General features: G+C 42.7%; 44 protein-coding genes (2 of these 44 only partly in view). 32 read left to right on the forward strand and 12 right to left on the reverse strand.

What is annotated here, in order from left to right:
• Positions 1 to 187, forward strand: the 3' end of a protein-coding gene (locus NYE72_RS15470) for a glycoside hydrolase family 2 TIM barrel-domain containing protein (RefSeq protein WP_339209937.1). Its footprint begins 2,618 nt before the window's first position; 187 of the gene's 2,805 nt are visible here — the last part of the coding sequence; its start codon lies off the left edge, out of view; the stop codon is at positions 185 to 187.
• A gap of 507 nt (positions 188 to 694) precedes the next feature.
• On the opposite strand, the gene NYE72_RS15475 is transcribed toward NYE72_RS15470, so the two are convergent.
• Positions 695 to 3,436 carry a hypothetical protein gene (locus tag NYE72_RS15475; protein WP_038571160.1) on the reverse strand — a complete coding sequence of 914 codons (2,742 nt, stop codon included), beginning with the start codon at positions 3,434 to 3,436 and terminating at the stop codon, positions 695 to 697.
• Positions 3,437 to 3,525: 89 nt separating this feature from the next.
• Positions 3,526 to 4,410, reverse strand: coding sequence for a 2-dehydropantoate 2-reductase N-terminal domain-containing protein (locus tag NYE72_RS15480; RefSeq protein WP_339212089.1), 885 nt, complete (start codon positions 4,408 to 4,410; stop codon positions 3,526 to 3,528).
• Positions 4,411 to 4,562: 152 nt separating this feature from the next.
• Between NYE72_RS15480 and NYE72_RS15485 the strand changes: the two genes are divergently transcribed.
• From NYE72_RS15485 to NYE72_RS15540, 12 genes are all read left to right on the forward strand, one after another.
• A complete protein-coding gene (locus NYE72_RS15485; protein WP_038571167.1) occupies positions 4,563 to 5,141 on the forward strand; it encodes a TetR/AcrR family transcriptional regulator in 579 nt (192 codons plus the stop codon).
• 469 nt (positions 5,142 to 5,610) lie between these two features.
• The gene (locus NYE72_RS15490) at positions 5,611 to 6,180 is read left to right on the forward strand and encodes a TetR/AcrR family transcriptional regulator (RefSeq protein ID WP_038571169.1); all 570 of its coding nucleotides are present in this window, start codon (positions 5,611 to 5,613) and stop codon (positions 6,178 to 6,180) included.
• 73 nt (positions 6,181 to 6,253) lie between these two features.
• Positions 6,254 to 7,441 carry an MFS transporter gene (locus NYE72_RS15495; protein WP_244886338.1) on the forward strand — a complete coding sequence of 396 codons (1,188 nt, stop codon included), beginning with the start codon at positions 6,254 to 6,256 and terminating at the stop codon, positions 7,439 to 7,441.
• 5 nt (positions 7,442 to 7,446) lie between these two features.
• The gene (locus tag NYE72_RS15500) at positions 7,447 to 7,911 is read left to right on the forward strand and encodes an FAD-dependent monooxygenase (RefSeq protein ID WP_038571172.1); all 465 of its coding nucleotides are present in this window, start codon (positions 7,447 to 7,449) and stop codon (positions 7,909 to 7,911) included.
• Between the two features lie 41 nt (positions 7,912 to 7,952).
• Positions 7,953 to 8,483, forward strand: coding sequence for an FAD-dependent monooxygenase (locus NYE72_RS15505; RefSeq protein WP_339209940.1), 531 nt, complete (start codon positions 7,953 to 7,955; stop codon positions 8,481 to 8,483).
• Positions 8,484 to 8,625: 142 nt separating this feature from the next.
• Positions 8,626 to 10,368: a histidine kinase gene (locus tag NYE72_RS15510; protein WP_339209941.1), complete on the forward strand. Its 1,743-nt coding sequence runs from the start codon at positions 8,626 to 8,628 to the stop codon at positions 10,366 to 10,368.
• Positions 10,365 to 11,948 (forward strand): response regulator, encoded by a 1,584-nt coding sequence (locus tag NYE72_RS15515; RefSeq protein WP_076105742.1) that lies wholly within the window; start codon positions 10,365 to 10,367, stop codon positions 11,946 to 11,948. The genes NYE72_RS15510 and NYE72_RS15515 overlap by 4 nt, the downstream gene beginning before the upstream one ends.
• Before the next feature lie 8 nt (positions 11,949 to 11,956).
• Complete coding sequence (locus NYE72_RS15520; protein ID WP_076105743.1) at positions 11,957 to 13,699, forward strand: extracellular solute-binding protein; 1,743 nt, start codon at positions 11,957 to 11,959, stop codon at positions 13,697 to 13,699.
• Positions 13,700 to 13,926: 227 nt separating this feature from the next.
• Positions 13,927 to 17,277: a glycoside hydrolase family 9 protein gene (locus NYE72_RS15525; protein ID WP_339209944.1), complete on the forward strand. Its 3,351-nt coding sequence runs from the start codon at positions 13,927 to 13,929 to the stop codon at positions 17,275 to 17,277.
• A 121-nt stretch (positions 17,278 to 17,398) separates the two neighbouring features.
• The gene (locus NYE72_RS15530) at positions 17,399 to 18,358 is read left to right on the forward strand and encodes an ABC transporter permease subunit (RefSeq protein ID WP_038574490.1); all 960 of its coding nucleotides are present in this window, start codon (positions 17,399 to 17,401) and stop codon (positions 18,356 to 18,358) included.
• 13 nt (positions 18,359 to 18,371) lie between these two features.
• The gene (locus tag NYE72_RS15535) at positions 18,372 to 19,307 is read left to right on the forward strand and encodes a carbohydrate ABC transporter permease (RefSeq protein WP_038571187.1); all 936 of its coding nucleotides are present in this window, start codon (positions 18,372 to 18,374) and stop codon (positions 19,305 to 19,307) included.
• A 90-nt stretch (positions 19,308 to 19,397) separates the two neighbouring features.
• Positions 19,398 to 20,960 (forward strand): ABC transporter substrate-binding protein, encoded by a 1,563-nt coding sequence (locus tag NYE72_RS15540; protein ID WP_339209946.1) that lies wholly within the window; start codon positions 19,398 to 19,400, stop codon positions 20,958 to 20,960.
• Between the two features lie 94 nt (positions 20,961 to 21,054).
• On the opposite strand, the gene NYE72_RS15545 is transcribed toward NYE72_RS15540, so the two are convergent.
• From NYE72_RS15545 to NYE72_RS15560, 4 genes are all read right to left on the reverse strand, one after another.
• On the reverse strand, positions 21,055 to 22,815 hold the full coding sequence (locus NYE72_RS15545; protein WP_076316420.1) for an ABC transporter ATP-binding protein: 1,761 nt from the start codon (positions 22,813 to 22,815) through the stop codon (positions 21,055 to 21,057).
• A complete protein-coding gene (locus NYE72_RS15550) occupies positions 22,812 to 24,566 on the reverse strand; it encodes an ABC transporter ATP-binding protein (RefSeq protein WP_339209949.1) in 1,755 nt (584 codons plus the stop codon). The genes NYE72_RS15545 and NYE72_RS15550 overlap by 4 nt, the downstream gene beginning before the upstream one ends.
• A 119-nt stretch (positions 24,567 to 24,685) precedes the next feature.
• Positions 24,686 to 25,741, reverse strand: coding sequence for a HAMP domain-containing sensor histidine kinase (locus NYE72_RS15555; protein ID WP_081382441.1), 1,056 nt, complete (start codon positions 25,739 to 25,741; stop codon positions 24,686 to 24,688).
• Positions 25,738 to 26,412, reverse strand: coding sequence for a response regulator transcription factor (locus tag NYE72_RS15560; RefSeq protein WP_036677195.1), 675 nt, complete (start codon positions 26,410 to 26,412; stop codon positions 25,738 to 25,740). Before NYE72_RS15560 ends, NYE72_RS15555 begins: the two co-directional genes overlap by 4 nt.
• A gap of 324 nt (positions 26,413 to 26,736) precedes the next feature.
• Between NYE72_RS15560 and NYE72_RS15565 the strand changes: the two genes are divergently transcribed.
• On the forward strand, positions 26,737 to 27,702 hold the full coding sequence (locus NYE72_RS15565) for an aldo/keto reductase (RefSeq protein WP_339209952.1): 966 nt from the start codon (positions 26,737 to 26,739) through the stop codon (positions 27,700 to 27,702).
• Positions 27,703 to 27,738: 36 nt separating this feature from the next.
• On the forward strand, positions 27,739 to 28,590 hold the full coding sequence (locus tag NYE72_RS15570; protein ID WP_036677189.1) for an aldo/keto reductase: 852 nt from the start codon (positions 27,739 to 27,741) through the stop codon (positions 28,588 to 28,590).
• Between the two features lie 119 nt (positions 28,591 to 28,709).
• Here NYE72_RS15570 and NYE72_RS15575 read toward each other — a convergent pair whose 3' ends face one another.
• Positions 28,710 to 30,206, reverse strand: a complete 1,497-nt coding sequence (locus NYE72_RS15575) for a glycoside hydrolase family 43 protein (protein ID WP_326047152.1) — start codon at positions 30,204 to 30,206, stop codon at positions 28,710 to 28,712.
• 174 nt (positions 30,207 to 30,380) lie between these two features.
• Between NYE72_RS15575 and NYE72_RS15580 the strand changes: the two genes are divergently transcribed.
• The 8 genes from NYE72_RS15580 to NYE72_RS15615 all read left to right on the forward strand — a co-directional run bounded on the left by NYE72_RS15580 (position 30,381) and on the right by NYE72_RS15615 (position 43,410).
• Positions 30,381 to 31,295 carry an ArsR family transcriptional regulator gene (locus tag NYE72_RS15580; RefSeq protein ID WP_076099187.1) on the forward strand — a complete coding sequence of 305 codons (915 nt, stop codon included), beginning with the start codon at positions 30,381 to 30,383 and terminating at the stop codon, positions 31,293 to 31,295.
• A gap of 154 nt (positions 31,296 to 31,449) precedes the next feature.
• Positions 31,450 to 32,469: a phosphotransferase gene (locus NYE72_RS15585; protein WP_178944207.1), complete on the forward strand. Its 1,020-nt coding sequence runs from the start codon at positions 31,450 to 31,452 to the stop codon at positions 32,467 to 32,469.
• A gap of 70 nt (positions 32,470 to 32,539) precedes the next feature.
• Complete coding sequence (locus NYE72_RS15590) at positions 32,540 to 33,463, forward strand: aminoglycoside phosphotransferase family protein (protein WP_326047153.1); 924 nt, start codon at positions 32,540 to 32,542, stop codon at positions 33,461 to 33,463.
• Positions 33,464 to 33,698: 235 nt separating this feature from the next.
• Positions 33,699 to 36,350 (forward strand): discoidin domain-containing protein, encoded by a 2,652-nt coding sequence (locus NYE72_RS15595; protein ID WP_339209956.1) that lies wholly within the window; start codon positions 33,699 to 33,701, stop codon positions 36,348 to 36,350.
• A gap of 286 nt (positions 36,351 to 36,636) precedes the next feature.
• A complete protein-coding gene (gene ppsA / locus NYE72_RS15600) occupies positions 36,637 to 39,252 on the forward strand; it encodes a phosphoenolpyruvate synthase (protein ID WP_339209958.1) in 2,616 nt (871 codons plus the stop codon).
• Between the two features lie 92 nt (positions 39,253 to 39,344).
• Positions 39,345 to 39,953 (forward strand): TetR/AcrR family transcriptional regulator, encoded by a 609-nt coding sequence (locus NYE72_RS15605; RefSeq protein ID WP_038571215.1) that lies wholly within the window; start codon positions 39,345 to 39,347, stop codon positions 39,951 to 39,953.
• A gap of 172 nt (positions 39,954 to 40,125) precedes the next feature.
• Positions 40,126 to 41,451 carry an amidohydrolase family protein gene (locus tag NYE72_RS15610; protein ID WP_076105761.1) on the forward strand — a complete coding sequence of 442 codons (1,326 nt, stop codon included), beginning with the start codon at positions 40,126 to 40,128 and terminating at the stop codon, positions 41,449 to 41,451.
• Positions 41,452 to 41,589: 138 nt separating this feature from the next.
• Positions 41,590 to 43,410: a M20/M25/M40 family metallo-hydrolase gene (locus NYE72_RS15615; protein ID WP_076274526.1), complete on the forward strand. Its 1,821-nt coding sequence runs from the start codon at positions 41,590 to 41,592 to the stop codon at positions 43,408 to 43,410.
• A gap of 17 nt (positions 43,411 to 43,427) precedes the next feature.
• Here NYE72_RS15615 and NYE72_RS15620 read toward each other — a convergent pair whose 3' ends face one another.
• Positions 43,428 to 44,237: a MerR family transcriptional regulator gene (locus NYE72_RS15620; RefSeq protein WP_076099179.1), complete on the reverse strand. Its 810-nt coding sequence runs from the start codon at positions 44,235 to 44,237 to the stop codon at positions 43,428 to 43,430.
• A gap of 357 nt (positions 44,238 to 44,594) precedes the next feature.
• Between NYE72_RS15620 and NYE72_RS15625 the strand changes: the two genes are divergently transcribed.
• Positions 44,595 to 46,031, forward strand: coding sequence for an amino acid permease (locus tag NYE72_RS15625; protein WP_076223656.1), 1,437 nt, complete (start codon positions 44,595 to 44,597; stop codon positions 46,029 to 46,031).
• Here NYE72_RS15625 and NYE72_RS15630 read toward each other — a convergent pair.
• Together NYE72_RS15630 and NYE72_RS15635 are read right to left on the reverse strand one after the other, a co-directional pair.
• A complete protein-coding gene (locus tag NYE72_RS15630) occupies positions 46,028 to 46,660 on the reverse strand; it encodes a LysE family transporter (protein ID WP_038571226.1) in 633 nt (210 codons plus the stop codon). The two genes, NYE72_RS15625 and NYE72_RS15630, sit on opposite strands and share 4 nt — an antisense overlap.
• 119 nt (positions 46,661 to 46,779) lie before the next feature.
• The gene (locus NYE72_RS15635) at positions 46,780 to 47,301 is read right to left on the reverse strand and encodes a DUF3231 family protein (protein WP_036677170.1); all 522 of its coding nucleotides are present in this window, start codon (positions 47,299 to 47,301) and stop codon (positions 46,780 to 46,782) included.
• A 702-nt stretch (positions 47,302 to 48,003) separates the two neighbouring features.
• Between NYE72_RS15635 and NYE72_RS15640 the strand changes: the two genes are divergently transcribed.
• Positions 48,004 to 48,312, forward strand: a complete 309-nt coding sequence (locus NYE72_RS15640) for a WGxxGxxG family protein (protein WP_038571232.1) — start codon at positions 48,004 to 48,006, stop codon at positions 48,310 to 48,312.
• Positions 48,313 to 48,770: 458 nt separating this feature from the next.
• Here NYE72_RS15640 and NYE72_RS15645 read toward each other — a convergent pair whose 3' ends face one another.
• Positions 48,771 to 49,319: a TetR/AcrR family transcriptional regulator gene (locus NYE72_RS15645; protein ID WP_038571236.1), complete on the reverse strand. Its 549-nt coding sequence runs from the start codon at positions 49,317 to 49,319 to the stop codon at positions 48,771 to 48,773.
• 183 nt (positions 49,320 to 49,502) lie between these two features.
• Here NYE72_RS15645 and NYE72_RS15650 point away from each other — a divergent pair, with 183 nt between their 5' ends.
• The 3 genes from NYE72_RS15650 (at position 49,503) to NYE72_RS15660 (ending at position 52,348) form a co-directional block, all read left to right on the forward strand.
• On the forward strand, positions 49,503 to 50,504 hold the full coding sequence (locus NYE72_RS15650; protein ID WP_326047159.1) for an NADP-dependent oxidoreductase: 1,002 nt from the start codon (positions 49,503 to 49,505) through the stop codon (positions 50,502 to 50,504).
• Positions 50,505 to 50,738: 234 nt separating this feature from the next.
• Entirely contained in the window at positions 50,739 to 51,491 is a 753-nt protein-coding gene (locus NYE72_RS15655) for an SDR family NAD(P)-dependent oxidoreductase (protein WP_036677164.1), read from the forward strand.
• Between the two features lie 284 nt (positions 51,492 to 51,775).
• Positions 51,776 to 52,348 carry a TetR/AcrR family transcriptional regulator gene (locus tag NYE72_RS15660; RefSeq protein WP_076130488.1) on the forward strand — a complete coding sequence of 191 codons (573 nt, stop codon included), beginning with the start codon at positions 51,776 to 51,778 and terminating at the stop codon, positions 52,346 to 52,348.
• 221 nt (positions 52,349 to 52,569) lie between these two features.
• On the opposite strand, the gene NYE72_RS15665 is transcribed toward NYE72_RS15660, so the two are convergent.
• Positions 52,570 to 54,279, reverse strand: a complete 1,710-nt coding sequence (locus tag NYE72_RS15665) for a glycoside hydrolase family 2 TIM barrel-domain containing protein (protein ID WP_339209962.1) — start codon at positions 54,277 to 54,279, stop codon at positions 52,570 to 52,572.
• 150 nt (positions 54,280 to 54,429) lie between these two features.
• On the opposite strand from NYE72_RS15665, the gene NYE72_RS15670 reads away from it, so the two are divergent.
• The 4 genes from NYE72_RS15670 to NYE72_RS15685 form a co-directional block, all read left to right on the forward strand.
• On the forward strand, positions 54,430 to 55,272 hold the full coding sequence (locus tag NYE72_RS15670; protein ID WP_339209964.1) for an AraC family transcriptional regulator: 843 nt from the start codon (positions 54,430 to 54,432) through the stop codon (positions 55,270 to 55,272).
• Between the two features lie 113 nt (positions 55,273 to 55,385).
• Positions 55,386 to 56,168: an ABC transporter ATP-binding protein gene (locus NYE72_RS15675; RefSeq protein ID WP_339209966.1), complete on the forward strand. Its 783-nt coding sequence runs from the start codon at positions 55,386 to 55,388 to the stop codon at positions 56,166 to 56,168.
• Positions 56,169 to 56,464: 296 nt separating this feature from the next.
• Entirely contained in the window at positions 56,465 to 57,148 is a 684-nt protein-coding gene (locus NYE72_RS15680; RefSeq protein ID WP_051490959.1) for a MarR family transcriptional regulator, read from the forward strand.
• A gap of 234 nt (positions 57,149 to 57,382) precedes the next feature.
• A protein-coding gene (locus NYE72_RS15685) for an MATE family efflux transporter (RefSeq protein ID WP_038571252.1) crosses the window boundary here: on the forward strand, positions 57,383 to 57,671 show its 5' portion. Its footprint extends 1,064 nt past the window's final position; the window shows 289 of its 1,353 coding nt (coding positions 1–289); its start codon is at positions 57,383 to 57,385; its stop codon lies beyond the right edge, outside the window.

Consider the following 57,671-nt stretch of genomic DNA (forward strand, 5'->3'; position numbering starts at 1 on the left):
GAGTTTCCTAGTGGAATGCAGTGTAGGAGCAGGCAACCTGCTGATATGCGCATTGGATGCTGATAAGGTTAGCGATACGCCGGAAGGCAGACAGTTCTTATTCAGTCTTGCGGGTTATATGAAATCAGATGATTTCAAGCCACAGTACAAGGCGAATGTTGCAGAACTTCTTGAGCTGATCCAATAGGCAGAGGCAGGCGATTGCTAAGGTTACCTGTCAAATTTCATATGGATGAATAGTCCAATGGGGCTACAGTGAAAACTACGTTCTCCACTTGAGTAAAACAGACTGTCGCATCGTAAAAAACTGAAGAGCAGCGATTCTCTTAATGAAGAGAGATTCGCTGCTCTTAGTTTTTTGCTGCTTTTAGTTTATTGGTAGCCGCCAGCTTCAACAGTGTCATCGTTATCTGAGCCTCTGAGGGTTTCGGACTCAGATGACACTATTTTCTGATTTTCAGCCTTGTGAACAACATTTCAGACTCCAGTGACGCTATTGCTTATAAAGAGGTTCATATGTGGTATATTTCATGCAAATAGTGGCTATGAAGACCGTTAGCCTACCAAAAGTGCAATAATACTGCATTTAGCGTCATCTATGTCCGATAGATGGTGCTAGTTTGAAAGATACAACAATGCGAAGAAGGTTTCAAATAGGCAGCATTTCGAAGTTGAAAAATTAAAAGATATTCCTTTAATTACTATACTTTTTCAAAGCTTCTGCCATATCCAATTTATATTGATCTACTTTTTTGAAATTATCGATAGTTGTTACAACCATTTGGAAAAGATACTCCGATGTTCCTCCTAATTTTAGATTGTTACGTATTAAATTCATTACAATGTCTAAAACGATTGATGACGGAATGAGGACATCTGTAAGTCTAAACGTATGAGATAAGGATTGTGACCCTAAAGGCCATGGTAAGTCAATCGAAAAAGAAACCGGCACTTTAATATCCAATTTGAAATTTTTCATATTTAAACCTTTTTCAAGTTGATTCTGGATCTCCCCAAAAATATAATCGTTAAAAATCTCAGAAAATTTAGTAAAAGTAAAGTTGGAAGCGTCACGGCAAAGATCCACGAGCTTACGAGGATTGAACTTGATTTCTTTCACTGTCATAACAACAGGAGGGATGATTGCTTCTTGAATTATAGCTTCGACTGCTCCTCTTAACCCTTTGAAAAATTCATCTTTTACTTTACCGGCACCGATTAGAGAAAAAATGTTAAACGTTAATACGTCAGCGGCTTTTTCAGCAATTTCCATTACCGGATCAATCAGTTCTTTCATTAGTTTTTCTTGCATCAGCTTAATTATGAAATCGGTAATAGTATTTAATATCTTGGCTATTTCATTTAGCCAGTGTTCGATTATGGCGAGTAGTTCATCGATCAAGGCTTGAAACAACGCTGGAATCAGTTTTAGAGCGAATTGAATCATATGATCAGTTAAATGATTTATCAAAATTTTGGCTATTGCTTCTATTTCAGCCATTTGAGGCATCCACATCGGATCGCTTTGCAAATGGTTGGCGAAGTCCACGGCGTTACCTTTTATTGGAGTAAATATGTTTAGAGCATTCTCAAAAAGTTGTTCTTGTGCTTCAGGTGTCAAAGGCGCTACCATTTCCGCAATAATTTTAACAGCTGCCTCCAACGGTTTCTTTAAAATATCTTGAGCTCCAAGTGGTCCAAGAACATTTGCAGCCTGACCAGCAGCTTCGCGAAGAAGACCCTCGATTTGTTTATTAACTGAAGTCTGAATTCCGTCCATGACATGAATAACGCTTCTTCCAAGCATTGTGAGTAATACGCTGGATAATGCTTCTTGCATAGTTTTTATGTCAAAATTTTGAAATCCATTAACGATCTCTGGAATTAGAACATCAGAAGTCAGTTGTATGCAGGGAATCAGGGCTTGCTCAAATAGAATCTTAATCTCTTCCTCGCCAGCCAAAGTGTTCGAGATTGCAGTTTTTCTGGCACTTATTTCCGTATCCACGTAATGATCGAAAGCTTGATTTATGGCTCCAAGTGTTGATCTAAAAGAGTTTTCCCCTGTAGTCGAAGGAAATGAGGGACTGAATAAGAACTTCATTGCATCTTGGGCAGTTCCTGAAACGGCAGGTTTGAGAATTGCTGCTATCTCCCGAACGCTATCTACATGTTGTATGGTAAGCGTCAAAGGTTTATCAAGTAGAAATGAAAGAAGATCCTCATGGTTCAAATTTGTGTCAGACGGATGGTTCAAATCTGTATTAATTGCACTTTTGACAGCGGGAGGAGGTTGGTAAGACAATTGTGCCGTAAAAGTAGGCATGGTTGCTTTATCTGCCGCTTGCACTGCAAAGGGGAGCAACAAAGCTGATACCCACAAAGCAGAAATACTTCGGTCAAACTCCTTCTTAAGCTGCTCGTTTTGAATTAATGCTGATAATGAGTCTAAACGAACAAAAATTGCATGGTTATCCGGTACTAACTGAAAAGAATTAAAGCCTTTCAGGGTTTGAATGACTTCTGTGGTTTGTTCAGCTGGTAAAGAAGCAAGGCCAATTAAACGAAGGATCTCTTCCTTAAAGAACACATTCATAGTCAAGAAGAACAACGATTGGAACTGTCCGCCAATAAATGTAAGAACGGTTTGCGCTAGTTTTTCGTTATTGCTCCCGGTACCTTCATTTAATTGTCTACTGACCTCATAGGCTGATTTCACTCCTATCCTTAGCATAGTACCGAGCATTAATGCTTGTTCCTGCTGTGTGTCAATAGCTTTATTAACAATGCCCTCAATTAAGCGGTCCCCATAACGATTGACCAGTTTTGCAGGATCGGGGAATTTAAAATTGATGCCACCTCTATAGCCACCCCCCGCAATAAATCCCATTCCCGCCTCATAGACAAATTGGAATCCAGATTCCCCTAGAGTAGCTGTCTTATGTAAATTACCAAGCATAACAAAATTGGCATACGCCATAAAACCAACCGCAAATTGGGCGTACAAATAACCTTCGAGCTCTGATTCTTCTAACAACAGCTCAATCAATTCACCGGATAAACCATTTCCTGACGGTTTATTCTTCAGGATTTTCAATAACTCTTTAACTGTCATATTCATGCTTAATCCAGCCGCTACCGCCGCTTTAAGAACGGCTTGAAGTCGACCAGCTAGCCCGGCTTCGTCGAATAGATCCAGGGGCGTTTGTATCTGTACTTGGAGAAGAAGCGAAACTTCGGCACTCCCCAATATTTTTAATTCAGCCCATTTATTTAATAAATTATTGATTTGTGCCATAGCCTGAGCGCCTAACTTATAGTTCATTCCTCTTCTCAAGCTACCCTGGCCTGCAACTAAGGTCTGTCCCTGGATATTTCCCCAGCTTTGAGTTGTTGTGCTTTGTTGAAAGATCTGCTGATCTTGATTCAGTGGCAATCTAACACCTCCATATTACATTGTTTTAGTATTAAGTAATATGGGGTGTGAACTCATTTGATAACTTTTATGGAAAAAATTTGCTTGGATCAAATCGAAAACTTCTCATGAAACATTTCATCCAATAATATTATTTCTGCTTTTCTGCTGACAGCTTGGTTTCCAAACTTAACATCAATGATAAACTCATCACTCAGCATCTGCCGATACCGGGATATAATCTCTTCTTCCATCAGTTCTCCCATTGACTTCGTTTCAGTCGGGATTACAGAGATTCCAGCTTGCTCTACCAAGTAAAGATTTTGTTTGATATCTGTAGCTACTTTGCTAAGAATGCTTTCGCTTATTGCTGTCTCAATATCTACCATTCCTTCACTCGTATAAAAATGCTTGTTGACTGCAGCGAGTGCAGCATGTGAAACATGAAATGCTTGAATATCTTTTTGTATTTCATACTGCATTTCAGCTGTTTCGAATATCAAAGCAAGCTGCTTAACTCTTTCGGTCGTTTGTCCATTTATTTCACCAAAATAAGTTTTGGAACCAAATTGAGCGTATAAAATATCCTCTTTAATGTCTCCACCTGCACCAGGGAATCCTGGAAGTAACCGATCACCCACGATTTCAAGCCAGGGATTATAACCAATAGTGTTGGTCAGTGTAATTATTGTTTTGCTCTGATTATTTTTGATCGCAGACAGGGCAGATTCTGCCTGATCATATCGTACAGGAACAAAGATAAAATCATAGATGTCATCATCTACAAGCTTTTCGACCGTCTTAATGGATAGTTGCTTTATCGTACCGTTGTCGTTGTATCTCAAACCCTTCCGCTTAAGTTCATCCAGCCTTTTTCCTCGAGCCAGTAAAGTGACGTCAAACCCCGATTGTGCAAATCTAAGAGCGTATAAACTGCCAATTACGCCAGCGCCAAATATTGGAAGTCTATTTTGTTTTATGTTCACTATTATCATTCCTTCCGAATAACTAGTCACTGATTGTTTAAGCAACATCTGTTTGATAAGATAATAGTATGACAAGATTATGCTTACAACCGTCATTGTAAGAAAAGAGTTGCATAGACAACACATTCCGATAATTGATGTTTTAGAAAGGGGAGACTCAGATGGTACATCAAGAAGATCCGAGAGTAATACGGACTCGCCTGTTAATAAGAGAAGCTTTCAGAAATCTTTTACAGACTAAAGGATTTGATTCAATGACAATAAAAGATATCTCACAGAAAGCTACGATAAACCGGGCTACTTTTTATGCCCATTATGAAGATAAATATGCTTTACTCGATGAATTTACAGAACATTCTTTTCATCAGATGATTCCTGAACAAGTAATGAATGCACGGGAGTTTTCAGATGAAATATGTAACCAGTTGATCTTGTTGACTCATCAGTACATCGTTGATTTTTATCAGAAATGCAGAATGGATTCCAAATCTATTGCTAAGCTGGTGGATGAGAAAGTAAAAAATATGCTGCAGCAAATCATTGAAAACATATTTTTGAAGGGGATTAATTATGATATCGCAGACCGCCAACATACAAAGATCATTTCAGCAATGACAGGTTCAGCGATCTATGGCGCTGCATTTACTTGGTTAATTGAGGGGGAGGCTGATCAGACCGATTTACTTGTGGACATTGTTCGTCCTTATGTAATGAGTGGCCTGGGACTCTTGATAAGATAGAATAGGAACGCTTACAAGCATAACACTCGGGACAAGTCCCACGAACAGGAAGGTTTAATCACTTCGCCAAGATTATCAGAAAGGTGGAACCTATGGTTGATTTTGACTGGTCATTTTGGGAGACGATATTACTTTATTTCATGCTCATTTTTTTCGAATCACCAGTAGGTATAATTATCGTAATTATTTTTGTTATTATTTTTATTATGTTTATAGTTGATAAACTAGTCATCAAATCCTAAATTGCAAATATCCACAAAAACTAACGCTTCGGACCATTCCGAAGCGTTAGTTTTTGTATGCACAAGTTATGTTTAGTCATCTAACGCATGCCTAAATCCAGAAAATAATAATTCTCAAATTAGCTATTTTAAATTTGATGAAAATGATATAAGATAATGTAACAAATGAAACGATACGTATCGTTCTATAATTACATACTTTTAATAAATAACATCTAGGAGGTGAAATGAAATTGAACGTGAAAAACAAAGAACCTCGAAGTAAAAAGGAGATTCTTACTGCAACTCTAGAAATGTTGGAATCTAACAGTTATTCATCATTAACGATTGAGGCTATTGCAGCACAAGCTAGAGTTGGCAAAACAACCATCTATAGATGGTGGGAAAATAAAGCACGGCTTGTATTGGACGCTTTTCTAATGACCGTAGAATCAGAGTTTGAATTTGATAGCAATAAATCCATTGAGGTTAACTTTAAACAACAGCTTGAAGCTTTAGCTCGTATCCTCAATAGCAAAATCGGGAAATCCACTTTAACTATAGTTACAGAGAGCGAAGAAATCGCGAAAGATTTTTACGTATTGTTTTTAATGACTAAAAGAAATGAAGCCAAACAATTACTCCAAGCAGCCATAGATAAGGGAGAATTGAAGTCAACAATTAACCTGGATATAACTTTAGATCTGCTTTATGGTCCCATTTACTTTCAAATTCTCATCTATAAAAAAATTCCGGATGCGGATTACATAAAGGATTTGTTGATCCATGTCTTGGAAGGCATCACTGTTGCAAATTAATAGTAAACCGGGGGATATTCACTTTATGAATCAGACGATAGACGTTCAGAATTACAATAAGAACTATTCATTAATGACGATTATTTTATTTTGGTGTGGTTTAGTTATTCTAACTAGCATGTATATTACAATTCCATTATCCGAAGTGTTTTCGCATGCCTTCCAGATTAGCCCGAGTGAGGCGGCTTGGATTGGGAGTTCATTTTCTCTTTGTTATGCTCTGGGCTGTCTTTTGTATGGACCTTTCTCAGACAGGTATGGACGTAAAGTATTTTTAGTAGCTAGCATTATTGGGTTAACCGTAGTTACGCTTGCGCTAGGATTTGTGGATAGTTTTTACGGGCTTATTATGCTCAGAGGAGTGCAAGGCCTAGTGGCTGCTGCATTTGCACCTATTGCGCTAGTGTATGCAGGGGAAATGTTCCCGCCTCTTAAAAGATTAACAGCCGTTGGATTTATAAGCTCAGGACTGTTAATGGCAGGCATAGTAGGCCAGGTTTTTAGTGGGATTGTTAACGAAGCTCTTGGCTGGCGTGCTATTTTCTTTATTTTGGGGATTGTGTATGGTATTACTTCAGTGATTGTAATGAGGTTCCTTCCTAAAGATGAAATGCTAAGACCGAAAGAAAATGTTCTGCGGAAGTTTAAACAAATGACATTTCTGCTAAAACAATCACAATTGCTTTTGGCTTTTGCGATAACCTTTATGCTTCTATTAACTTTAGTTGGCATGTACACTGTTTTGGGAAGTTATTTAAGCTCAGCTAAGTTTGGACTTTCCTCACAGGATATCCTTTATATTCGTGCATTTGGAATCGCGGGGATGCTTTTATCACCCTTTTCCGGAAGAATTGCTCAAAAACTGGGAATGGCCGCTGTTCTAAGGGGAGGCTTAGCTTTAGCTGCAATTGGGTTGCTTGCTCTAGGTTTTAGCACGAACCTGCCATTTCTTGTCCTAATGAGCGTTGTATTTGTGGCTGGTATCGCGCTGGTAACTCCCGTTATCATCTCAATCGTCAGTCAATTAGGGGGAAATGCAAGAGGGTCTGCTATTTCATTCAATGCATTTATTCTATTCCTAGGTGCTAGCACAGGCCCGATATTAGCTTTGAAATTATTAAAAACAGAAAATTATTCGTTATCCTTTACTATATTAGGTTCTATTCTTTTATTAGGTTTTTTAATCTCTCTTTTTCTTAGATTATCGGCTAGGGTTCCAGTAGTGAAAAATGAACGGGCTGCTTCTTTACCCACAGAGTGATAGGAATGATTAAAGAAACGGAGATTTGCATTGTTGGTGGTGGACCTTCAGGTCTCTTTCTAGGGCTGCTGTTAGCCAAAAACGGAATTAGAGTTACTGTACTGGAAAGTCAAACAAGCTTTAATCGCAAGTTTAGAGGAGAAGTTCTCCAGCCTCGATTTGTAAGGCTCATGAAAGAGCTGAACCTGGAACAGCGTCTTGAAAAGTATGAGCATATAAAATTATTTAATGCCGAAATATGGAATAATAAAAAATATATCACTCAAATTGATTATAAAAAGGAAATGCCAGAGGGACCTTACGCAATTAAAATAAAACAATCCGTCCTGTTAACTTTTCTTTATGATCTAGCAAAGGATTATACTAATTTTGTGCTCGTTTTTAACGCTAAGGTCACTTCAACTATTAAAAGTGCAAATCGAACAGTCGGGGTAAACGCCTTAGTAGATGGACAAATAGTAACTTCATAGGACTTCCTTATTCCTCTGATTGTGTGCAAATAGGTTTTACAATGAAGAAAGACCAATGGAATACCATAAAAAGAAAAGGCATCGAACCATTAAAGCTTGAATTCATAAAGGCCTTTCCTGAGCTTGAAGAAGACATTGAAAAAATCAGTGATTTCAAATCGTTCGTTTCTATCCAATCAGAGACTTTTATGGTGGACAATTGGCATGATAAGGGTTGTATTCTAATCGGTGATGCTGCACATTGTTCTTCTCCACTCGGAGCTATCGGATTGTCCTTGGCTTTTGAAACAGCGCTGGTCACAGCTGAACTTATTGTTGCATCAAAATTAGAGCCAAATCATGAATACAAGCGTTTAGATCGTTTGCAGCCCATTCGTAATCGGGAAATTCGTTTTGTGCATTTTGCTCAACAGTTGATAATCAGCATGATCGTTAAATCCCCTAAAGGGATTAAAAACTTCTCGCTAGCGTGCATGAAACTGATGGGAAATAGCAGGATCGCTAGATATTTAATGCGGAGATTCTTTTTGGGGAGTCCTAAAATAACGATTGATAATGCCTTTAAATTTTAACGAAGCCTCATTCCTAAGTAGAGTTCATTGGGAATGAGGTTATTTTAATTTGTTGAAACGCAAAGAATTTGTATAGAAAACGCTTTCTATCCATTGTAAAATACAGGTTGAGGTGTAATTACAAAACAAGGATGGAAATCCCATGCGGATCAAATTTAATATTTTTCAGAAAATGTTAGTGTTATTGCTGATTCTGCTAACTCCGGTTGTAGCGCTGTACTATTATTCTACCTCTAAGAGCATCAACGTCATACAGGAGGAGCTTATCAAAGCCAGCCTGAACCGGATGGAGCTTTTCGTGGCACAACTGGATGCCAGCATTGAGAAGTTCGACTTAGTCTCCGCACCTATGCTCGTTGACACGAACGTGCTGGAGTACCTTTACAACCTCAACATGAGCGATTATTCCCTAATGAAAACAAGGCTGCTGATCCAAGAGAAGCTGTCGCTGGCCAGCGCATCGGGCAACTGGCGCAATGACGTAACCGTCTATTTCCCGCAACGAGACGATAGTATTTCTTCTTCCCCCTCCTATGAATATGACCTTAAAGAGTTTGAAAGCCGATTTTCGCTAGGGTGGAGCTACAGCGAAGATTTGGAGATTGGCTCCGGTTTTACTCGAACTTATGTCACTACGGGTTACAAACCAGCCCGTCCGGACGATCTGGATGTTGCCGTTCGCATTAACCTCTACAAGTGGAGCTTCGAAAATTTGCTTGATACCTACAAATCTGGTCACTCTGACAACCCGTTTTTTTACAAAGAAGGACATGCCATCATCGCCAGCCGGTCCGCAGATGGGCCCAAGATGGACCAAATTATCACGGAATTAGGCGACAGGATCAATAGCCGGGATTCAAGTTTTTTAATTCATTCCTTCGACGGCAGGCCTTATCTGATTACCTATTATTATTCCAATATTCTTGAGTGGCATCTCGTCGATTCTGTTCCACTTAACCAGATTATCGGACCTATCAAGCAACAGCGGTTATTGTTTGGAGCTTCTTCGATTATTTTGCTCCTATCCTGTATTACCGCCGCGTCTGCCTTGTACTGGAACGTACATCGGCCTATCTTTCAACTTGTGCGTGCGGTGCAGCGGATTAAGGAAGGCGATTACGCCTACCGCCTGCCGAAGAAATCAAACAATGAATTCACGTTCCTGATGCAGAACTTTAACGAGATGGCGACGCAGATCCAAGATCTCATCGAGAATGTCCTACAATCGCGTATCCTTGCGCGCGATGCTACGCTAAAACAGCTACAAGCACAGATCCATCCTCATTTTCTGTACAATTGTTTAGGTTTCATCATTAATATGACCAAGATGGGAAAGAATCGGGCTGTCATAGACATGGCGTATCATCTGGCCGACTATTACCGGTATACGACGCGAATGGATAATCAAGGAGTCAGCCTGGGGGAAGAACTGGCGTTCGTGCGCATTCACCTCGAGATTCTTCGGCTTCGCAATGAGACGCTGTCCTACAGCATCGAACTGCCTGAAGAGTTGGCGGAGCTGCGAATTCCCCGGCTTCTTATCCAACCGATCGTGGAGAATGCGATCGTGCATGGACTTGAGAACGTCGAATATCCAGGCCAGGTTGAAATTAGAGTTTACGTCAATGAAGACCAATTGCACTTGGAAGTGGAGGATAACGGAAAAGGATTAAATAAAGAACGGATGGACCAACTGCAAATGGAGCTTCATATTCCGGCCAGCGAATATGCAGGCTGCGGTCTTTGGAACGTATATCAAAGACTGCAAGGCAACTTCGGTTCAGACGCTCAAATTGAGTTTTGCCCGTCCAGACTGGGGGGGCTAAACGTGAGGCTGATTTGGAGACTTGGGATGAAAGATGAAACGAAGGAGGAAGAGCAATGAATAGCCTGCTTGTAGTTGATGACGAGAAACATTATGCGGACAGTCTGGCAGATACAATTCCATGGGCGACACTTGGTATCTCCCGCGTTTGGAAGGCTTACAGCGCGAGCGAGGCACTTGCTCTGATAGACACCTTCCCCATTGACATCCTTATGACGGATATCCGTATGCCCCGCATGAACGGCCTGGAACTGATCGAACAGGCCAGGCTTCGTATTCCAGGGCTGAAGTGCCTGCTGCTCACAGGTTATGCGGACTTCGATTACGCCCGAAAAGCGATTGAGCTGCAAGCGCTCGATTACCTGATGAAGCCCGCGAAGGACGAGCAGCTACTTAAGGCAATGGGCCGGATCATTAAGCAGCTTGAGCAGGAGCGATCAATCGAACAGGGCTTCCGTATCTACCGAGACAATAGTGCAGAACTGAAAGCAGGGTTGTTGCTCAAAGTGCTCAGCGGAAATCTGAATAGCAAGGCGCTTGCAGAGAAGTTAAAGCTGTTTGACCTCCCTCTTCCGATACCAGGTCATGTCTCGATGTGCCTGGTCCGATTGGGTTCCCCCTTCGATGGACAAGACCTCTATTCGCAGTCACTGATCCGGTTCGCGGTAACAAACATGCTGGAAGAATTGCTGATGGACCGCTATGACTGCTGGTCGGCGGCGGATGATGAAGGAAACCTGCTCGCTCTGGTATACGACCTATCAGGAGCACCACCCGATCCGGAATGGGTGCTTGAGCGGATAGAGCGATTAAAGCAAGAAGTACAGAGTTTGCTTAAAGGTAAAATTTCTGTAGGGGAAACCGACTGTCTATTCCCGGAAGGACTGCAAGCTAGTTATATGACAGCTAAATCGCGATTAGATAGTGACGGTTTTTCGGGTGGGCAGGTGCCCGAGCGGAATGAAGAGGAAGCGCGTCTTATGCGCAAGCTGTATGAAACGCCTCTGCTGACACATCTTTTGGAAACGGAGCAATGGGAAGCGGCGGAAGCTAAGATCCGAGCGTTCGTGTCACCGCTATTGCATACGGGTTCACCTAACCTCATGCGCGACGTCTTTTTCTTTCTCTCCAATGCCTTCCAGTATATCGCGAATCGCAGTGGCAGGACGCTGGCCCAAATGCTCACTCCTGAGCAATCGGCTTTCGTTAAAGGAAAAGCGATGCTGCACGCGTCGCAGCTGGAAAGCTGGGCGCTCGACTTACTACGCACACTTCGCGATAAGCTAGGGGAGGAGACCGAGGACCACAGCCAGGTGATCGTCCGGAAGACGCAACTCTACATCCAGAAAGAGCTGGACAAGGACTTGTCACTTACTTTGCTGGCCAAACGCGTCTTCGTACATCCTAACCATCTGTCAAAAATCTTTAAGCAGTGTACAGGCACTACCGTATCCCAATATATTTACGAGCAGCGTATGCTCAAAGCCTGCGAGGTGCTCAAGCATACAAATAATAAAATCTACCATATTGGTGAAAGTATTGGCTATCCCAATACCAACTGGTTTATTCGGAAATTCCGTGACTATTATCAGGTGACACCGCAGGAATTCAGGGATAGATACCGATCGGGAATGGAGTGATTGGGCCGGTGAAGAAGCAAAAAAGAAAGGCCAGATTTCTATGGGCAGTTCTGAGCGGAGTACTGCTAGTTTCCGGCTGTTTAAGTAACACAGGGAAAACGGCACAGAACAGTACATCCAATGGGGAAACGAAGCCGGTATGGGACTTTAAATACGATCCGCCTATAACCATCACAACAGGAATCGTGGACGAGAATCGGCCTAACGCATTCAAGCCAGATGAGAGCCTTACAGACAACGTGCACACCCGCTGGATGGAAGATAATCTGGGAATCGTCACGAAGTTTGATTGGATTGTCAGCAAGTTCGAGGATGCAGATACCAAAATTCGGCTGGCGCTGGCTGTGAATGGCAAGCTGCCGGACACCCTTAGCGCTGAAGGAGACATCCTGAAGTATCTGCTGAAAGCCGACAAGCTGCTTCCGCTGGATGATGCCATCGAGAAGTATGCGCATCCTAAGCTAAAAGAAGCGCTCGAGAAGTACGCTTATACTATGGCAGAAGTGACCAAAGACGGCAAGATATATGGACTTCCCCGTTTTAGTGCAGGAGATGAGGGAACGGTCATGTGGATCCGTAAGGATTGGCTTGAGAAACTGTCGCTGAACCCGCCTACGACGATAAGTGAGTTGGAGAACGTGCTGAAGGCATTTTCTGAACAAGATCCTAATGGGAATGGCGAAGATGACGAAGTTGGTCTGGCGGTTCCGCTAAAGGAAGGTCCCTGGAGCTGGATGGGGCAGACAGATGCGATCGCCGGAGCTTTTTCAAGGCAGATGATTAGCACGTCTGACATCAAACTGTTCTGGAATGAGGACGAGAAGGGCAGCTTGATGTTTGGCGCCGTACATCCGGATGCTAAGAAATACCTGGAAACGATGGCGTCCTGGATGGCGAAGGGCTACATGGACAGAGATGCAGGCATGCAGGACCCGAGCCAAGCGTCCGAACTGGCGGTTAACGGAATGGCTGGTGTCATGTTCGGCCCGTTTTGGATGGGAGCCTGGCCGCTCGGCGATACAGTGAAGGTCGACCCGGAAGCGGATTGGGAGGCTTATTCCCTTCCTGCCGGACCGGATGGGTTAAAGGGCAAGGCACAAAAGCCGTTGTACGGTATCTATACGGTGTTCAGCAAGGATTTCACGAATATGGAAGCCTGGTTCGCTTATTATAACAAGTTGCTTGCCAAAAATTTCGGACCGGATGATCCGTACTTCGATCCCCGATTCGCACAAGGGTTTCACGAAGGTTACGATTATGTGATCATGAACGACAAGGTCATTACTGTCAATTTTGCGACTGAAGGCGTGCCGAATGATAAGTGGCCGCTTGCGGACGGGTCTTCAATGGATATGCGCTGGATGCTCTATCCGCTGACAGGTGGCGCTCCAGCCTTGCCTTATATGAATGCGGATGCAATCAGAAAATTATCTGAAAATTCGGAAGCAATAGTGACGACGCCGATCGAACAAGCCATTAAAGGTTTGAATTCGGCTCAACTTACGGCGGCTGGGGTAGCGATTGCCGAGCAGGGACTCGAAATCCCGAACCGGTACCACGGACCTTTAACGGACGGGATGGAGAAACACGGAGTGTTCCTGCAGAAACTCGCAACGGAGAGTTATCTGAGCATCATTTATAGCGAGAAGCCGCTCTCCTACTTTGATGAGTTCGTAGCCCAATTTTACAAGAATGGCGGCGACGTAATCACGAGAGAAGTAAATAATTGGTACATGGAAAACAAGCCATAATATTGTGGCTTGTTTTCTTCTATGTTCCTTTATTTCTTCTATATAACAGGATTAACTTATTGAATTAAAATGATTTTATTAGAAAGCGTTTTCAATAAAAAGAGGTGATGGTATACGAAGCTAATCATAGAGTAACTCTCACAACTAAGTGTAAACTTTCGAACTGAGTTTTGTTTGAAGCGGAGCGAAGCAGTTTATGCTCACAAAACTTTTTAGGAGGAGAGGTAATGAGGAAAAAAGTAAGCGTGTTTCTGGCATTAACTATGTTTGTGACTATCTTTTTTTCAAATCCGATCAAGACTAATGCGGCAACCCCCGAAGCGCCTGCAGGATGGAGAGACTTACTAGATTACCAAATATTCAGTAATATATCCGATGGCTGGGCAGGAGATAGCGGGTTTGGATTGGAGACGGAGAACAGCAAGCTGCCCATAGATTCTACAGCAATGTACAATGGATTGCCTTCATTATTGTTGAATGCGAAGACGCCTACCAGTCCTTCCTGGTACAACGCTTTAATTACGGTTGCCGGCTGGAAAGCGTATGACTTTACCTCTTATCATCCAAATGGATTCCTTGAGTTTAATATCAAAGGAAATGCGGGTGGAGAGTCCTTTTTACTGGGCTTCAAAGACCGGGTATTCGAAAGAGCTGCCGGCAATGAAATTACCACTACAGTAAACATTAACAACTACGTCAGCATTACTACAAGTTGGACCCATGTGAAGATCCCGTTAAAGGATCTAATTCAGGTCTCCCAAGGAATTGATGTATCTTCCATAGATGCATTATCCATCAAGAATAATGGTTTTCAACCTTTAAAAGTCTGGCTTAATGACATTAGGGTTACGTCTCCCGATAAGGAAAAAGAGTACGCACCCATCAAGGTCAATCAATTAGGTTATCCCGTAGATGGAGTAAAGCAAGCGCTCGTAACCGGTTTTGAGGATGTGCTCACGGTCGATGCAGGTACTCCGTTTAACGTTATTAACGCCACAAATAATTCCACAGCTTACTCCGGAACGCTTGTACTCACCAAGAATTATGATGCTATTGACAGCGGGGAGCGTATTTTTACCGCCGATTTCACAAATTTAACGATTCCGGGAAAATATTATGTTTCAGTTCAGGGTCTTCAGAATTCGCCCAAGTTCACTATCAGCGAAGCTAACGAAATCTATGAACCCTTTTTAAATGACGTAACGAGATACTTCTATTACCAGAGAACCGGGATTAATATTACCAGCCCATACACTCAAAATTATCAAAGAACAGATTTTACTCCTGACACCGCAGTGCCTTTAATGTCCAATCCTTCCATCAAAAAAGATGTTTCCAAGGGATGGTACGATGCGGGCGATAAAGGCAAGTACGTTAACGCAGGAGCCAAAGCCTTGTCGGATCTCTTCTGGGCCTATGAAATGATGCCGGAGAAATTTACGGACAATCAATTTAATATTCCTGAGAGCGGAAACGGCATTCCCGACATCCTGGATGAGGCAAGGTGGGAACTGGAATGGATGCTCAAAATGCAGGATGCTGCAACTGGCGGTTTCTATGCGCGAGTGACCTTTCAGGATGACGACAATATGGTAGACAGAGAAATTATCGATAAGGATACGGTAAGCTCGCGGACTGATATCAAAACGACCGCCGATACAGCTACCGCAGCAGGTGTATTGGCACATGCCTACTTAATGTATCAGAATATTGATCCGGCTTTTGCCCAAAGTTGCTTGGATGCGGCAATAGACGCATGGGGGTACCTGGAAGCACATCCGGAAAATATTCGGACGCCTAACACGGGCAGATGGCCTTACGATGTGACGGATGACGCTTCGAATCGTCTGTGGGCTGCAGGCTCCCTGTACCGATCAACCGGCGATGCCGAATACAACGATTATTTCCTGGCGAATTACACTGATATGGGAATATTTTTTGAGGATACCCTTGATTTCGCCAGTGGTTGGGCAAACACCTGGAATACAGGCTTCTTCAGCTATCTGAAAGCCGCTAATCCGGACTCTGGAGTCTTAAGCTGGTATTCGGATAAATTCCAGCAATGGTTCAATGATAAAGTGAGCAGATACAACGACAGCCCTTGGAAAAGCATCATAAAAGATGGTAACTACTATTGGGGAATTACCATGCAGGTTGCGGACACACCGATGGAAATGATCATCGGTACGAAATTGCTGGGAACTTTTGAGAGCAACCGCGCTATCATTAATGAGATTAACAATAGCCAGTTAGACTGGATTCTGGGGCAGAACCCGGTAGGCGTATCTTTTGTATCAGGTTACGGCGATAACAGCGTGAAATATCCGTTCAGCATCATGTATAGAACGGATGGTTTACCTGGTGTACCTAAGGGATATCTGGTCGGAGGACCGAATAAATACTCCAATGACATAACTGTAGGAAACCAGATATCAAGATTTGCAGCCAAAAACTATACCGATAACTTCCAAGAATGGACTACAAATGAACATACCGTTTATTGGAATTCAGGGTTGGTATTCATTGCCGCATTCGCAACCGGAAATAGCACCAATTCGACCATTAATCCAACGACTGCTGCCTTTGATAAGAAAACCGCAAATCAAGCTGATATTCCGGTGACCCTAACGTTGAACGGCAACACGCTCACCGACATTAAGAACGGTACGACATCTCTGGTTGTGGACACGGACTATACCGTTTCGGGTAACACGGTCACTCTACACAAGAGCTATCTCGCGCAGCAGCCAATCGGCACGGTCAACCTCACTTTCCAGTTTAACGCCGGTTCATCTGCTACGCTATCCGTTGCTGTGAACGATTCGTCGGTTATTAACTCGACGATCAGTCCGACGACCGCTACCTTTGACAAGCAAACCGCGAATCAGACCGACATTCCGGTGACCTTGACGCTGAACGATAACACACTCATCGGCATTAATAATGGCACGACTGCCCTAGTTGCTGGTACGGACTACACCGTATCAGGCACGACAGTGACGATCCAGAAGGCTTATCTGGCTGCCCAACCGGTGGGAACAACGACACTGACTTTCAACTTTAGCACAGGAGCAAGTGCGAATCTTGCGGTCTCCGTGGTCGATACCTCCTCTACCGGAAGTGGTTCTATCACAGTGCAGCAGTACAATTCTCCTGTTACGGCAACGAGCAATTCGTTAAACCCACGGATAAAGCTGAAGAACACCGGTACCACTGCCATCAATCTGTCCGACGTGAAGCTTCATTATTATTACACGATCGATGGGGAGAAGGATCAGAATTTCTGGTGCGATTGGTCCACTGTCGGCAGTAGCAACGTAACTGGCGTCTTCGTCAAGTTGCCGGCTCCTTTGACAGGAGCTGATCATTATCTGGAAATCGGCTTTACGAGCGGAGCTGGAAGTTTGGCTGCTGGAGACAGCATTGAGCTTCAGATCCGCATGAACAAGACCGATTGGACGAACTACACGCAGACGGGCGATTACTCCTTCGATTCGACCGATTCGACTTACACCGATTGGAGTCATACAACTGGCTATGTCGCAGGCGCTCTTCAGTGGGGAACAGAACCTCAATAAGTAACGTCACAATTGCCATTACGGCTCAATAGCGAAAACCTGAACTCCCCATTACCGCCTAAACAACGGTGTGGGGAGTGTGTAAGACAGTGAAAGGAGTGCAACAACTCTATTGAAAGCTATGCCACTTCCTACAAATAGGAAACCGATACGTACTGTACGTAATTTTTCCATCGTGAAGAATCTTCGTACTTACTGGATGTTCTACGCAATGATGCTGCCGGGAATCGTTCTGCTTGTAATAAATAACTACATCCCTTTGTTCGGGATCGTTATTGCCTTTAAGACAATCAATTACCAGGACGGAATCCTGGGAAGCCCCTGGACAGGGATGAAAAATTTCGAATACCTGTTTGCCTCGAAGGATTCGTACATCATCATTCGCAACACATTACTTTATAATTCGCTGTTTATTGTATTGAACATGGCGCTTCCACTAGGGTTCGCCTTGATGCTTAACGAGATGAAGAACCGCTTCCTCTCGAAGCTACACCAAACGATCATGTTCCTGCCATACTTCCTGTCGATGATCGTCATCTCGTACTTGGTGTATGGGTTCATGAGCGACGAACGAGGATACTTCAACGGCACATTGCTGCCGGCGCTTGGTCTTGATTCCGTACGCTGGTACTTCACGAAAGAAGTGTGGCCGATCGTCTTGCCGATCATTAACACGTGGAAAAACATGGGGTACTACACGGTTGTGTACATGGCAGCAATCATTGGTATCGACGAGGAGTACTACGAAGCCGCGACGATAGACGGGGCGAACAAGTGGCAACAGATCAAGAAAATCACGATTCCCTTGATCATGCCTGTCCTCACGATTATGACTTTGCTGCAGGTTGGCCGGATCTTCAATGCTGACTTTGGCCTATTCTTCCAAGTGCCGCGTGAATCGGGGGCATTGTTCCCTGTGACAAACGTTATCGATACCTATGTCTACCGCACCTTCCTGACCGTTGGGGATATCGGACTTTCCTCAGCAGCAGGCCTGTTCCAATCAGTAGTTGGTTTCATCTTGGTTTTTGTATCTAATTGGGTCGTTCGCCGCTTTAATCGCGAGAACGCGCTGTTCTAAGAGAGGAGCCCTTATGACCAATACAAAGAGTAAATCCTTATCTGGGTCCAATCCAAAGAATCAGCTGTCGGGATGGGCGTCAACCCTCATCAACATCTTCTTCGTCATCTATTCGGCGCTCTGTATCCTACCGCTTTTGCTGATTCTTTCGGTATCGTTCTCCGATGAGCAGTCCGTTATGACACACGGATATCGATTTATGCCCGAAAATTTCAATCTGGCAGCCTATCGATTCCTAATGAAAGATATCAGTCAAATCGTTCATTCCTATGGAATCTCACTAACTGTCACGGTGATCGGCACGATACTAAGCGTCATCATAATAGCACTGTATGCGTACCCCATTTCCCGGAATAATTTTCCACAGGCTAAGTATTTTACATTTTTTGTTTTTCTAACGATGCTGATATCCGGCGGTTTAGTCCCTTGGTACTTGGTTTACGTACAGATGCTGGAATTAAAAGATACACTTTGGGCACTGATCATGCCGCTGATCATGTCCGCATTCTGGGTACTGATCATGCGCACTTTCTTTAAGGAGACCGTACCTGAAGCTGTGCTGGAGTCAGCCAAAATAGATGGGGCAGGGGAGCTACGGATATTTATCCGAATTGTATTGCCCTTATCTCTGCCGGTTCTGGCAACCGTAGCACTGTTCCAAACACTGACATACTGGAACGACTGGTTCCTAAGCTTAATGTTTATTACAGACAACCACAATATATCCGTGCAGTACTTTCTTTACAAGATGATGGTCAACATCCAGTACTTATCCAGTAACCCGAACGCGATGGCTGAAATTACCCGAGCTGGCGGAATGATTAACTTCCCAAGTGAAACCGTGCGTATGGCGATGGTGGTTGTAGGTGTTGGACCTATTGTATTTGCTTACCCGTTCTTCCAGAAATACTTTATTAGAGGACTGACAGTAGGCTCCGTTAAAGGCTAAGATTGCCGATCACTTACGTGGGCACGGAAACGGCTAAAACCAGTATATGGTTTAGCATATCATTCTATTTTACGGGGGGATTACTTGAAAATGAAGGATACGAAAAGCAAGGCTTCACTGCTTCTCACACTGATGCTTATCTCAGCAGTAGGCACTACGGCTTGCGGCAATTCAAACAACTCGAACAACGCTACACCGGATAATGCCGGAAAAGAAAGCGCCACACCGAGCTCATCAGCGAATTCAACCACCGATAACACATCCAATGAGCCCTCGAAGCTGGAACCCTACAAACTAAAGCTGGTCTACGAAGGAGCTCCACAGGCGGACGAGGCTATCGTCGAGGAAGCGCTGAACAAGATCTTGACCGAAAAAATCAACGCGACGGTAGATATCGCACCAATCGATTGGGGAGCATGGGATGATAAGACTAACCTCATCATCGCTTCTCGAGAGCCCGTAGACATTCTATTTACAGCCTCATGGAACGGGTATGCAAAGAACGTTGCCAAAGGTGCTTACTTAGATCTCGGTCCCTTGCTCGATCAGTATGGCCAGGGCATTAAGGATAGCTTGGATCCAGCTTTTCTCGATGGCTCCAAAATCGGCGGCAAAAATTATGCAGTTCCTACTAATAAAGAATTGGCATCGTCAGGGGGCATTGTGTACCGGAAGGACATTGCCGATGAACTCGGCATCGACATGAGTAAAGTGCAAAAAATCGAAGATTTAGATGCCGTTTATAAGATCGTTAAAGAGAAGAAGCCAACCATGTATCCGCTGTATACAACGGGTGGCACGTTCGCCTCTCACTCTTTTGTGGAATTGGATTTTTTAGGTGATACGACGATACCTGGCGCTATCGATAAGAATGGCACGGAGGCGACAGTCAAACCGGCCGAAGAGTATCCCCAATACTTAAATGCATTAAAAGTAACCCGTGATTTCTTCCAGAAGGGGTATCTAAACAAAGATGCGGCCACTTCCCAAACGTCATCCCTTGATGCTTATAAGACGGGCAACGTATTTTCCACTGTAGAGCCTCTCAAGCCAGGCAAAGCAGAGGAAATCGCATCCGCGACAGGACTTGATGGCAAGCTTTCACAAATTACTTTGACAGGTAAAACGGTCGCCACATCGGAGACTACCGGTGCCATGTTAGCCATCTCATCAACGTCCAAGAACCCGGAACGCGCCATGATGCTGATTAACCTGCTTCATACAGATCAAGAGATTATTAATCTGCTTAACTTCGGTATTGAAGGTACACATTTCACACTTAATGGTAATGTTATGACGCAGACGGAGAAGTCAGGACAGTACGCACCGGGCGTCGCTTGGGAGCTGGGAAATCAGTTCCTCAACTATGTCTGGAGCTCGGAAGCTCCGGACAAGTGGGAGCAGTTCAAAAAGTTCAACGAAGGGGCCAAATCGTCACCAGCGCTGGGCTTCACCTTTGACAGTGAGCCAGTCAAATCAGAAGTTGGAGCACTAGCAAACGTCCTAAGAGAATATCAGAAGATGCTTGAGACCGGCTCGGTTGATCTGGACAAAGAATTACCGAAATTTATCGCCGCCCAAAAATCGGCCGGCCTAGATAAAGTCATTGCTGAAAAGCAAAAACAGCTTGATGAATTCCTTGCCAGTAGGTAATATGCGTTCATAGCGAACAAAGGACCTGCTTATTGTTCTTATACTGAACAATAAGCAGGTCCTTTCGCTATATAATTCACAGTTCAACTAGGATTTAAGAGGCTTGATCAAATTGGCTATTATAAAGCTCCGCATAGAAACCATTTTTGGCAAGTAGTTCTTCGTGGCTGCCGCTTTCCAGAATATCGCCTTCCTTCAGAACCAGAATCACATCGGCGTTCTTAATGGTTGAGAGTCTATGCGCAATAACAAAGGAGGTTCTTCCTTCCATAAGCTTATCCATTGCCTGCTGAATCAAGAGCTCTGTTCTTGTATCGACTGAGCTTGTAGCTTCATCGAGGATGAGCATTGGAGCATTCTTGAGCATCGCGCGGGCGATGGTAAGCTGTTGCTTTTGGCCGGTGGATAAATTAACCTTGTCATTTAGTATGGTATTGTAACCGGCACTTAAGGTCTGAATGAAATGATGCAAGCCTACCGACTTACAAGCATCTTCAACTTCTTTATCGGTTACACCTGTTTTGTTGTACACCAGATTTTCCCTGATAGTGCCCTCAAAAAGCCAGGTGTCCTGCAAGACCATACAGAATAGATCATGGATGTTTTCTCTTGTTAAGCTGCTGATGGGGGTATCATCAATATAAATCTCTCCGCCCTTTAATTCATTAAACCGTATTAGAAGATTTATCAGTGTAGTTTTACCTGCGCCGGTAGGGCCGACTATAGCAATTTTTTGCCCAGGCTTAATCTCTGCAGAAAAATCTTTAATCACAAGTTTATCTGAATTTTCATAAGCAAATTGCACATGTTCAAAATCCACTTTGCCCGTTGCAGTTTTAAGATGTCTTTCTTTATGACTTTCATTGTCCATTTCATCAGCATCGAGGAACTCGAAGACACGTTTGCTTGCCGCAGAAGCCGATTGCAGACTTTGTGCGGCTTGAGCAATCTGAGAGAGCGGTTGTGTAAAGTAACGGACATACAGTATAAAGGCTACAATGACCCCAAAGGATATCGTTCCGTTCATAGCAAGTACAGCACCAACGACACAAACGGCCACAAAACCTAGATTGCCTATAAACATCATAATCGGCATCATAAGACCGGAGAGGAACTGCGCTTTAAATGCACTATCTTTAAGATTCATATTCAGGGATTCAAATGTATTGCGCATTTGTGATTCACCATTGTAAGCTTTCACTACAGTATGTCCTGTATATACTTCCTCCACATGACCATTGATTTTCCCTAAGTATTCTTGCTGACTTTGAAAATACTTTTGGGATTTTTTCATAATTGCCGCTATGAGGCCAAAGCCAATGATAGTTGCAACAACCGCCGTAATAGTCATGATCACATTTGTTTTGAACATCATGATGATGGATCCCGTAAAGAGGGCAAGGGCAGTTACCAGTGTACCGACGCTTTGGTTTAAAGCTTGCCCGATCGTATCCACATCGTTGGTAACCCGGGACAGAATGTCACCGGTTGTAGAATTATTATAATAAGAAATCGGAAGTTTGTTCATTTTGCGTGAGAGATCGGCTCTTAAGTTTTTGGAGACCTTTTGCGTAACTGCGGACATAATTAATCCTTGTACCAAAGATAACACAGCGCTAAGGATATAGATAAATACAAGGAAAAGGCCGATAGAAGTTACTGCTTCCATATCAATTCCGGTGACGAGGCCCGCCGTGATCAAGTCTGTCATCTCCGAAAGCTTATCCGGTCCAAGCAAAGTCAGAACCGTACCGATTGCTGCACTAATAATAGCTATAAGGACTACAGGGATATATTTTCTGCAATAGTGGAGAAGTTTGCTCCACGTGTTGAGTTGCTCTTTGCTTTTGTTCATTGAGCTAGCTCCTCCTTTGAAAGTTGTGAGTAAGCAATCTCTTGGTAGACATCACAGGTCTGCATCAATTCATCATGTGTTCCCATGCCTGCCATTCGTCCGGCTTCCAGTACAATGATTTTATCTGCGTCTTTGATTGTACCGATCCGCTGCGCAACGATTAGTATCGTCGTACCGCTAGATTTCTTCTTCAATTCACTACGCAATTTGCGATCCGTCTTATAATCAAGTGCTGAGAAGGAATCGTCGAAGATCAATATTTCAGGACGACGGGCAATGGCTCGGGCAATGGAAAGACGTTGCTTTTGACCGCCAGACAAGTTCGTACCGCCTTGAGAGACATGAGCCTCGTAGCTTCCTTCCATCTTTTCAACAAAATCTGAAGCTTGAGAGGTGTAAATGGCATCTACAACATCAGAGGACAGATCACTGCCATTGTCGCCAAAAGCAACATTAGAGCTCACCGTGCCGCCAAACAAAATCGCTTTCTGAGATACATATCCCATTTTATTGCGCAGTGCAGTTTGCTCATATTGGTTAACATTAATACCGTCCACCAACACTTCACCTGCTGTAGCATCATAAAAGCGAGGGATCAGGTTCACTACAGTGCTTTTTCCGCATCCGGTTGAACCGATGAAGGCCACAGTTTCTCCTTTTTTCACCGTAAAGCTGATATCCTCAATAACGTATTCTTCTGCATCCGGATATTTAAAGCTGACTTTTTTGAATTCGACTTCACCCAACCGATTTGTCTTGGAGGTAGTAAGTGATCCGTTCTCTAAGCTTGGCTTAGTATCCAACACTTCATTGATTCTTTTAGCGGATACATGGGCACGAGGCATCAGGATAAAAATCATGATCAGCATCATGAATGCCATAACCACCTGCATCGCATAGGATGAGAAGACAATCATATCTGAAAATAAGCCCATCTTCGCCGTACCATTGGCATTTTGAATCAAAATAGCACCAATCCAATATATTGCGAGACTTAAACCGCTCATAATGAGAGAAATACTTGGCATCATCATGGACAGTACATTGTTGGCAAATAAATTCGTTCGGGTAAGCTCGCTGTTGGCTACGCTAAATTTATCTTCCTGGTAACTTTCCGCATTATAAGCACGAATGACACGAAGGCCTGTAAGATTCTCTCTTGCAACACGATTAAGATTATCAGTCAGTTGCTGCAATTTTTGGAATTTCGGAAGCACAAGCACGATCACTATGCCGACAATAAGAATCAATACCCCAATTGCGACACCGGTAGCAAGCGACCACTGCCAACTCTTGCCTGTAATTTTGAGCATTGCCCAAACGGCAAGGATGGGAGCCTTCACCAGCAGTTGCAGACCAATGACAATTAGCATTTGCACTTGTGTAATGTCATTCGTTGAACGGGTAATTAAACTAGCTGTAGAGAAGTTGTTGATTTCTTCCATAGAAAAAGACTGTACCTTATCAAACAATTTGGAGCGTAATCTTGAAGAGAAGTTAGCGGCAATTTTAGCGGCGATCCCTGCCACTATGATTGATGTAGCTAAGCTGCCGAGGGCACAGAGCAACATCCAGCCTCCGGCTGTAATGATTTCGCTCATTTCACTTCCTGGTATCTGTACAAGACGAGTAATCTCGCTCATATAACCGGGCAATTCCAGATCCAGCCATACCTGTGTGACAATGAACAGGATGCTGATACCGATTAGGGTCCATTCCTTCGGTTTTAAGTACTTAAGTATAGTTACCATACATCTGACTCCTTTATGTGGCGTTGCTTAAATGATAACGAAAGAAGATAAACTGAAAGTTAACTTTTCTGAAAAATGAAAAAACCCTGAAAGAACGATGAGGTTCTCCAGGGCTCGTACTATATTCCAATCGGAATCGTTACTGTAAATGTGGTTCCTTGTAATGGAATGCTTTCGCAAGAAATGGTTCCATTGTGTAGATGAATGATTTTTTTAACGATTGCTAATCCAAGTCCATTGCCTGCAGTCGAGTGGGAAGTATCCTGCTGATAAAATTTATCGAATATCTTGGGAAGAGCCTCCGGATGAATACCGCTTCCGCAGTCACGAACTAGAATCACCAGGTTATCTTCGTTTTTCTTCATGTTAACTTCAATTTCGCCATGTTCAGGAGTGAATTTAATCGCGTTATCTAATAAATTTAACCAAACCTGATTTAAAAGCTCTTTATTGCCGGAGAGTTCATGATCCTGAATATTAACGTTCAGCTTCAGGTGCTTCTTCTCAAATTTGGCAGCCAGCAAAAGCACAGATTGGCGAATTTGTTCCCCAACATTAAACCTCATTTTGTTTGTCAGAATCTTTTGCGTCTCAACCTGCGTCAGCTCCAGCACATTCGAGGCAAGGGAGGCAAGTCTGGTCGATTCCTCAATGACAATATCTAGATATTCATTCCGTTCTTCTTTGGTAAGATCATCGTTCTTTAAGACTTCGGCAAACCCTTTAATAGATACAATCGGTGTTTTGAATTCATGGGAAAAATTATTCACAAAATCGGTTCGCAGAATTTCAATACCCCCAAGCTCTTCAGCCATCCGGTTAAAGTTCTCTGATAGAATTTCAAACTCCGGCGGGCTTTTGAGCTGAAGCCGCATGGAGAAGTCACCGCTGGCAAGACGCTCTGTGGCCTCAATAAATAACCGGATGGATTTTACCATTTTCCGGCTTGTGATGGCTGATATCGTGGTACCGATAATTGTACAAGCGATTAATACCATTATGGGTAGTACGAATCCATCCTGGGCAAGCTCTTCGTTCAACAAACCAAAAACCTGTGCGAGAAAGAAGAGTAGTCCTGTAATCACAACGGTAATAAGAAAGATGAAAAATATGATAAGAGAAAAATAGATGGGAAGGCTGATTCTGTTGCTGAGCTTGTTACTTATTTTGCTCACTGGCTTCGCACCGCCTTGTATCCAAGACCTCTGACGGAAACCAGTTCAAACTCTGGATAAGCGTCAAACCGTTTCCGCAGGCGATTGATATGTACATTAACGGTTGTATCCGTACTTTCACTTTCCATGCCCCATATTTCGTCCATAAGCTGGATGCGCGTGAAAATCCGTTCAGGATAGGACAATAACTTATACAACAAATAGAATTCTTTTTGCGGAAGCGTTTGTTTCTCGTCCTCCCGGGTTACTGTCAATGCGTCATAATCAAGGATCACTTTACCCACTACTAATTTACGGGCACTTGCGATTTGCGAACGGCGAAGCAGCGCTTGGATTCTGAGCAGCATTTCTTCGGTATCAATGGGTTTGGTCATATAATCATCAGTTCCAATCCGGAACCCCTTTTTCTTATCTTCAGGCAGCTGTTTTGCTGTAGCCATAAGAATGGGGACCAAGCTATCGGCATCTCTTACTTCCTTGGCGAATTCATAACCATCCATATTAGGCATCATAATATCCAGAATGATCAGATCAATATGTTGTGAATCTAGGACCTCCAAAGCTTTAACTCCGTCTTCAGCAGTTACTACATCGTATCCTTCGCGTTTCAGAACAGCTTCAAGAAGTCTTCTTACATGCTTATCATCTTCAACAACGAGTATGTTAATCATTACTGTTCACTCCAATAGTAGGTTTGTATCCATTATTACCTGTGGGGATTTTGTTTTAAAGGGAGCAGAATCAATATTTATCTAATCTTAAGATTTGGTTTGAAATCCTTGTAGTCGCTATAAAGTGACTCATATATCTGTCTATTCGTTAAAATGAGAGGAATAGGCAATGATTTAATACTATTATGATATCTGTTTTGTGAAAAATTGTTGCATACTAAAATAGTACCCAAACTAATTTAGCTGGATTAACGTGCTGAAAATAATGCAGACTACGTCGAACGTTGAACTTTGACTGAACTTCATGCGAAAGGAAGATCACAGATGCAAATGCGTAAATTAGGAAATAGTGGCTTGGAAGTTTCGGCAATAGGGCTTGGCTGTATGGGAATGGATCATGCCTATGGAAAGCCAGCAGATCGTAATGAAATGGTTAAATTAATTCGCAGAGCAGTTGAACTAGGATGTAATTTCTTTGATACTGCTGCTTTTTATGGACAATCCAATGAGGAATTAGTAGGCGAAGCTCTTGCACCACAAAGAGATCAAGTTGTGATTGCAACTAAATTTGGAATTTTAGGACAAGAAGCTGTAGACGGTCAACCTCAACTTATTTTAAATAGCACACCAGATTCTATTCGTGAACAAATAGAAGATTCATTAAAAAGGTTGAAGGTTAATTGCATTGATTTATATTATCAGCACCGAGTGGATCCGAATGTCGAACCTGAAGCTGTCGCAGAAACAATGAAAGATTTAATAGCTGAAGGGAAGATTAAAACATGGGGAGTCTCAAATGCACCGATTGACTATATGAAACGAGCACATGCTGTATGTTCGATTACTGCAACCCAAAATCAGTACTCCATGATGTGGCGTGAACCAGAAAAAGAGTTGTTTGAACTATGTGAAGAGTTAGGAATTGCTTTTGTTGCTTACAGCCCATTAGGAAATGGTTTCTTAAGTGGTAAATATACTAAGGAAACCAAATATGATGAAGATGACTATCGAAGTTTCATGGGAAGATTCAAACCTGATGTGATTGATCATAACCAAGTGTTATTAGATTTAATTACTCAAGTTGCAAAAAGTAAAAATTCAACACCGGCTCAAGTCGTATTAGCGTGGGAATTAGCTCAAAAACCATATATCATTCCAATTCCAGGCACTACAAAATTAAACAGATTAGAAGAAAACCTATATGGAGCTGATCTGAAATTAACAAAGGAAGATGTAGATAGACTAAATGAAGCTTTGTCTAAAATGGAAATTGATAGTACACACTTCTAACTAGAGGTGTATCATCAACTAATAGGAGGATTTTTTATGCAAAAAGTTATTTTGAACAATGGTGTTGAAATGCCGATACTTGGTTTTGGAGTTTTTCAAATTCAAGATGAAGCTGAATGTGAACAAGCTGTTTACGATGCGATCATGTCAGGTTATCGACTGATAGATACCGCAGCCTCTTACCTAAACGAAGAAGCGGTGGGAAGAGCCATCAAACGGAGTGGAGTACCAAGAGAGGATCTATTTATTACTACGAAATTATGGGTTCAAGATACCGGATACGAACGTACAAAGGAAGCATTTGAAAAATCCCTTTCAAGATTGCAACTTGATTATTTGGATTTGTATTTAATTCATCAGCCCTTTGGCGACGTGCATGGTTCTTGGCGGGCGCTGGAGGAATTGTACCGTGAAGGAAAAATCAGAGCGATTGGCGTAAGTAACTTCCAGAACGATCGTCTGATTGATTTGATTATTCATAATGAAGTAACGCCTGCCGTTAATCAAGTTGAAACACATCCATTCTGCCAACAAATTGAAAGTGCTGCATTCATGAAAGAAAACAATGTTCAGATCGAATCATGGGGTCCATTTGCTGAAGGTAAAAACAACATGTTCCAGAACGAAGTTTTAGTATCAATAGCTCGAAAATATAATAAATCTGTTGCCCAAGTGGTTTTACGCTGGTTGACGCAAAGAGGAGTTGTTGTGATTCCAAAGTCTGTCCGGAAAGAAAGAATAATTGAAAACTTTAATATCTTTGATTTTGAATTAAATTCAGAGGATATAGAACAAATTGCGCTGTTAGACACAAAAGAGAGTTTGTTCTTTTCACATAGAGATCCTGTAATGGTAAAAGCGTTAAGTACTAGGAAGCTGGATATCTAATTTTTCTTAGGATCTTATTGGTTTTGATAAAAGAGGGGTTAACCATAATTAAGGGGTTAACCCCTCTTTTATTTATAAGAACACCCTTAGCCTTGAACAGTTCATTCTAATTTGGAGGTTTAAGAATAAAGGCAGCTAAAATTTGTGAATATCGCATTATAATCTTGATCTTCTCCAGTGGCGTACAAACCAATAAGCACACCTGTGAATCCTCCGGCTATTTCAGAGGATAGATATTTGGTATGCGCAGTTCCGAGTAAGATCTCAGTACCGTCTACCTGGATATAAAAGTGATAATGCGTTGGACTGCTTTTGATAATTAATGAAGCATGGTTGCATTGACCTATATTTTTTGTTTTTTCAATGGATTTGATATCTCCGATATTCAGCCGTTCGATAATCTCATAACCCTCTGGATGTTTACGCAAGGCCAAGTCATAATGGTGATTTTCGTCCATGTAAAGCGTAATTCCGGCTTCACCATTCGTAAGGCTGACTTCGCATGAAATAATCGCGTTAAAGTCTTTTTGACGAATACCAATAAATGTCGGGGTAGCCGGGATATCTAACGTTATTGGAGTTCCTTTAAGCTTTATTTTATCAGCTTCTAACCGATAATCTTCTGTAACCGGGTGACGCAGGTAACACCAGTCCAAATTCCAATCTGTGTTCTCGAACGTATAGACTTCTTTCTCCTGCTGAATAACTGTGTCCGCAATACGATCAGTCTCGAAACTTATAAGAGTGGTACCTTCATGGCCTGCTGTAAACCATCCATCCTCGCCAAAGGTAATCGGAGTTAGAAAAACCTCGCGCCCCAAATGGTGATAGGTAAGATACTGGCCAGTCTGCCGGAAACCAAGATGTAACAGCCACCAATCCCCCTCATGATCTTGTACCAAATCTCCGTGGCCAACACCCTGAAGCTCGTAACCGCCTAAATTTCGATTAGTCAATACGGGGTTATGCGGGTAGGCTTCGAATGGGCCAGCAGGAGAATTGCCCCTTGCATAAGTAACCATATGCCCATATTCGGTTCCACCCTCAGCTGCTAGCAGATAGTATTGTTCATTAATTTTGTATAAATGAGGACTCTCCAAATAACGCCCACCGGATCCTTGCCAGATTGAACGGCTTGGCGACAGCTTCTGCCCAGTTTCAATTTCAATTTCACATTGGACAATACCATTAACTCCGTAATCGTCTGTCCCATTACTCATGAAATACGTTTTGCCGTCTTCAAAATACAAGTCCGGATCAATACCGCCTTGATCTACATTAATCGGATCAGACCATTCGCCGTAAATATTGTCAGTCCAGACATAGAAGTTCTGGCGCAAAGTGTCATTAGTGGTCGTCATGTAGAATCGTCCATTATTGTACCGCAGGGTGGGGGCGAATACACCACCGGAACTGTCCACAGTATCCAGTTGAATCTGGTTTTTTCGGGTTAAGCAATGACCGATTTGGGTCCAATTAATTAAATCTTTGCTTTCAAAAATCGGAACACCGGGAAAATACTGAAAGGAACTGCAGACCAAATAATAAGTGTCTTCAACTTTACATGCGCTGGGATCAGGATAAAACCCTTTGATGACCGGATTATTGTATTTCATTTTTCCACCTCATTAATAAATTTATATAAATATGAATTCAATATATTTAACTACTAAGAAAATTAAACACTATTGCTTATAGGTTTTCAATGAATCGGGGTTGAAGATATACGTTATATTTATTAAATTAATATATATGTAATTTCAATAAGCACAGGTCAGGTGATTATGATGATGATCAAAGCAAACGGTGAAGCAAAATTCATGGCGTTGTATGAAGCGCTGGCAAGCGAAGTCAGATGGAGGATTATGAGCCTCATTGCAGATAATGAAATGAATGTGAAGGAGATCGCGGCTAAGTTAGAGCTTAGCCCTTCCATAGTTACTATGCATATCCGAAAGCTCGAACAAGCTGGACTTACAGGAAGCCACAGGGTACGCCTAAACGGAGGAACGCACAAAATGTGCTTCCTTAAACAAAAAAGAGTTGAGATCGAACTCCCCACTGCCACTCAAACCCCGAGGATCAGAGAGCAGACCATTTCAGTCGGTCATTATACTTCGTTTGATGTTCATCCTACATGTGGTCTTGGGACACAAGAGAAAGAAATTGGGGTTTGGGACGATCCCCGCTATTTTCTGGATCCCGAGCGGGTCAACGCCGGCATTTTGTGGTTTGGGAGAGGTTACGTAGAGTACAAAACGCCTAACTACTTACTTCCCGGTCAAATGCCCGACGCCATCGAGATTTCAATGGAAATTGCTTCTGAAGCCCCGGGCTTGAGAGATCATTGGCCTTCGGATATTGAGTTCTTTTTTAACGGTGTGAAGCTTGGAACCTGGACCAGTCCGGCAGACTTTGGAAGAGCGGCACGAGGCATATATACTCCGGATTGGTGGCATCGGAATGTAAATCAATACGGGTTATTGAAGACGATCCGCATTGATACTTCGGGCACATTTATTGATGAAGAAAGGATGTCGGACATTACTGTCGCAGATATTTTGCTACGGGAACAGTTCTGGACGCTTCGGTTCGCAGTTGACGAGAAGGCTGTTAATGTTGGTGGTTTGACACTTTATGGGGCTGGATTCGGTAACCATGACCAAGATATTTTAATTCGTGTGTACCTAGGAACGATGACCTAATGAAGCAGGATATTTCAGTTATAGTTGTTTTCTCCATCCAGTTTATCAGCTGGAACTGGTAAACTATCCATATATTGAAGAAGTGGAGAGGAGAGATATTCTGAATTATAACGAGGTTATTAAAATTGCTGATACACACATACTTCCATTAGTGATGGAATTGTACGGATTGGAAGGTTATGAAATCAGGCTTATCAATGCACATGAAGGAGGACGGAATGTTGCATATAACTGTGATAAAGCTGATTCTGAAGCAAAAATAATCAGAATTGCCTTCTTAAGTGACAGAAGCCGAGAAGATATTCTGGGTGAAGTGGAATATATCAGGTATTTGTACGAGCATGGCGGCAGTGTTTCGAATGTGGTCAACTCCCAGAAGGGGAATCTGCTGGAAACGATAACCCTTAATAATCATACCTTTTTTGTCTGCTTGTTTGAAAAGGCCAAGGGGGGTATGCTCGTGGAAAATAATTATCAGTATCGGGAAGGCGTTCCTATTACGGAATACTATTATAACTGTGGCAAAGTTCTTGGGAAAATGCATCAATTATCGAAGGGATATACGCCTGTCCATTCTCGGTATGATTTTTTTGATAAATACAATGCCGATTATATAGATAAGCTAATACCTGACTCGTTATCTCTGCTGAAGGAGAAGCTGGTAGATCTCCTTACAACGTTAGAAGGGATGGACAGGGATCACGAGTCTTTTGGGATGGTCCATTTTGATTACTGCGATGGGAATTATATGATCGATTTTAATACAGGGCAAATAACTGTGTTTGATTTCGATAACTCCTGCTTTTGTTGGTATATGTATGACCTGGCAAATCTCTGGACACTTGGAGTGGGCTGGATACAATTTGAACAAGATACTGATAAACGCAAAAAGTTTATGGATGATTATTTTAAAACAGTCCTTGATGGCTACAGATCCGAGACCAGGATCGAAGATTCGATGTTAGGTACATTGCCATTATTTATCCAAGTAACCCTCATGGAAAACATCGTTGATGCATTCGAGGTAATGCGGAACAATGGTGAAGAGCCGGAATGCGATGAAGAGCTGTCATATCGTATAAAATGTCTAGAAGACGATATCCCATATGTAGGATTTTTCCATGAAATTTACTCATGTGATGAACCCTTTGAGTATGAGGAACGAGATATTTAGGATAATGGTGTTTTTGATATGCTGCGGATAAATTCATAGTAGACTCAAATAAGCAGGAGTTGGAGTAAAAATGGCTTACGAAAAACCGGAATTGACCATGAGTGAAATTGAAAAAGTACTGTGGAATCATCTTGGACAGGGAGCGGCTGAGATTACACCGATGTCTGGCGGCAATATTAGCAACGTGTTTTCTTTTATTCTCGAAGGAAAAGACTATGTTGTGAAATTCAGCGATTTGGAACGAGCATATGAGACCGAACAATTTGTATCCAATTTGCTACTCGACCAAGGTATCCCTTTCCCGAAATGTTTGGGGTTAGGGAGGACTAATCAGTTAACCTATTTGATCATGGAGCGAATGGAAGGTCGCAATCTTTCCGATTGTACAGCAGAGGAACAAACCCGGCTGATGCCTGAAATTATCGGCATTTTAACAAGAATGGCCGAAACGGATATTGGGGGAACTAACGGGTATGGTTGGATCGGGCCTGAGGGCAATGGCTCCTATTCATCTTGGAAAGACTTCGTCATTGCCGTAAATGCGGAAGATCAGACGGGGACATTCTGGGAGAATTGGCATGAACTCTTCCGCACGTCTTGCTTGGAAAGAGACGTATACGAAGAAATCTATAGTCGTTTGATGACCTACGTACCCTATAATGAATCTAATAGAAGCTTTATACACGGAGATTTTCAACAGTGGAATATTTTGTCCAACGGAACAAGGATAACCAGCATTATTGATGGAAATTGCATGTATGGCGATTCTCTCATAGACCTTGCGATTCTCGACAAGCATATGCCTTGGTGTAATGTCATTAACGCGTATCAAAACTATCAAGAGAAAGCTAGAATAGTGACCCCGAATTTTGAGGAGCGGCTAATCGGTGCCTATTATTTTAAGGGACTCGATGGACTTCGATTCTATGCTAAGATGGGCTGGACAGATGCTTATCAGGACACACGGCATTTTCTTTTAAACCTAAAAGCGTAATAACTATACACTTTACCTTATCCTATACATTTACATTTACTAGCCGCATAATTGCGGCTTTTTGTATATAAATATCAAATTTATAGGAGCAAATTCCCCACTGAGATTATTGACCTTAGACTTACGACCTGTAATAATTGCACCTGAACTTGCCATTAATCCACTATCTATAGCTTTGTTCAACTTGATAAAATGTAAGCGCAATCATTTAATCTATCGATTGGAGGAGTATGGCATGAAAAAGATTGGGGCAGGTTTTATATTCTTACTTGTGATGTGCGCAGTCTTATCCACAACTGCGTTCGCGAAACAGCCTTATTCATCCTATTGGTTTCCGGAGCAATTGCTTCAGTGGAGTCCGGCATCCGACCCGGATGCGGCATTTAACCGGAGCACAGTCCCGCTGCAGGACCGTTTTGTAGCAGATGGAGTCAACGCTCATGCAACCAAAGCGCCAAAAGTCATGGCTTTATCAGCACTTAACCCGGGAACAAGCGGAGTTCCATCGCAGGGTTCAAGCAAATTCGAAGCTAACACATTTACCTATTGGCAATATGTTGACAAGCTGGTCTATTGGGGTGGTTCCGCGGGCGAAGGGATCATAGTACCTCCAAGCGCTGATACGATCGACGCGGCTCATAAAAATGGCGTGCCGATCATCGGAACGGTGTTCTTCCCACCAACCGTATATGGCGGGAAGTATGAATGGGTCAAGCAGATGCTTCAGCAGAATAGTGACGGCTCCTTTCCCGCTGCTGACAAGTTGATCCAGGTTGCGAGCCATTACGGATTTGACGGCTGGTTTATTAACCAGGAGACTGAGGGCGGAACACCGGCCGACGCACAGCAAATGAAAGCTTTCCTAAGTTATCTGGAATCACACAAGTCAAATTCTATGCACATCGTATGGTATGATTCCATGACCAATGAGGGCAGTATCAGTTGGCAAAATGCACTTAACGACAAGAATGCGATGTTCCTGCAAGACAATAAAAAGCAAATAACGGACAGTATGTTTCTGAACTTCTGGTGGAAGGATCTTAAAAGCTCGGCAGAGAAGGCTAGAAGCTTGGGCAGAAGTCCATATGACTTGTATGCAGGCATCGATGTCGAAGCCAAGGGTTACGATACAAAGGTGAACTGGAATCTGTTGTTTCCGGATAAAGATCCTGCCGTTACTTCCCTTGGTATTTACCGCCCGGATTGGGCTTTTAACAGCGCAGAGAGTATGGAAGATTTCTTTGTACGCGAGAACAAATTCTGGGTGGGTCCAAACGGGAATCCGAGTAACACCTCGAGCGATCAAGCCTGGAAAGGTATCGCAAACGATGTGATCGAATCATCATCAGTAAATGAGCTGCCTTTCACCACTAACTTCAACACGGGAAGCGGACAGAAATATTTTGTACGAGGGAAGCAGGTGCGGGATAAGGGCTGGAACAACCGGAGTCTGCAGGATATTCTTCCCTCCTGGCGCTGGATCGCAGACAGCAAAGGTACCCCACTTACACCAGTGCTCGATTGGTCCAATGCATATTACGGCGGCAGTTCGCTGAAGGTATCAGGCGTGCTGAACCCTAACAATGCGACACATCTGAAACTCTACAAGACCGACCTTAAGATCGAAGCAAGCACAAAGCTGTCTATTACGTACAAAACACAAAATAAGCCAAGCCTGAAGGTTGGTCTCGCTTTCGCAGACCATCCCAACCAATATGTCTTCCTTAACGTGAAGGATAAGACATCGCCAGACTGGACTACTGAAACATTGAATTTGACCCCATACAAAGGGAAACGGATCGTAGCGTTGTCACTGTATTTTGACTCTAAGGATGCGATTAATAATTACAACATTCAAATTGGCCAGCTCTCTATTCAAAATGCTAATGACTCGATCAAACCATTGCCCGCGGTTCGCGATCTTAAGGTCACTCAATCCGATTTCCGCAATGGTATTTATGGAGACGCCCGATTACAGTGGAAACAGCTTGACCAGCAGGTCAAACAATACGAAATCTATCGTGTACTGCCAGATGGTAGTGAAATGTTCATAGGTGCAACACCAAATCATGTGTTTTACGTTCCTGAGATACGAAGAATAGACAAAGAAACGGTCACAGTATTGAAGGTTGTTGCCATCAATGGAAGATACGAGCAAGGTCAACCCTCTAGCGTGAAGATCAGCTGGCCGGATTATCCAAAGCCGATTGCGGAGTTCAAGGCTGATCGAACCCTAGTGGCTCCAGGCGAGAGCGTAAACTTCACCGACCTGTCGACTGAAGTGACAGAAGGATGGTCATGGACCTTCGAAAGCGGAAGCCCGGCGGTCAGCACATCGAAGAACCCAGTTGTGACATTCGCTCAGGAGGGCGTTTATAGCGTGACGCTAACTGCAACCAACAGCTCGGGCCAAGACACAATTACGAAAAAAGGGCTCATCACAGTGAGCAAGGAAGCTGGCGCAGTGAAAAATCTGGCACTTGGTAAAACTGCAACAGCCGATCATGCCTGCGGGGAAAAGGAAGGGGCACCTAACGCCGTAGATGGTAAAGTGACGGATAACAGTAAATGGTGCGCAATTGGCAATCTGCCCCATTGGCTTCAGGTTGACCTCGGCGCCGAACATCAACTCAGCACTTTTGTCATCAAGCATGCTGAGAGCGGAGGAGAGTGGTCCGGTTTTAATACCAGTGATTATACGATTCAGGTCAGCAGCGACGGAACGAACTGGACGGATGTTGTCAACGTCCAAGGAAACTCGGCTGCCGAGTCGACTGATTCAATTGCGTTAGTAAAAGCCCGCTATGTAAAATTATTGATTCTCAAACCTACGCAGGGAGCCGATACAGCAGCGCGGATCTATGAGTTTGAAGTGAAGGGATTATAATATACCCTATTACGACATTCTAATATTAAAGCAAATAAATCGTAGGCCACTTGAGGGGCTGCGGTTTATTTGCTTTAACACTAATGATAGCTGAAATCAAAAAAAAGAACCTGATTTATCTCATCAGATTCTTATATATTGCATATGAAAAGACACGATGATATAATCAACTCACGACTGATATTCAAAGGTTAGGCATAATAATTGCATCTTATATATTTATATTATCATGCCGTTAAATTCTTGTCAATTTTTTTCTCAATTTAATAGTTAGGAGCGATAATAAATGCGTTCTTTAGTTCTCGGTTTTCAGGAAGTGGACAATACACAGCTTTTGCTCGTTGGCGGAAAAGGGTTAAATTTAGGGAGATTATCAAAAATAGAAGGAATACAAGTACCAGAAGGATTCTGTATTACAACAGTAGGATATCACCAAGCCCTCGAACAGAACCAAACGTATCATGCTTTGTTGGATCAACTAACTATGCTAAAAGTAGAAGATCGGGATCAAATCGGTGAAATCAGTAGGAAGATTCGGCAAATCATTATGGAAGCAGAAATTCCTTCCGATGTTGTGAAGGCAGTTTCTCACTATCTCACCCAGCTTGGTGATGAACATGCTTATGCAGTGCGTTCTAGTGCCACCGCTGAAGATTTACCACATGCCTCTTTTGCAGGTCAACAAGATACCTATTTAAATATCATCGGCATAGAAGCAATCCTTCAGCATATCAGCAAATGTTGGGCTTCTCTATTTACGGATCGTGCCGTAATCTACCGTATGCAAAATGGATTTGACCACAGTCAAGTTTATTTATCCGTTATCGTTCAAAGGATGGTTTTTCCACAGGCTTCAGGGATTTTATTTACCGCTGATCCGATTACTTCTAACCGGAAACTGCTATCCATCGATGCTAGTTTTGGACTTGGCGAAGCACTGGTCTCTGGCTTGGTATCTGCCGATTGTTATAAAGTACAGCAAGAGAAAATTGTCGATAAGAGAATAGCAACCAAAAAATTGGCTATCTACGGACTAAAAGAAGGCGGAACAGAGACCCGGCAGATCGACCTCGAACAGCAAAAGACTCAAACACTTACTGAACAACAAATTTTAAAAATAGCAAGGATAGGCAGACAGATTGAAGCCTATTTTGGTTGCCCACAAGATATCGAATGGTGTTTGGACGAGGATACATTTTATATCGTCCAGAGTCGGCCAATCACGACTTTATTCCCCATCCCTGAAGCGAATGATCAAGAAAACCACGTTTATGTATCTGTTGGTCATCAACAAATGATGACAGATCCCATGAAACCGCTGGGATTGGCTTTTTACCTGTTAACGACTCCTGCACCTATGCGTACAGCTGGCGGAAGATTGTTTGTTGATGTCACATCAAGTCTTGCTTCACCTGGCAGCAGAGAAATGATCATAGAAGCATTAGGTAAATCTGATCCCCTCATAAAAGACGCACTCATAACCCTCGTAGAGCGAGAAGATTTTATAAAATTTTCGGCAGATAATGAAAAAGCTTCTACTCCGAGTAAAAGCAATACAAGCCTGCCACCTAGTGATTCTCAAGTACAACTCGAAAATGATCCGACAATCGTTTCTGACCTCATTAAGAGCAACCAAGCATCGATAGAAGAGCTGCAACAAAACATTCAAACCAAATCAGGGGCGGAGTTGTTTGATTTTATTCTGGAAGATATGCAGCAATTAAAGAAGATTCTATTCAACCCACAAAGTATGTGTGTGATTATGGTGGCTATGGATGCTTCAGCATGGATTAATGAAAAAATAAATGAGTGGTTAGGTGAAAAAAACGTAGCAGATACGCTTTCTCAATCTGTACAGGGCAATATTACTTCGGAAATGGGTCTGGCGTTACTCAATCTCGCTGATGTGATTCGGCCTTATCCGGAAGTCATTGATTATTTACAGCAGGTTAAAGACGATAATTTCTTAGATGAACTGGTTAGTTTTGAGGGTGGGCAGGAAACCCAAGAGGCTTTCTATGACTATCTCAGCAAATACGGAATGCGATGTACCGGAGAAATCGATCTTACAAGAACTCGTTGGAGCGAAAAACCAACTACACTTGTCCCCATGATTCTTAGTAATATCAAAAACTTTGAACCTAATGCTGGCCATCGGAAATTTGAGCAAGGTCGACAGGAAGCTTTGAAAAAAGAACAAGAGCTATTAGATCGATTGAAGCAATTACCCGATGGTGAACAAAAAGCTAAAGAAACAAAACGAATGATTGATCTCATCCGGAATTTCAGCGGGTTTAGAGAATACCCCAAATACGGTATGGTTAATCGCTACTTCGTTTATAAGCAAGCTTTATTAAAAGAAGCCGAACAACTCGTACAAGCAGGAGTTATTCCTGAAAAAGAAGATATATACTATATAACGTTTGAAGAACTTCGCGAAGTCGTAAGTAGATGCAAACTGGATTACCAGATCATCAGCAAACGAAAAGAAGAGTACAAATTATATGAAAAACTAACTCCACCACGTGTTCTCACGTCTGATGGTGAAATTATTGCGGGTAAGTACAACCGAGAAAACCTCCCAACAGAAGCTATTGTAGGTCTAGCGGTTTCTTCTGGTGTTATAGAGGGACGAGCGCGTGTCATCTTAAACATGGAGGATGCTGATCTAGAAGATGGAGATATATTAGTTACCTTATTCACTGACCCTAGCTGGACTCCATTGTTTGTATCTGTAAAAGGCCTAGTTACTGAAGTTGGTGGACTAATGACCCATGGGGCAGTTATTGCGCGTGAATATGGCTTACCAGCAGTTGTCGGAGTGGAGAATGCTACCAAATTGATAAAAGATGGGCAACGAATTCGTGTGCATGGTACAGAAGGCTATATCGAAATATTGTAATGGTTGAATCACGAATGTAGTTTGACAAATCGAATCTTTTGAATTATTTTTAATAGTGAATCATTAATTCATTATTAAAGGTGAGGGGCAATATGCAGTCTAAAAAAGACGAAGTAAAACAGGAAATTGAATCCGCTGCTTTAAAGGTATTTTTCCGAAAAGGCTTCTCTGATGCCAAAATGAATGATATTGCCGATGAAATTCAAATTTCTGTTGGCAATATTTATACTTATTTTAAAAATAAAAAAGAGTTGTTCTATTCGGTTGTTCCCCCGTCTTTAGTGGACTATTTGAAGAATGTGCTAGTGGAAAATATTCGTATCGATAACCAGACTTTTTTTGATGATGTTAATAATGAGAAAAAATCAGCTATCGTTCAAGAGCAAATAAATATATTAACCCAGTACAGCAGGCAGATTGTCATTATTTTTGAAAAGAATAAAGGGACCGTATATAGCAATGCCAAAAACGAGCTGATCGATCTGATGATCGAAACTAAAAGACCCTATATAAAAGATCATTATAAAAGATACGAAATCGGAACCGAAGAAAATATGATTCTGCTGAAGATCATCGCGAACAATGTCATCAATATGATTCTGGATTTATTAAAGCACGAGATGAGCGCCGATAGCCGGAGAAGGATTTTTGAGGCATTAAGCTTATACTGGCTACATGGACTAAAAAGCTTAAACGAATAACATCAATGCACCGAATTTAGGTGTGGGGTAGAACTGGGGCGCAACGCAGCAATGAGGGACAACCAAGTGGATATGCACATTTAGCATCTACGAGGGTCCCTATTTTTTTAATCCAATAATGAATTATTTATTCATTATTGGGCGGTGTAATCAAGAAACGGGGGAAGTTACGATGAAGACAGGTTATGCGTTTATGGACTGTAATGTTATTTATGGAGATGCGAAAAAAGGGACTGATTCCCATATGACGATTTTGATTGATGAAAACGGCTTGATTCAGGAGATCGGGAAAGCAAGCGCTGTAACTGTCCCCACCCATTTCCAAACGATCGATTGTTCGGGGAAATATGTGATGCCCGGTCTCATCAACGCGCATGTCCATCTTTTTGCCGATGGTAAGCCGTTTACGCTGTCTGCCAGTGAAGGGCTGCTGAATTTTGCGTTTCATCATATTTTGGATACGAGACTGGGCAGAAACATGTTGAAGAGACGGATGAAAAAAAATGCCCTAACCGCACTGCATTCCGGAGTAACAACGATGCGTAGCGTAGGTGAATTTTTTTATACTGATGTTCAGTTGAGGGATGAGATTAAGGCAAATCAATCTATTGGACCTAATCTTTTGGTATCTGGGTATTTCCTGAGCGTAACGGATGGCCACGGTGCACCTTATTTGGCTTTGGTCGGTGATTCACCATGGGAAGGGAGAAGAAATGTAAGAATCAATGTAAAAAACGGAGTGGACCTAATCAAAATATGTGTAACTGGCGGGGTCACCGATGCCAAAAGGATCGGAGAAGCAGGCCGCTTGCAAATGACGGAAGAAGAGGTGGCTGCCATTTGCGAGGAAGCTCACAAAATTGGGATGCGTGTGGCGGCACATGCAGAAAGTACCGAAGGTGTAAGAGTTGCGTTAAAGGGTGGAGTGGATACTATTGAACACGGCGCGGAGATGGATGAGGATATGATCAGGCTGTACAAAAATAATCCCAGAGCCTTAAAGGGCTACACCGCTGTGATTCCTACTTTACAAGCAGCTTATCCCAGTGCGAAATTAGATCCGATCCTGACAAAGTTGAATACAACCATTAAGGAAAATGCCCGGCTTGTGTATGACTCTATGTTAACAGGGCTACAGCAGGCTATAGAACATGATATCAAAATCGGTGTGGGAACGGACGCTGCTATGTCCTATGTAACCCACTATGATCTTTGGCGTGAGCTTGATCATTTCATGCGACAAACAAAGCTGAACGCAAGTGAGGTTATTGAACTAGTAACCAAATCAAATGCAGATATTTTGGGAATCGATCACCTGACAGGTTCTATAGATGTGGGCAAATATGCGGATTTAATCATGATGGAGCAAAACCCATTGGAGAACATAAAAGCTTTGTCTGATGTAGCTATGGTTATGGTCAGAGGGAATTTAATACAAACACCATCTGTGACCAGAATTCAAGCAGTGGACGAGCTGCTGGATACGGTTTGGATTTAGGAGTTACTCAGCTATTCCAAAACAAAAGAAAAACCCCCTCTTTACTATGGAGTAACTCCATACCTTATGATACCCTTTGTCAGGACAGATGACCTATGTAAGCCTGCAAATCATCAATCACTCAAAGGAGACAAGGATATGGATCAACAATTGAAGCAAAAGAATCAGTTAAAACAAATTAGCGAGATAATAATGAATTGGGTCGAACGTGATGAGGAGAAGATTGTTCAGTTCTTCTCAAGTCTAGTTAAATATGAAACCCCTAGCCCTCCAGGTGATACGCGTGAGGCAATGGCGATGGTTCAGAGTTACCTCGACATCGAAGGACTTCCGTACAGGCAAGTCAACGCCAAAGATACCATGCCAAATATCATTTCTGTGGTGCAAATGCCAAGCGAGGGTAGGCATCTGATGTTCAACGGACATCTCGATGTACTGCCTGCTGGAGATGAACCCGGGTGGACTGACGATCCATGGAGCGGAAAGATTGTGAACGGTCGGGTATGGGGACGCGGGACGTCAGATATGAAGGCAGGCGTAACGGCGATGCTTTTCGCCTACACGTATCTATCACAATTACGCGATCAACTGAAGGGCAAACTATCGCTTACCATCGTCTCCGATGAAGAGACTGGATATGGACGGGGCACCGGCTTTATGTTCGAGCAGATCGAAAGCGAAATGGAAGCCGACTGCGTCCTCAGCGCCGAACCCTCTGGAACGGATGCGATTTCGTTCTCCTCGAAGGGTTACATGCAGTTTTCTGTACGAGTGGCGACACGGGGAGCTATATCCGGGTATCCTAACGAAAGCAAAAGCTCGATCCGTATCGCCACCGATATCATCCTCGACCTTGACGAGTTGGAAGGTATCGAGGTAGACGTTCCCTCCTCGATTACGGATATACTCTCTAATCCGCAGCGGCGTGAACAGTACAACGAGTCCAGAGGAGAAGGTGCGGCTGAGATTCTGCCATTAATCACGGTTAATGTTGGTACGATCGAGGGTGGCAATTCACCTAGTGTCATTTCACCTGATTGTATATTCTCGGTATCCGTTGTTCTTCCAGTCGGAGCTGATCCGTATACGATTTTCTCGAAAGCCAGAGATATTGTTGCTCGCTATCCCGAAGCAGAAATCAAATTGGAAGGCGTCGATTCGGCGGATGTATCGGATCCAGACAGTGAGATGGCTAGGATCTTGCAGGAGACGGTAGAAGATTTGGGGTGGAACAAACCGGTGCTGGTTCCTGATGTTGCAATTTCCGATTGTCGGTACTGGCGTTATCGTGGTACGCCTGCTTTCTGGTATGGTCCGGACGGAAGCAATTGCAGCGCGGCCAATGAGTCGGTATCGATCAAGGAATTGCTGCATCTGGTTCGCACCCATGCCTTAGCGGCAACGCAGTACCTCATGAATAATTATATAGAAGAAGACACAGAAGAAAAAAGTGTTGAAGGATCAGCAGTGTCTGAAGAAAAACCTAAGATCGCTGCACACAAACCAGAGATCAAATCGCTGCCGGCTCTGCGCGTCGCCCGCATCATGGCAAAAGCGAAGAGCTTTAATCACATCAACCCTATCATTGGTCCAATGTTTAATCAGCTCTACCTCAGCCTTACCCAGGCAGGTGTGATTGTTGGTGCGGTATCGCTAGCCACCTTTGAGGAAGCCGTGGACGGTAACGGGTTAATTGTGACTGCCGCATTCCCTGTCGGACCAGAGGTTGTCTCCAGAGACGGATTCGAGGTCGTAGTTCTCTCTGGTGTTGAAGCGGCTGTAACGACGGTGCACCGTGGCTCAGAAAGCACTGCTGCCACCTGGAATAATCTCCGACGTTGGATTAGTAGAGAGGGGTATCGGCCTCAGGAAGTATACCGCGAGTTCTACATCGTGGCTCAACCGAATCCGCAAGAGCTCTGGGCTACCGAGTTGCAGCAACTCGTCACACGACGCTAAGCTATAAATTAAATTTTCTACTTTATAGCAAGACTGATTTTCGTGACAAAGTCTTCTTCTCTATTGGTTGACAATGCATTGACCAAATATTCTTCATAAGCATTACCGGATACATGAAACCCTCTATCCCTAATTTCATTTAACAGGAACGGATAAACTTCCGTTATGCTCTCATAGCTGCCTTTATGATAAAGAATGGCATAAAGACCTGCGGATTTTAATTCGGCATTCGGAGTTTCAGTGTGAACAAACAAACGTTCAACTCGGTTAAACCGACCATGCAAGATATCCTCTTTGCTAGTCACAGAACCAATGAAAGCTGGACCTTTCATTCCTGTTTGCTCTAAAAAAACTTCATAATCGTAATTCCATTCTTCGTTAGAGGTATCACCGGTACGTGGATTCGGGGCACTATATATCACGTGTTCCTCCGGTAATTCAACGATTGTAACTTCACCTAGTGTGGTATTTATTAATTCTTCTGATATGGATGTCAACTTCGAAAGGAACCAATAAATTTCTTGTAGCTTTTTAATTTCTTCTTCCACCTTTATGAGTTGTTCTTCAGCAAGCTTGGTCAATTTCTCCGAGGAAGGTGAACTGAAATAGCTCTTCAGATCTTTAATAGGAAAGTTCAACGATCGGAGTGATTGTATAGCCCAAAAGGTATCGAGCTGCTGTATAGTGTAATATCGATATCCGTTATCGCTTATTCCTGCTGGTTGAAATAGCTTTATTTTGTCATAGTAGAACAATGTATCTTTTTTGATTCCGAATAGCTTAGCAAATTCACCAGTATAAAAATTCGTTAGATTTTTTCTAATCATGAGTAAATTATCCTTTACTATAGAGTAAGTCCATACCCAATAGTACCATTTGTACGGAAAGATATCATTTATACTGCGGTTTAGATGTAGTTACGATTGCCATTCCACAGATCACAGAACAAGAAACTTCCGTAAACATGCGAATCGATACAACGATTCCTACCACAAAAAAGCCATACTGATTAACCAGTCTTTTCTTCTTTATTGCATACTACCCGGTATGAATAACTATAAGCCTGTCAGCCTTTCTGGTCGGGAAGCTTATTTATTATGATTCCTGTAAATAACGGACCCGCCTGAAGGGAATTCTAGAGATGAGAGATATCTCAAATTCTAATCAGGATGAGGACGAAATTCATGAAGCAACCTTCCAGTAAAACTGAAGAAGACGATAAACTGAAATGGTGGCAACTAAGCTTGTTAGGCATAGCAGGCACTATAGGAACCGGGTACTTTCTTGGCTCAGGTCTAGCAATTTCTATGGGAGGGCCAGCAGTGCTGCTAGCCTACATTTTAGCTGCTATTGGAACATATGTCGTATTTGATGCACTGGCTCAGATGACAGCGGAAGATCCGGAGCAGGGTTCATTTCGATCCTATGCAAAAAAAGCATTTGGAAATTGGGCAGGGTTCGGGAGCGGCTGGGTATATTGGTTTTCGGAACTGTTGATTATGGGAAGTCAGCTCACAGCATTGTCCATATTCTCGCGTTTTTGGTTCCCGGCCGTACCGATGTGGGTATTTGCTGCCAGCTTTGCGGCCGTGAGCCTATTGATTGTGTTTTTTGGTAATAAGGGCTTTGACAGGGTTGAAAATATACTGGCCATCATTAAAGTGGCGGCTATACTAATGTTCCTTGTTATTGCTGCCGTACTTCTGACGGGTTGGATCGGCGGTTCTAAGTTCTCACCGAAAGTTCCACTTGGGTTTAAAGCGTTGTTTCCATCTGGAGGTATCGGGTTGTGGTCTGCCTTTATTTTTGCTTTTTATGCCTATGGTGGCATTGAGGTGCTGGGAATTATGTCCTACAGGCTAAAGAAACCTGAGGAAGCTCCAAAAGCAGGAAAGGTGATGTTGCTGGGACTGGCTACAGTATACGTTCTCTCAATCGGGCTTGCAGTAATCATGGTGCCGCTTAGTGCTTTTAATCCAAAAGAAAGTCCTTTTGTGCTCGCGCTCAGCAGCGACCATCTGACCTTTATACCGCATTTGTTTAACGGGGTGTTGATCATAGCTGGGTTCTCCACGATGACAGCTTCGCTTTATGCCATTACCTCGATGATGATCACTCTTTCACAGGAAGGGGATGCACCCAAGGTTTTTTCGAAGAAATGGAAGGATAAATATCCGTTTTTTGCCCTTTGTTTAATAGCTGGAGGTTTAGGGGGTGCCATTATGATGTCATTGTGGTTGCCAGGAAAAGTATACGAATACATTACAACAGCTGCCGGACTGATGATCCTCTATAACTGGTCCTTTATATTGCTCTCCTCCCGCAAGCTGCTTAAGCCCAGTCTTCTAAACGGGGTGAAACGCTGGCTAGGCTTAGTGCTGATCGCTACTGCTGTAGCAGGTACGCTATTTCATGCGCTCAGTCGTCCAGGCTTCTACATCAGCCTGCTAATTGTTTCGCTGATTGCCTTGAGTGATTGGATCGTTCAACACATCCGTAATAAGAAGGACAGTTATGTTATGGGGCATGGGGCGGACGAACAGACCCATGAATATCATTCTTTACCGGGCGGTCCTGAATTTCGGATTAAGGGCATCAGGATGCGAAAAAACAAGGTTTAATGAAAAAAGAGAAGTCGGGCAGCCTGTACACCAAAATAAAAACCAAATCCAATCAGCGACAGACCTGACAGAACGGAGATCGCCTTCAATACCCGAACGGTTAGAAATTTACGAAAGAGGCTGGAGGCGGCAGCCATGGTTACATCCCAGAAAAGAATCCCTAGTACGATTGCTCCGCTATAGATCAATAATTGCTGCATCGGATACTCGCTGACCGCCTTGGCTAATATTGAGCCGTAAATACCCAACCAAAAAAGGATCGAGAGGGGATTGAACAAGGACATGAGAAATCCCGACAGATAAGATTTGGATAGTGAGGTATCGTTGCCCCTCAGCCCGTCAGCTGAAATGTCACCTGTATTTTTAATGCTGTCTACACCTGAATAGACGAGGACAAAGAATCCGAACAACCATAAAAACACTTTAACAAACGGAGCATCCAGCAGATGAATGAGGCCAAAATAAACAAGCAGCATGTAGATGATATCGGCACTAACCGCCCCTAAACCGACTATCCAGGCAGGCATAAATCCTCCGCGGAGTCCCTTGTCCAGCTGTGCTGCATTAATGGGTCCGAGAGGTGCCGAGAGGGATAATCCTATAATCATATAACCTATAAATACGTTAATGTTGTCCTCCTCCTTTATATAGTTAGCTTATTCTGATAAAGGCAGTGGTAGGACAACCAAAAAAAGGCCTGCGGAAGATCGCGGGCCTTCTTTTATAAGAAACTAAAGAGTGAGTAGAATTACGCCTTCACGGATTCAGGTCTTTTAACAAGAAGAGGTGGAGGAATCAACCAGCCCTTTTTCTTAGTCAAATGTAGAATTTTAAGGCCGATGGCTGCTTTGGTAAGGTGATATTTAGCAAACAAAGCCCCTATATCTTCTCTGATCGATTGTCCCATTGCCTGACTACATGCCACAAGTCCAACAGCATTATCAGCTGCAAGTTTGGCTGCAATTTCAGGATCTGTGAAACGTGCCCCTACAGGAATATCTTCAAGTTTAGCATCGGGCCGATTTGGCATTACTGGTGCAGATGCAATACCTTGCTCTGAGAGCAGTGTATCACACTCACTGATTTCAAGCTCCGCTTGATCAATTAAAGCTCCTAATATTTTTTTCAGGTCATTGTCGCCCGCGTGGTACATATAAGCTCTGTAACAAGAGAGGGCTCCCTTTGCGACCATTGAGGCTTGCCAAACCGTAAAAATCTCTCCATAATGCATCGGTTCTTCTTTGGGGTTACCGCCTAGAATCCCTGTCATAAATAGTCTCCTTTATTGTTGGATTTGAACAAACATTAGCATGCCCACAACAACAAGAAAATTGCAGCTTTTCACATAAAATAGGTATGTCAATTTGAGGCTTCGACATCCGTGCAAGTTTAAGAATAAATAGCACTAATTTTCTCATAATAGGATAAATGTGAAAATAAGGAACGATAAAATTGAACACGAGTTGTGGAGGAATCAAATGTTTTTCATCGTGATGATTGGATAGATACTTCCATGGACGATGGCAGATACTATTTTAGAGAGGACTTATCAGTAATCGTTCTAACGGACCGCTTGCAAGTATAATTGCCTTTGCATTCAATGAAGTTGGTTATCACTGGAGAGAGTCGAGTGTATCTCCATCGAGGCAGGGATGGAATGGGAGTCATTGCTTCCAACACCTTTGGTAAAATGTTAAGCCCTGTCCTCGGCGCTTATTTAGGTACATTGTTATGGTTTGCACCCTTGAAGGAATTGAAAAAGAAATCGAGGCACGATCACTTCTTTATATAGCAGCCGTAGGGGCGGAACGTGACTGCTATCCTTATTCGCTGTTACTCCAAGCGAGGGAAAGACAGGAGGGAAGAACAATCAGAAGCAAAGCTATTCCTCAAAATTCTCGGATAGGAAGGATTAAATAGGGGAAAATAGCAATGGGTGCTGCCTGCCCAATATTGTTCTGGAGGGAAAAAAATGAAGAAGATTGCTACTTTTGCATCAGTTGCATGTCTTAGTTTACTTTTAAGTATTCCAGCATTTGCGAACCAAGATGAAGCAAACCTAGGGATACAAACACATTACTCGGCTAATCAAACAAATGATAACCTGAATGCAAGGAATGTTAATGCAACGGGTAATCATAATTCAACAGCGGTCGAGAATGGAAATTACCGAGCACAGGCAGTCGGGGATGAGAATCGAGGCACTAATTGGAGCTGGTTGGGTCTCTTAGGGTTGCTTGGACTTACAGGCTTGCGGAATAGAAGCCGAGAAAAAAGCTAAACTTTTTAGAGTTAAAGGGAACTATAGGGGCCATTTTTATGATTAGAACTTAGAACTGAGGACTGCATTAACAGACTCGGCAAAAAATTTATACCTTTAATTTGTTCTAAATAAAAAGCCGGTTTCAGGATGATCCTGAATAACCGGCTTTACATTTTTTTAGCAAACCATTTTTAGGAGAGATTTAAAGATAATCGCACTTGAATTTGCCATTCACCAGCCACAGGTTCCAGAAGTCGTCTGTAACCCGCACATATTGGCATGCTCAGTGAGGAATTCAGGAATTCCGCGTATTCCACCAAAACAGGACTTCGTAATGATAATTTTATTCCATGTTTTACGAAAATTGGGGAACCGGACAAAAGTGGGAGAGCAACGGCAGTACTTCAGAAGACAGAAGCTTCTGGACCATGTTTATGATTGAAGAATAATTTTTTTAAAAACTAGAGGATTTGAATTCATAGGCCCTGTTTGATTAAACTCCAGATGCGTTCAAACCTGTCTTGGTAGTCAGGTAAATTCCAGGATTCTTTGAAGGATGGGAGGCTAAATACTGCAAACGCAGAGAGAATCGCCTCAGCCCGTTCCAAGTGGGGATCGTGATAGTCCATGAAGCCGTCAATAATTTGGTAGGAATCCCAGAGAACATCGCGTAATACCAGTGGATTGCTATCCACGTATTGAGTATTCAAGGCAAACATCTTGGGATTCTCGTTATAAGCGCGTTTTTTTGCGTTAACAAATGCCCATAACCAATCGTGAAGCAATTCTTGCGGTTTAGTTAAACTAGTCATATCTAATTTAATTTGTTCTGAAATCATCCGGTTGAACCAGCTCTTAGATACGGCTGCCCAGAGCTCTTGCTTATTTTTAAAGTGCTTATAGAGCGCTGCATGGGTGATACTTAATTCATCCGCAATTTGTGAGAGTGTCACTTCGGATTTTTCCGTGCGTTTAATTAATGCCTCAGCTGTTTCAATAATGAGCTCTTGTGTGATTTTAGCCACAGTACTGCCAACCCTTCTTTCTTCAATAAATTCCTTTTTATCGTTAATACACTTGCGAATATTTTAACATATAAAATAATCAGTAACAATTGTTGATTTTTGTAACTTATTGCTTTATGCTTATTGTATAAGTTACAAAAATAAATAAATGTTACTTTTTTAACGCATAGGAGGTCATTAATTATGAAAGCAGCACAGATCACCAAATATTCAAAAAAGTTCATAGTAAAAGTGAACGATATTCCAATCCCAGAAATAAGTGATAACGAAGTCTTGGTCCAGGTGAAAGCAGCAGCAGTTAATCATTTGGAATTGCTCATTGGTACCGGAAGCGTAAAGCTGATTCAGGATTATGAATTCCCATTGGTACTTGGTAACGAGCTGACGGGTGTTATTGAAAAAGTGGGTAAGAAGGTGCAAGGCTTCAAAGTTGGCGATGCAATTTATTCACGTCTGCCACTACAAAAAATCGGTGCCTTTGCGGAATACGCGGCAATTAATGCAAATGCCATCGGGCACCTACCCGCTAATTTGAATTTTGTGACTGGTGCAGCTGCGCCATTAACAGGATTGACAGCCTATCAAGGATTAAATGAAGAATTAGATGCTAAAGCTGGCGAAATCGTGTTTATCCCTGGAGGTTCTGGTTCATTTGGCCAAATGGCCATTCCTATCGCCAAAAGCATGGGGCTCAAGGTCATCACCAGTGGAAATCCAGAAGCACGTGAACGGACAATGGCCGCTGGTGCAGACCAATATATTGATTATACGACTGAGAACTATTGGGAACAGCTTGGTGATGTAGATTATGTGATTGATACCTTGGGACCAAGCGAATTTGATCATGAGCTTTCAATTATTAAAGCAGGAGGCCGCCTTCTTTCTCTGCGGAACGGTCCTAACGAACGTTTTGCAGAAGATCTGGGCTTCTCTGGCTGGAAAAAAAAGCTCTTCACCATCGCCGGGGCTAGGTATGATCATAAAGCGAAGAAAAAGAAGATTCAATATCATTTCATTTTTGTTCGCAGTGATGGCGAACAATTAAAGAAAATCACGAAGATTATTGAAGATAATGGGATTGTACCAGCAGTGGACCCAACAGAATTCCACATAGAAGAGATTAACGAAGCACTGAATTTTGTTGCTGAAGGTCATCCTAAAGGGAAAGTTATTATCAGATTTTAAGGAGTATATCTCAATTGGTTGTCAAAAAATTCTTTACTGATCATTCTAGAATTGATATACTGATTTAAATTAGAGTTAATAGTGTAGTTTTTTTACCTTAACTAGAATGATCGTTCTTGAATATTTTGAAGAAATTTATTAAGGGAGGGATGAATGAGATACAAGTTTAATCGTGAACAAAACTCTATTGAAATGTTGTTAAATGATCAAAAAACTTAAAAGGGAGAGAATAATATGAAATATACAGTGATTACAGGAGCAAGCTCAGGAATTGGGTATGAAACAGCATTAGCGTTTGCTGCACGCGGTAAAAATTTAATTTTGGTAGCTAGAAGATTAGATAAATTAGAAGAACTTAAATCAACAATTCAGAATATTGATCCTAATGTAGATGTTATTGTTCGTTCAAGTGATCTGTCTGTTACAGAGCAGGCTTACACACTGTATAACACTTTGAAGGAATACCAAATAGAAACCTGGATTAATAATGCAGGACTTGGTGAAGCTTCTTTTGTGGTAGAACAGAATTTAGATAAAGTTGAAATTATGTTACGTGTTAACATCGAATCCTTGACGATCCTTTCTACACTATTTGTGCGAGATTATGCTGATGTAGAAGGAACTCAGTTAATTAACGTATCCTCCGCACTCGGATATACCATTGCTGTTGGGAGCGTTGCTTATTCTGCATCTAAATATTATGTTAGTGCCTTCACCGAAGGGCTTGCAAAGGAACTAGAGCTTAAAGGCGCGAAATTAAAAGCAAAGGTTTTAGCACCAGCAATAACTGAAACGGAATTTGTGAAGAAATCTATAGATGCTGAAGAATTTGATTACAAAGCAAACATGCCTAAATACCACACTGCCAAACAAATGGCGAGTTTCATGGTAGAGCTTTATGATAGCAATGATATGATAGGAATTGTTGACCAGAACTATGACTTCAATCTGAGAGATCAAATCTATCCAATTATATCTGAGTTTTAAATCGAATTAGATATTAGTCACTAAAACGATCGTTGAAGAAACTGGAGCAAAAAGAACTGGCTTCCATATTCTTAAACGTGGGGTACAACTTTTTTGCAAACGCTGGAAAAAGATTGGACTCTGGATTGTTTATAAGCAGACAAAGTAAGAATTCTTCGGTAAGCATCAGTTAAGTTATCATGTTATGAATAAAATCAAGCATCTTGCTTGATTTTATTTACGTTTTATATATTAGTTTGCGGATCGTTTACTTAAATGTATAATGATTGCTTGAGGTGATTACAATGGCAAGAAGCAAAGAATTTGAAATTAATGAAGTACTAGATAAAGCGATAAAACTATTTTGGATGCAAGGTTACGAGAAAACTTCAATGCAAGATTTGGTAGACTGTATGGGAATTCACAGAAGAAGTATCTATGATACATTTGGTGATAAGCACGCCTTATATTTGACGGCACTCCAACGGTACGAATCTACTCAAAACAAAAAAATGAGATTCTTGGTTGAGAAACAAGAACCCGTAAAGGAGATCATTCGACAATTTCTAGAATCTTCGATGAGGAGCGAAGGAGAACCTCAAGGATGTTTCATAGTTAATTCGGGTGTGGAGTTGGGAGTACTGGATCCGGAGGTTGCATCCTTTGTTGAGAATAGCTATTCAAAAACGGAGAAGTTGTTATATGACCTCGTTCAGACTGGCCAGCAAAGAGGTGAACTTAGAATTTCACTGGAGCCCGAGGCTATTTCCCATTATTTAATGAATGCCTGGTTAGGACTACGTACAATGGTAAAAACGGCAACGGACCATGGGAAATTAACAAGTATTATTCATACCATACTGATCACTCTAGATTAAAACTCCTTTATCTATCTGCAGTGTAAGAGGACAAGCACTTGTATCGAATGCCGAAAATAGACAATCAACTTACTGCTACCCGAGTACGCGAAGAATAGAACCGACTTAATACGCCCAGCTTAACTATATAAATATCGCGTCCGACACCAGCTGTAAGGAACTAAGAATGCAGACACTAAAAAAACCCATGTTGACGATGGGCTTCTTAGTCAATGTGGATATTAATCTGTCCAAGATTGATAGATACGGCGCACTTCACGGAAGGATTGTTTAGGTTTGCGGTATTCATTAACCAGACCCTTGTTGTTGAAGCCGCGGGCACGGTCGCGAAAGTTCTTGCTGCTGCTCTTCAGATCGCCGCGGATGTCTGCAAACTGCCAGATGTAAGTCCCGCCAATTTTCGAATCATTTTTGAAGATCGCCAGTGCTTCAGTTACAATATCTGCCTGATAATCCTCGCTGAACAATCTCTGCTCCCAGCCCACATCCCCAAATAGTCCAGCACCACCGAATTCGGTCATGAGCACTACCTTGTCACCGGCTCCCATCTGCTCCGCACGCACATGGAACTGTTCCAGCATGTCTTTAAAGCTGGCTGTATCGCCTTCGTACCAACCAAAATATTTATTAATACCGATAACATCGAATAAAGGAAGTAGAATATCTTCGAGTGGATGCATCGTAGCGTAGGTGACAAGCCTAGTACTGTCGAGTTTCTTCACCAATCCGACTAGAGCTTGTGTGAAAGCATATGCTTCTTGCGTCCGGGTATCAATCTCATTATGAACGGACCAAAAGATCACACTTGGGTGATGCATATGCAAGCTGATCATTTCTTCAATCATAGTCAGTGCACGCTCCTGGAAGAGCGGCTCACTTACTGTTTCGTTCGGCAGAAAGGCTCCCCATATCGGAATTTCGCTCCAGTATACAATCCCTTGCTCATCGAGTAGATCAAGCCAATATGGGCTTTGGGGATAATGAGAACCCCGGACGGAATTGCAACCTAACTCCAAAATGATACTGAGCTCCTTGTGCATCAGCTTCGGAGGGAAGGCGAAACCCCACTCAGGATGCTCTTCATGTCTATTCACACCCTTAAGATAAACGGGTGAACCGTTAATTAGAATCCGATGATCCTTTGTTTCAATATAGCGAAAACCGATCCGTTCAATCTTGTCGTCTTCCTCTGTCCGCAGTTGAAAGGTATACAGTTCTGGAAGACCTACGTTCCACAAACGTACTTCAGGCATAAGCAACTTGAACGTATGACTGAGGGTCTGGCCAGTTTCAATCTGTACTTCTTCCGAGTGCAATTCATGTCCGCTTTCGGAGAATGTGATCTTTGTAGTGTGCTGCTCCTTAAAGAAGGAATGGAGCCTCACCTGAACAGTGACATCGGCATCTGGTCCATGCAGTTCATAATCAATCTTCAGTTGTTCGATGTAAAGTTCAGGCAAATATTGCAGCTCCACCGACCGTATGATTCCCCCATAATGAAACCAATCCACCTGCTCCGTAGGAATCGTAAGTCGGTCCAAGGTGCTGTCCGTCCGGACGATAATCTCATGTTCTCCTGCCCCTAAGGAAGGAACAATAAATTCAAAAGGTGTAAATCCTCCATAGTGATACCCAAGGTGCTGCCCGTCCAAATAGATGTCGGCGTGGCCCAGCACGGCATGAAAGATGAGTCTGACATGCTGCGAATTCACAGTCTGTATTTTTTTACGATACCAACCGACACCTTCATAATCGTACATTCCCAGTTCATTATTCCAGCACGAGGGCACATAAAGAGACTGCCAAGAATGTGGAAATCGCTCAAACCATTTTTCTTGAACACCCGTATTTAACGGATCCTTCATGAAATCCCAAGGCCCATCCAACAGCGCAGTTCTCCGAATTTGATACTCGCTAAAAGTCCTTAACAAGTGTGTTCCTCCTTTATTTCCTGTAATGTATTGTGAATTTCAGACATCTTGATAATATGGATAGTAACATTTGGAGTTTAAGCATTGAATAGAAAAAAACGTTACCGTCTTGTTTAAATCGCTCTTTTAGCAGCAGGAGGGGATTATTAATTGGAAGAAAATGATTACAAGCTGAATGACCTCACAGTGCATATCCATTTTGTACTCGACAAAGCTACTTATCCCGGCTGGGAGGACATCCGTAACATGGTAAATGTGCACAGCTTGTACTGGATTCATGAAGGTAAAGGGGTTTTCCTGACCAATGTTGAGCACAAAGTAGAGGCTGGAATGCTAATCTATTTAAAACCAGGCCTTAAACTGTCCATGCGCTCGCAGATGGATGCTCCACTTCGCATAACGATGTTGCTCTTCGATTGTGCAGAGCTTGGTTATGATGCGGTATGGAAGGAAGTCAAGCCAATCGTAAAACTGAGACTTCCCTTCTTAAGCCAATATAACCAACAGCAAGCTGAGGAAATTAGCCAGCTGGTCTGGGGGATTCACCAGAACTGGCTGCCCGGACTAACCGATGGCATAGCTGTATCCCGGGCTAAAATGCAGATCCTACTGCATATGCTGCACCAGACCGTACAACCGGACTGGAATCTGATGGAGTCTGGAGCTTTCGCCGCCTTCGAACAGATCAAGAAAACTCTCGAGAACGACTATAAGGATCATCACCGGATTGAGAAATTGGCGGAGAAATACGGCATTTCGCCATCTTACTTGCGGAAGATGTTCCTGAAATTTACGGGGATGGGGCCAAAGGAATACCATATGCACTTACAGAACCAGCAAGCTTGTCGTTATCTGGTTTTTACCGATTATCCAGTTAAGGAAATCGCCAAATTATGCGGGTACTACGAAGAATATCATTTCAGTAAGATTTTTAAACAGCTTAACGGGATCCCTCCGACAGTATACCGAAACAAACAGAGAATCAAAGATTAATTGTCCGTAGAACCGCTGGCGAGAAAATCTTGCGTTTATGTTTTTTTACGGGAAGGACTTTACCATGATAATATTGAACTCATTGAAGCATGTTTAAGGAGGGAAAATTGGGCATGATTATATCACTCAAAAATGTATCATGGCAACGTGATACGACAATGATCTTACGCGATATGAATTGGGAAGTGAAGCAGGGACAACACTGGTGTATCGTCGGTCTGAATGGATCAGGAAAAACGACGATGCTAAACGTCGTGAACGGCTATATCTGGCCGACAACAGGACAAGTCGAAGTGCTGGACCATCGCTTTGGCGATGTGGATTTGAGAGAGCTACGCAAACGAATCGGTTGGGTAAGCACCTCCTTGCAGCAGAAGCTGTACGGCCATCAGACTGCCCTGAACATCGTCCTAAGCGGAATATTCGCGACGATTGGTCTGTATGATAAGACGAATGAAGAGGATCAAAAGCAAGCCGAGGAGTTAATGGAGTTTCTAGACTGCTCTTCTTTGGCTGGTCGTACATATGATACCTTGTCGCAAGGACAGCGTCAGAAAGTCCTCATTGCACGCGCACTAATGGCCAATCCAGATCTACTAATCCTTGATGAGCCGTGCACGGGACTAGATATTTTTGCACGTGAACAGCTGCTGCAGATGATCGAGAAGATAACAAAGCAACCCGGTGGACCAACCTTGCTGTATGTAACCCATCATATCGAAGAGATAACACCATGCTTTACGCACACGCTGCTGGTAAAGAGCGGCGAAATCTACAAAGGGGATGAGACAGTAAACTGCTTGCAGTCGGATGTCTTGAGCGATTTCTTCGATACCCCTGTTGAAGTACAGGAACATCATAACCGCAAGTGGCTTACACTTGCCGGTGATAAGTAGAATATCAAGGCACATCGAATAGGCGAGCAAACCGTTTTAAAGTGCTTTGAAGGATTGCTTGCAGATATATAAAATGAAAACTGATCACAATATAATTTTAAAATAACCCGCGCGGGGCGCGGGTTTTGTATTTGTTTGCAAGCTTATAAGCCACCTCCCAGAAACATCGTAACAACATACTAACGGTACCTGCAAAAAACATTTTGACATATCTAACAGGTACCGTTATAATACAAATCAACAGGTACCGTCACAAAGAGCAACAGGTACCGTAAAAATTCAACGGAGGATTCATTATGGACATGAATGATGAGTTATACGAAAAACTCGCGAAACTGCAATGGTTGTTGCAAAGGCAACACTTGAAAACTCACGCCGCGGTTGGTCCTATGGCCGACGCATCACGTGGGCAAGGCAGGATATTAGCATTTCTTCGGATGAAAGACGGTATCAGCACCAAAGACTTATCCTATATGCTGGACATCCGTGTATCATCCCTCAATGAATTGCTTGGTAAACTGGAGAAAGCAGAATACATCACCCGTAAGCCCTCAGAAACAGACAAACGTATCATGTTGATTTACCTAACGCAAAAAGGGCAAGAGGAAGAGAAACAAGAGATAGACAACGGCAACATATTTTCTCGCTTATCGCCAGAAGAGCAGATAGCTTTCGGGGATTACCTAACTCGCGTCATTACAGCTTTGGAGGAAGAACTTGGAACGGACGGAGAACGTGATGTGATGGCTATGTGGATGGAAGCCGCAAAGGAGCGTATGGGAACAGAGGAATTTGAAAAACTGATGGCTATGCGCGGACAAATGCACAAAATGTGGGGAAATTCTAGGGACGAACGCTTTAGCGGCAGATTCCCTGGGTTTGGCGGAGAAGGGCATGGTGACATGCGCGGATTCGGCTGGCCTTCCAGAGATGACAGTAATTCGTCACCTGACAAGTCACATGGCCCGGACGATAAGTAATTAGAGTCTTTTTGCAAACAGTAGCTGAGGCGCTGCCTTTCCACCAGAGAAAGATGAACGGCAAAGGCAGCGTAATGTGAAACTGAAGAATAATCAAATTTCGTATGCCAAATCTGAGAACTCGACGTTAGGGTACAGGTTTGCTTGTTGCTGCGTCACGGTTCATATTGGACCGATAGTTAGAATTCTAAGTAATTTCAAAAAACAAAATAAAGAAAGATAGTGGTGAACCCTATGGATGCAGAAAACCTCCATTACTTTGAAAAAGCACCTGTCGCAAAAGCCGTAGCTCACTTCGCAGTACCGATGATGCTAGGCATGTCGATGAGTGTCATATACTCCATTTTGAACGCCTATTTCCTTGGTACACTGGGCAATACTGCGATGTTAACCGCACTCGCACTAACTTTACCGTTATTTGCCGCCATAATGGCGCTTGGTAACTTGATTGGCATCGGTAGCAGTGCATTTATCTCCCGTTTGCTGGGAGAGAAAAAATATGATGATGTAAAGCATGTGTCTT

The sequence above is a fragment of the Paenibacillus sp. FSL L8-0333 genome, assembly GCF_037965665.1.
Lineage (GTDB): Bacteria > Bacillota > Bacilli > Paenibacillales > Paenibacillaceae > Paenibacillus_AQ > Paenibacillus_AQ odorifer.

Coding starts and splice junctions, on each gene's coding strand:
- NYE72_RS15480 (WP_339212089.1), bottom strand. CDS start 4,410: ATGATAATAGTGAACATAAAACAAAATAGACTTCCAATATTTGGCGCT.
- NYE72_RS15485 (WP_038571167.1), top strand. CDS start 4,563: ATGGTACATCAAGAAGATCCGAGAGTAATACGGACTCGCCTGTTAATA.
- NYE72_RS15490 (WP_038571169.1), top strand. CDS start 5,611: ATGAAATTGAACGTGAAAAACAAAGAACCTCGAAGTAAAAAGGAGATT.
- NYE72_RS15495 (WP_244886338.1), top strand. CDS start 6,254: ATGACGATTATTTTATTTTGGTGTGGTTTAGTTATTCTAACTAGCATG.
- NYE72_RS15500 (WP_038571172.1), top strand. CDS start 7,447: ATGATTAAAGAAACGGAGATTTGCATTGTTGGTGGTGGACCTTCAGGT.
- NYE72_RS15505 (WP_339209940.1), top strand. CDS start 7,953: ATGAAGAAAGACCAATGGAATACCATAAAAAGAAAAGGCATCGAACCA.
- NYE72_RS15510 (WP_339209941.1), top strand. CDS start 8,626: ATGCGGATCAAATTTAATATTTTTCAGAAAATGTTAGTGTTATTGCTG.
- NYE72_RS15515 (WP_076105742.1), top strand. CDS start 10,365: ATGAATAGCCTGCTTGTAGTTGATGACGAGAAACATTATGCGGACAGT.
- NYE72_RS15525 (WP_339209944.1), top strand. CDS start 13,927: ATGAGGAAAAAAGTAAGCGTGTTTCTGGCATTAACTATGTTTGTGACT.
- NYE72_RS15530 (WP_038574490.1), top strand. CDS start 17,399: ATGCCACTTCCTACAAATAGGAAACCGATACGTACTGTACGTAATTTT.
- NYE72_RS15535 (WP_038571187.1), top strand. CDS start 18,372: ATGACCAATACAAAGAGTAAATCCTTATCTGGGTCCAATCCAAAGAAT.
- NYE72_RS15540 (WP_339209946.1), top strand. CDS start 19,398: ATGAAGGATACGAAAAGCAAGGCTTCACTGCTTCTCACACTGATGCTT.
- NYE72_RS15545 (WP_076316420.1), bottom strand. CDS start 22,815: ATGAACAAAAGCAAAGAGCAACTCAACACGTGGAGCAAACTTCTCCAC.
- NYE72_RS15550 (WP_339209949.1), bottom strand. CDS start 24,566: ATGGTAACTATACTTAAGTACTTAAAACCGAAGGAATGGACCCTAATC.
- NYE72_RS15560 (WP_036677195.1), bottom strand. CDS start 26,412: ATGATTAACATACTCGTTGTTGAAGATGATAAGCATGTAAGAAGACTT.
- NYE72_RS15565 (WP_339209952.1), top strand. CDS start 26,737: ATGCAAATGCGTAAATTAGGAAATAGTGGCTTGGAAGTTTCGGCAATA.
- NYE72_RS15570 (WP_036677189.1), top strand. CDS start 27,739: ATGCAAAAAGTTATTTTGAACAATGGTGTTGAAATGCCGATACTTGGT.
- NYE72_RS15575 (WP_326047152.1), bottom strand. CDS start 30,206: ATGAAATACAATAATCCGGTCATCAAAGGGTTTTATCCTGATCCCAGC.
- NYE72_RS15580 (WP_076099187.1), top strand. CDS start 30,381: ATGATCAAAGCAAACGGTGAAGCAAAATTCATGGCGTTGTATGAAGCG.
- NYE72_RS15585 (WP_178944207.1), top strand. CDS start 31,450: ATGGAATTGTACGGATTGGAAGGTTATGAAATCAGGCTTATCAATGCA.
- NYE72_RS15590 (WP_326047153.1), top strand. CDS start 32,540: ATGGCTTACGAAAAACCGGAATTGACCATGAGTGAAATTGAAAAAGTA.
- NYE72_RS15595 (WP_339209956.1), top strand. CDS start 33,699: ATGAAAAAGATTGGGGCAGGTTTTATATTCTTACTTGTGATGTGCGCA.
- ppsA (WP_339209958.1), top strand. CDS start 36,637: ATGCGTTCTTTAGTTCTCGGTTTTCAGGAAGTGGACAATACACAGCTT.
- NYE72_RS15605 (WP_038571215.1), top strand. CDS start 39,345: ATGCAGTCTAAAAAAGACGAAGTAAAACAGGAAATTGAATCCGCTGCT.
- NYE72_RS15610 (WP_076105761.1), top strand. CDS start 40,126: ATGAAGACAGGTTATGCGTTTATGGACTGTAATGTTATTTATGGAGAT.
- NYE72_RS15615 (WP_076274526.1), top strand. CDS start 41,590: ATGGATCAACAATTGAAGCAAAAGAATCAGTTAAAACAAATTAGCGAG.
- NYE72_RS15620 (WP_076099179.1), bottom strand. CDS start 44,237: ATGATTAGAAAAAATCTAACGAATTTTTATACTGGTGAATTTGCTAAG.
- NYE72_RS15625 (WP_076223656.1), top strand. CDS start 44,595: ATGAAGCAACCTTCCAGTAAAACTGAAGAAGACGATAAACTGAAATGG.
- NYE72_RS15635 (WP_036677170.1), bottom strand. CDS start 47,301: ATGACAGGGATTCTAGGCGGTAACCCCAAAGAAGAACCGATGCATTAT.
- NYE72_RS15640 (WP_038571232.1), top strand. CDS start 48,004: ATGAAGAAGATTGCTACTTTTGCATCAGTTGCATGTCTTAGTTTACTT.
- NYE72_RS15650 (WP_326047159.1), top strand. CDS start 49,503: ATGAAAGCAGCACAGATCACCAAATATTCAAAAAAGTTCATAGTAAAA.
- NYE72_RS15655 (WP_036677164.1), top strand. CDS start 50,739: ATGAAATATACAGTGATTACAGGAGCAAGCTCAGGAATTGGGTATGAA.
- NYE72_RS15660 (WP_076130488.1), top strand. CDS start 51,776: ATGGCAAGAAGCAAAGAATTTGAAATTAATGAAGTACTAGATAAAGCG.
- NYE72_RS15675 (WP_339209966.1), top strand. CDS start 55,386: ATGATTATATCACTCAAAAATGTATCATGGCAACGTGATACGACAATG.
- NYE72_RS15680 (WP_051490959.1), top strand. CDS start 56,465: ATGGACATGAATGATGAGTTATACGAAAAACTCGCGAAACTGCAATGG.